Annotated in this window: 48 protein-coding genes and 2 tRNA genes (2 of these 50 cut by a window edge); 25 read left to right on the forward strand and 25 right to left on the reverse strand. The window is 35.3% G+C overall.

Annotated elements, in window-relative coordinates:
- The 3 genes in view from infB to rimP are tightly spaced (at most 36 nt apart) and all read right to left on the reverse strand, a layout consistent with a single transcriptional unit that may run on beyond the window.
- Positions 1-2878, reverse strand: the 5' portion of a protein-coding gene (gene infB / locus BM383_RS11445; protein WP_093025279.1) for a translation initiation factor IF-2. It extends 8 nt beyond the left edge of the window; 2878 of the gene's 2886 nt are visible here — the first part of the coding sequence; the start codon lies at positions 2876-2878; its stop codon lies beyond the left edge, outside the window.
- 36 nt (positions 2879-2914) lie between these two features.
- Positions 2915-4147, reverse strand: coding sequence for a transcription termination factor NusA (nusA, locus tag BM383_RS11450; RefSeq protein ID WP_093025280.1), 1233 nt, complete (start codon positions 4145-4147; stop codon positions 2915-2917).
- 13 nt (positions 4148-4160) lie between these two features.
- Entirely contained in the window at positions 4161-4628 is a 468-nt protein-coding gene (gene rimP, locus BM383_RS11455) for a ribosome assembly cofactor RimP (protein ID WP_093025281.1), read from the reverse strand.
- A gap of 157 nt (positions 4629-4785) precedes the next feature.
- Between rimP and BM383_RS11460 the strand changes: the two genes are divergently transcribed.
- Complete coding sequence (locus BM383_RS11460) at positions 4786-5607, forward strand: universal stress protein (RefSeq protein ID WP_093025282.1); 822 nt, start codon at positions 4786-4788, stop codon at positions 5605-5607.
- Between the two features lie 51 nt (positions 5608-5658).
- On the opposite strand, the gene BM383_RS11465 is transcribed toward BM383_RS11460, so the two are convergent.
- A tRNA-Gln gene (locus BM383_RS11465) sits at positions 5659-5730 on the reverse strand.
- A gap of 231 nt (positions 5731-5961) precedes the next feature.
- On the opposite strand from BM383_RS11465, the gene BM383_RS11470 reads away from it, so the two are divergent.
- Both BM383_RS11470 and BM383_RS11475 read left to right on the forward strand, forming a co-directional pair.
- Positions 5962-9303, forward strand: a complete 3342-nt coding sequence (locus BM383_RS11470) for a glycosyltransferase family 117 protein (RefSeq protein ID WP_093025283.1) — start codon at positions 5962-5964, stop codon at positions 9301-9303.
- A 47-nt stretch (positions 9304-9350) separates the two neighbouring features.
- Complete coding sequence (locus BM383_RS11475; RefSeq protein WP_093025284.1) at positions 9351-9986, forward strand: polysaccharide deacetylase family protein; 636 nt, start codon at positions 9351-9353, stop codon at positions 9984-9986.
- Here BM383_RS11475 and BM383_RS11480 read toward each other — a convergent pair.
- The 4 genes from BM383_RS11480 to BM383_RS11495 form a co-directional block, all read right to left on the reverse strand.
- Entirely contained in the window at positions 9983-10282 is a 300-nt protein-coding gene (locus BM383_RS11480; RefSeq protein WP_093025285.1) for a thioredoxin family protein, read from the reverse strand. The genes BM383_RS11475 and BM383_RS11480 overlap by 4 nt on opposite strands.
- Positions 10283-10373: 91 nt before the next feature.
- The gene (locus tag BM383_RS11485) at positions 10374-11606 is read right to left on the reverse strand and encodes a metallophosphoesterase (protein ID WP_093025370.1); all 1233 of its coding nucleotides are present in this window, start codon (positions 11604-11606) and stop codon (positions 10374-10376) included.
- Between the two features lie 123 nt (positions 11607-11729).
- The gene (locus BM383_RS11490) at positions 11730-13682 is read right to left on the reverse strand and encodes a M1 family metallopeptidase (RefSeq protein WP_093025286.1); all 1953 of its coding nucleotides are present in this window, start codon (positions 13680-13682) and stop codon (positions 11730-11732) included.
- Between the two features lie 113 nt (positions 13683-13795).
- Positions 13796-14614: a helix-turn-helix domain-containing protein gene (locus BM383_RS11495; protein ID WP_093025287.1), complete on the reverse strand. Its 819-nt coding sequence runs from the start codon at positions 14612-14614 to the stop codon at positions 13796-13798.
- A gap of 96 nt (positions 14615-14710) precedes the next feature.
- Here BM383_RS11495 and BM383_RS11500 point away from each other — a divergent pair, with 96 nt between their 5' ends.
- From BM383_RS11500 to BM383_RS11580, 17 genes are all read left to right on the forward strand, one after another.
- Positions 14711-16042, forward strand: coding sequence for a TolC family protein (locus BM383_RS11500; protein ID WP_245766576.1), 1332 nt, complete (start codon positions 14711-14713; stop codon positions 16040-16042).
- On the forward strand, positions 16042-17103 hold the full coding sequence (locus tag BM383_RS11505; protein WP_093025288.1) for an HlyD family secretion protein: 1062 nt from the start codon (positions 16042-16044) through the stop codon (positions 17101-17103). Before BM383_RS11500 ends, BM383_RS11505 begins: the two co-directional genes overlap by 1 nt.
- Before the next feature lie 10 nt (positions 17104-17113).
- Positions 17114-18709 (forward strand): MFS transporter, encoded by a 1596-nt coding sequence (locus BM383_RS11510; protein ID WP_093025372.1) that lies wholly within the window; start codon positions 17114-17116, stop codon positions 18707-18709.
- 73 nt (positions 18710-18782) lie between these two features.
- Entirely contained in the window at positions 18783-21590 is a 2808-nt protein-coding gene (gene polA, locus BM383_RS11515) for a DNA polymerase I (protein WP_093025289.1), read from the forward strand.
- 157 nt (positions 21591-21747) lie between these two features.
- Entirely contained in the window at positions 21748-22470 is a 723-nt protein-coding gene (locus BM383_RS11520; RefSeq protein WP_093025373.1) for a ferritin-like domain-containing protein, read from the forward strand.
- A 25-nt stretch (positions 22471-22495) separates the two neighbouring features.
- Positions 22496-23311, forward strand: a complete 816-nt coding sequence (locus BM383_RS11525; protein ID WP_093025290.1) for a ferritin-like domain-containing protein — start codon at positions 22496-22498, stop codon at positions 23309-23311.
- A 208-nt stretch (positions 23312-23519) separates the two neighbouring features.
- Positions 23520-23975: a 50S ribosomal protein L13 gene (gene rplM, locus BM383_RS11530; protein ID WP_093025291.1), complete on the forward strand. Its 456-nt coding sequence runs from the start codon at positions 23520-23522 to the stop codon at positions 23973-23975.
- On the forward strand, positions 23975-24361 hold the full coding sequence (gene rpsI, locus BM383_RS11535) for a 30S ribosomal protein S9 (protein WP_093025292.1): 387 nt from the start codon (positions 23975-23977) through the stop codon (positions 24359-24361). Before rplM ends, rpsI begins: the two co-directional genes overlap by 1 nt.
- A gap of 167 nt (positions 24362-24528) precedes the next feature.
- Positions 24529-25287 (forward strand): 30S ribosomal protein S2, encoded by a 759-nt coding sequence (gene rpsB, locus BM383_RS11540; RefSeq protein WP_093025293.1) that lies wholly within the window; start codon positions 24529-24531, stop codon positions 25285-25287.
- 87 nt (positions 25288-25374) lie between these two features.
- Positions 25375-26199 carry a translation elongation factor Ts gene (gene tsf, locus BM383_RS11545; RefSeq protein ID WP_093025294.1) on the forward strand — a complete coding sequence of 275 codons (825 nt, stop codon included), beginning with the start codon at positions 25375-25377 and terminating at the stop codon, positions 26197-26199.
- Positions 26200-26353: 154 nt separating this feature from the next.
- A complete protein-coding gene (pyrH, locus tag BM383_RS11550) occupies positions 26354-27061 on the forward strand; it encodes a UMP kinase (protein WP_093025295.1) in 708 nt (235 codons plus the stop codon).
- Between the two features lie 26 nt (positions 27062-27087).
- Entirely contained in the window at positions 27088-27642 is a 555-nt protein-coding gene (frr, locus tag BM383_RS11555) for a ribosome recycling factor (RefSeq protein ID WP_093025296.1), read from the forward strand.
- A gap of 105 nt (positions 27643-27747) precedes the next feature.
- The gene (locus tag BM383_RS11560; RefSeq protein WP_093025297.1) at positions 27748-30273 is read left to right on the forward strand and encodes a DUF5686 and carboxypeptidase-like regulatory domain-containing protein; all 2526 of its coding nucleotides are present in this window, start codon (positions 27748-27750) and stop codon (positions 30271-30273) included.
- A gap of 81 nt (positions 30274-30354) precedes the next feature.
- Positions 30355-32769: an efflux RND transporter permease subunit gene (locus BM383_RS11565; protein ID WP_093025298.1), complete on the forward strand. Its 2415-nt coding sequence runs from the start codon at positions 30355-30357 to the stop codon at positions 32767-32769.
- A 263-nt stretch (positions 32770-33032) separates the two neighbouring features.
- Positions 33033-34466 (forward strand): asparagine--tRNA ligase, encoded by a 1434-nt coding sequence (asnS, locus tag BM383_RS11570; protein ID WP_093025299.1) that lies wholly within the window; start codon positions 33033-33035, stop codon positions 34464-34466.
- A gap of 89 nt (positions 34467-34555) precedes the next feature.
- Positions 34556-36016, forward strand: coding sequence for an RNA polymerase factor sigma-54 (gene rpoN, locus BM383_RS11575; RefSeq protein ID WP_093025300.1), 1461 nt, complete (start codon positions 34556-34558; stop codon positions 36014-36016).
- Between the two features lie 5 nt (positions 36017-36021).
- Entirely contained in the window at positions 36022-36627 is a 606-nt protein-coding gene (locus BM383_RS11580; protein ID WP_093025301.1) for a hypothetical protein, read from the forward strand.
- On the opposite strand, the gene BM383_RS11585 is transcribed toward BM383_RS11580, so the two are convergent.
- The 8 genes from BM383_RS11585 to BM383_RS11620 all read right to left on the reverse strand — a co-directional run bounded on the left by BM383_RS11585 (position 36622) and on the right by BM383_RS11620 (position 41743).
- A complete protein-coding gene (locus tag BM383_RS11585; RefSeq protein ID WP_093025302.1) occupies positions 36622-37329 on the reverse strand; it encodes a porin family protein in 708 nt (235 codons plus the stop codon). The genes BM383_RS11580 and BM383_RS11585 overlap by 6 nt on opposite strands.
- A gap of 104 nt (positions 37330-37433) precedes the next feature.
- Positions 37434-37916 carry an ExbD/TolR family protein gene (locus BM383_RS11590; protein ID WP_093025303.1) on the reverse strand — a complete coding sequence of 161 codons (483 nt, stop codon included), beginning with the start codon at positions 37914-37916 and terminating at the stop codon, positions 37434-37436.
- A gap of 11 nt (positions 37917-37927) precedes the next feature.
- The gene (locus BM383_RS11595) at positions 37928-38539 is read right to left on the reverse strand and encodes an ExbD/TolR family protein (protein WP_093025304.1); all 612 of its coding nucleotides are present in this window, start codon (positions 38537-38539) and stop codon (positions 37928-37930) included.
- A gap of 6 nt (positions 38540-38545) precedes the next feature.
- On the reverse strand, positions 38546-38962 hold the full coding sequence (locus BM383_RS11600) for a hypothetical protein (RefSeq protein ID WP_093025305.1): 417 nt from the start codon (positions 38960-38962) through the stop codon (positions 38546-38548).
- 31 nt (positions 38963-38993) lie between these two features.
- Positions 38994-39713, reverse strand: a complete 720-nt coding sequence (locus BM383_RS11605) for a MotA/TolQ/ExbB proton channel family protein (protein ID WP_093025306.1) — start codon at positions 39711-39713, stop codon at positions 38994-38996.
- 78 nt (positions 39714-39791) lie between these two features.
- A tRNA-Ser gene (locus BM383_RS11610) sits at positions 39792-39879 on the reverse strand.
- Between the two features lie 69 nt (positions 39880-39948).
- The gene (locus BM383_RS11615) at positions 39949-40977 is read right to left on the reverse strand and encodes an asparaginase (protein WP_093025307.1); all 1029 of its coding nucleotides are present in this window, start codon (positions 40975-40977) and stop codon (positions 39949-39951) included.
- A gap of 1 nt (position 40978) precedes the next feature.
- Positions 40979-41743, reverse strand: a complete 765-nt coding sequence (locus BM383_RS11620; protein WP_093025308.1) for a TatD family hydrolase — start codon at positions 41741-41743, stop codon at positions 40979-40981.
- Positions 41744-41885: 142 nt separating this feature from the next.
- Between BM383_RS11620 and BM383_RS11625 the strand changes: the two genes are divergently transcribed.
- Complete coding sequence (locus BM383_RS11625) at positions 41886-42329, forward strand: retropepsin-like aspartic protease (RefSeq protein ID WP_093025309.1); 444 nt, start codon at positions 41886-41888, stop codon at positions 42327-42329.
- Between the two features lie 262 nt (positions 42330-42591).
- On the opposite strand, the gene odhB is transcribed toward BM383_RS11625, so the two are convergent.
- Together odhB and BM383_RS11635 are read right to left on the reverse strand one after the other, a co-directional pair.
- Positions 42592-43806 (reverse strand): 2-oxoglutarate dehydrogenase complex dihydrolipoyllysine-residue succinyltransferase, encoded by a 1215-nt coding sequence (gene odhB / locus BM383_RS11630; RefSeq protein ID WP_093025310.1) that lies wholly within the window; start codon positions 43804-43806, stop codon positions 42592-42594.
- A 140-nt stretch (positions 43807-43946) separates the two neighbouring features.
- Positions 43947-46736 (reverse strand): 2-oxoglutarate dehydrogenase E1 component, encoded by a 2790-nt coding sequence (locus tag BM383_RS11635; protein WP_093025311.1) that lies wholly within the window; start codon positions 46734-46736, stop codon positions 43947-43949.
- 134 nt (positions 46737-46870) lie between these two features.
- On the opposite strand from BM383_RS11635, the gene BM383_RS11640 reads away from it, so the two are divergent.
- On the forward strand, positions 46871-47395 hold the full coding sequence (locus BM383_RS11640) for a hypothetical protein (RefSeq protein WP_093025312.1): 525 nt from the start codon (positions 46871-46873) through the stop codon (positions 47393-47395).
- A 9-nt stretch (positions 47396-47404) separates the two neighbouring features.
- Here BM383_RS11640 and galE read toward each other — a convergent pair whose 3' ends face one another.
- From galE to BM383_RS11660, 4 genes are all read right to left on the reverse strand, one after another.
- Positions 47405-48430, reverse strand: a complete 1026-nt coding sequence (gene galE, locus BM383_RS11645) for a UDP-glucose 4-epimerase GalE (protein WP_093025313.1) — start codon at positions 48428-48430, stop codon at positions 47405-47407.
- A 57-nt stretch (positions 48431-48487) separates the two neighbouring features.
- The gene (locus BM383_RS11650) at positions 48488-49621 is read right to left on the reverse strand and encodes a DegT/DnrJ/EryC1/StrS family aminotransferase (RefSeq protein ID WP_093025314.1); all 1134 of its coding nucleotides are present in this window, start codon (positions 49619-49621) and stop codon (positions 48488-48490) included.
- Between the two features lie 169 nt (positions 49622-49790).
- Positions 49791-51416, reverse strand: coding sequence for a hypothetical protein (locus BM383_RS11655; protein WP_093025315.1), 1626 nt, complete (start codon positions 51414-51416; stop codon positions 49791-49793).
- 7 nt (positions 51417-51423) lie between these two features.
- Positions 51424-52119, reverse strand: coding sequence for a hypothetical protein (locus BM383_RS11660; RefSeq protein WP_143106412.1), 696 nt, complete (start codon positions 52117-52119; stop codon positions 51424-51426).
- Between the two features lie 207 nt (positions 52120-52326).
- On the opposite strand from BM383_RS11660, the gene BM383_RS11665 reads away from it, so the two are divergent.
- Together BM383_RS11665 and BM383_RS11670 are read left to right on the forward strand one after the other, a co-directional pair.
- Complete coding sequence (locus BM383_RS11665; RefSeq protein WP_317040080.1) at positions 52327-53499, forward strand: 3-deoxy-D-manno-octulosonic acid transferase; 1173 nt, start codon at positions 52327-52329, stop codon at positions 53497-53499.
- Positions 53500-53592: 93 nt separating this feature from the next.
- A complete protein-coding gene (locus BM383_RS11670) occupies positions 53593-53886 on the forward strand; it encodes a hypothetical protein (protein WP_093025318.1) in 294 nt (97 codons plus the stop codon).
- 67 nt (positions 53887-53953) lie between these two features.
- Here BM383_RS11670 and BM383_RS11675 read toward each other — a convergent pair whose 3' ends face one another.
- Positions 53954-55354, reverse strand: coding sequence for a peptide-N-glycosidase F-related protein (locus tag BM383_RS11675; protein WP_218157933.1), 1401 nt, complete (start codon positions 55352-55354; stop codon positions 53954-53956).
- Between the two features lie 170 nt (positions 55355-55524).
- Between BM383_RS11675 and BM383_RS11680 the strand changes: the two genes are divergently transcribed.
- Positions 55525-56403, forward strand: coding sequence for a hypothetical protein (locus BM383_RS11680; protein ID WP_143106413.1), 879 nt, complete (start codon positions 55525-55527; stop codon positions 56401-56403).
- 20 nt (positions 56404-56423) lie between these two features.
- On the opposite strand, the gene BM383_RS11685 is transcribed toward BM383_RS11680, so the two are convergent.
- Positions 56424-57365 carry an OmpA family protein gene (locus BM383_RS11685; protein WP_093025320.1) on the reverse strand — a complete coding sequence of 314 codons (942 nt, stop codon included), beginning with the start codon at positions 57363-57365 and terminating at the stop codon, positions 56424-56426.
- Between the two features lie 7 nt (positions 57366-57372).
- Positions 57373-57671, reverse strand: partial view of an exodeoxyribonuclease III gene (locus tag BM383_RS11690; RefSeq protein ID WP_093025321.1) — the 3' end only. It continues 469 nt past the right edge of the window; only the last 299 of its 768 coding nucleotides appear in the window; the start codon falls outside the window, past its right edge; it ends in the stop codon at positions 57373-57375.

The raw sequence follows: 57671 nt of genomic DNA on the forward strand, positions 1-57671 counted from the left end.
TCTTCTTAACAGCTACTTCTTGGAACGCCTCTATAATATCACCTTCTTTGATATCATTGTAGTTCTTCACTTGCATACCACAGTCATAACCTTTAGACACTTCTTTCACATCATCCTTGAATCGTTTTAGAGAAGCTAATTCACCTGTATAGATAACTACACCATCTCTAATTAATCGAATTCCAGAACTTCTGTAAATCTTACCATCTGTTACCATACAACCAGCAATAGTACCGATTTTAGATATTTTGAATGTTTCACGAATTTCAGCTGATCCTGTAATCTCCTCTTTCATTTCTGGAGACAACATACCTTCCATTGCATCTTTCAAGTCATTGATAGCATCGTAAATAATAGAATATGTTCTGATATCAATTTCTTCCTTATCGGCAATAGACCTTGCATTACCCATTGGACGCACATTAAATCCGATAATAATTGCATCTGAAGCCGAAGCTAACAATACATCAGATTCCGTAATTGGTCCAACTGCTTTGTGAATAATATTAATTTGAATCTCTTCGGTTGACAATTTCTGGAAGGAGTCTGTTAATGCTTCTACAGAACCATCCACATCACCTTTAAGAATTACGTTCAACTCTTTAAAGTCACCAAGAGCAATACGTCTACCAATTTCATCAAGTGTAATATGACGTTGCGTTCTTACAGACTGCTCACGCTGTAATTGAGTACGTTTAGCCGCAATCTGTTTAGCTTCTCTTTCATCTTCAAAAACATTGAACTTATCACCCGCCTGCGGAGCACCGTCCAAACCTAATACAGAAACAGGAGTTGATGGACCAGCTTCTTTGACTACATTTCCACGCTCGTCATGCAGAGCTTTCACTTTACCACTATGTTTACCAGCAAGCACATAATCACCTACTTTCAAAGTTCCTGCCTGAACAAGAACAGTTGCAACATATCCACGTCCTTTATCTAAATAAGCTTCAACAATAGTACCTGATGCAGCTTTATCAGGATTTGCTTTTAGATCTAAGATCTCAGCCTCAAGAAGCACTTTTTCAAGCAACTCTTTGACACCTGTACCTTTTTTAGCAGAAATATCGTGAGACTGAATACTACCTCCCCAATCTTCTACTAGCAAATTCATACCTGCTAAACGCTCTTTAATTCTATCAGGATTTGCAGTTGGTTTATCAATTTTGTTAATAGCAAAAATCATTGGAACCCCAGCTGCCTGAGCATGCGAAATAGCTTCTTTCGTTTGCGGCATGATGTCATCATCTGCAGCAATTACGATAATAGCAATATCCGTAACCTGTGCACCACGCGCACGCATTGCAGTAAACGCTTCGTGACCAGGAGTATCTAAGAATGCTATCCTTTGTCCGCTTTCGAGTTTTACTCCATATGCACCAATATGCTGCGTAATACCTCCACTTTCACCAGCAATCACATTCTCTTCACGAATATAATCTAGTAAAGAGGTTTTACCGTGATCAACGTGCCCCATCACTGTTACAATAGGCGCTCTTGCTTTTAAATCTTCTTCTGCATCTGGAGCATCTTGAATAGCTTCTTCGATATCAGCCGTTACAAACTCTACTTCATAACCAAACTCATCTGCAACAATAGAAAGTGTTTCGGCATCTAATCTTTGATTCATGGTAACCATGATACCTAAAGACATACACGCACCTATCACTTTATTAATTGGCACATCCATCATGGTAGCAACTTCATCAACTGTTACAAATTCTGTAACCTTTAACACTTTGCTATCCGCTTCTTGCTGTGCTATTTCATCCTGAGTTTTTTGGCGGTGGGTATCTCTCTTCTCTCTACGATACTTAGCTCCTTTATTCTTAGAACTTTTACCCTGTAGTTTTTCAAGAGTCTCACGTACTTGCTTTTGAACATCTTCTTCAGAAGGCTCCTCTCTTTTTACAGTACGGAATTTACTTCCACCTTTTTTACCTTTTCCTGCATTAGGATTAGGTCGGTTTCCACCTCTATTATTGTTAGAACGGTTTCCACCACCAGAATTAGGGTTCGCATTATTACCACCAGAATTGTTATTGCTAGTAATACGTTTACGCTTCTTCTTATTATTATCTCTGTTGGAATTGTTATTCCCTTTGGATTTATTATCCTCTTTTTTCTTTTTAGGCTTTTGAAATTGAGATAGATCTATCTTTTCTCCAACTACCTTGGGACCTGACAGTTTCTTATACTGTGTCTGAATAACTTCAGGCTCTCCCGATTCTTCTTTAACTTCCTGCTTCGGCTTCTCTTGTTTTGCAACAGGTTTACCTACAGGTTTATTTTCTTTTTTAAATTCTTGAGGTTTAGGCTTTTGAACAGGTTCATTTTTTGGAGTTTCCACAGGCTTCTGCTTCACCTCCGGAGCCACCTCTTCTTTAGGGGCTTCTTTTTTAACAGGAGTTTCTTTTTTAACTTCTGGCACTTGCTTTACTTCAGCAGCTTTTTCCTCCACTTTTACTGGCTGTTGCTCTTCTTTCTTGTCCTCCTGAACCGGTTGCTTCTCAACTGTTTCTTTTTTCGGATTCAAATCAATCTTCCCAACTGTTTTAGGACCAGACAAACTAGCACGCGCTTTTACAACAGAAGATTCTTCTGCTTTACGCTTTTTCTCCTGCTCTTTCTCCAACTCCAAACGTATAGCTTCCTTCTCTTTACGCTTTTCCTCTCCAACTTCTTTGGAAGCTACTTTTTTACTCTTGTCAGTTTGAAATTCCGCTAATAAAACACCGTAAACCTCATTCGATATTTTAGTAGTTGGCCGCGCTTCAACATCATGCCCTTTTGCAGCAAGATATTCCACAGCACGATCCAAAGAAATATTCAACTCTCTGAGTACCCTGTTTAGCCTAATTGTTTTGTGTTCAGACATATATTATTTTTTATTCCTCCTAATTTTTCTTCAGGACTAGTCTTCGAACTCTTCTTTTAGAATACGAACAACATCCTGAACGGTTTCTTCTTCTAAATCAGTTCTTCTAACCAACTCAGCGACATCTAATTCAATAACGCTTTTTGCAGTATCTAAACCGATTTTTTTGAATTCTTCGATAACCCACACTTCGATTTCATCAGAGAATTCTGTCAACTCAACATCCTCTTCTACACCTTCTCTATACACATCTATCTCATAACCGGTTAATTGACCCGCCAAACGAATGTTATAACCTCCTTTTCCGATCGCTTTTGAAACCTCTTCCGGCTGTAAATAAACCTGAGCTGTTTTTGATTCCTCATTCAAAGAAACAGAAGTTACTCTTGCAGGACTTAATGCTCTGGTAATAAACAGCTGTGTATTTGTGGTATAATTAATTACATCAATATTTTCATTCCCCAACTCACGTACAATACCATGAATTCTAGACCCTTTCATACCTACACAAGCACCTACAGGATCAATTCTATCATCATAAGAATCTACTGCAACTTTTGCTTTTTCACCCGGGATTCTAACCACTTTTTTAACTGTGATTAATCCATCAAAGATCTCAGGAATCTCTTGTTCAAACAATTTCTCAAGAAAAGCAGGAGATGTTCTTGACATGATAATTGAAGGTTTACTGCCTTTCAATTCTACATTTTCAATAATACCTCTAACATTTTCTCCTTTTCTAAAAAAGTCTGAACCTATTTGCTTATCCTTTGGTAAAACTATCTCATTCCCTTCATCGTCTAACAAAATAACTGCTCTGTGACGAATGTGGTGCACTTCTGCTGTATAGATTTCACCAATAATATCTTTAAACTGCTTATAGATGGTAGTATTATCATGCTCATGAATCTTTGAAATAAGGTTTTGACGTAAAGCCAAAATTGCTCTTCTTCCAAGATCTATAAGTTTCACCTCTTCAGACACATCTTCACCAACTTCAAAGTCTGGCTCAATCTTTCTTGCTTCAGTCAACTCAATTTCCTGATTAGGATCCTCTACTTCACCATCAGCTACAACAATTCGGTTTCTCCAAATTTCTAAGTCACCTTTATCAGGATTCACAATGATATCAAAGTTATCATCGGAGCCATATTTCTTTTTAAGTGCATTTCTAAAAACTTCTTCAAGAATTGCCATTAACGTTACACGATCAATGAGTTTATCGTCTTTAAACTCAGAAAATGATTCGATCAATGCAAGATTTTCCATGTCATCTTTTTAATTAAAATATTACCATCACTTTAGCTTCTTTTATTGCATCAAAAGCTATTTCTTCTTTTTTCTGCACAGTTACCTTTCCTTTTCCAACAGGTTTTGGCTCACGCGCTTTAAACTCTAAAGTTATCTTAAGATCGTCTACAGCTGTCAATTCACCCTCTATAGGTTTACTAACATCATGTAACTTCACAGACAACTTTCTTCCAATATTCTTTTGATACTGTCTTTTTATAGACAACGGTTCAGAAAGACCTGCAGAAGTGACTTGCAGTGAAAAATCTTGTTCTTCTCTATCAAGATTATGTTCTATTTGTCGACTAACCTCAATACAATCATTCAAAGACACTCCATTATCACCATCCAAAATTACACAAATTGCATTAGATGAAGAAATAGATAGATCTATTAAAAACAGATCTTCTCTCTTTTCTAGCGCCTCGTTTAATAATTTTTCTACAGATTCTCTAAACATAGTCAAATATTAGAATTAAAAGAGGGGACTTAGCGTCCCCTCAAAATAATCGTCAATTATTCTTTAGACGGCAAATATAAGACTTTTTCAGGGTAAACCATAGAGTATCTGTAAATTATTATTATCTTTCAGAAACTTATTACAACTATAAACCAAAATGAAGAGAATTTTAGTACCCACGGACTTTTCCGAACAAGCCGAATACGCATTACAAACAGCAGCTCTTATTGCCAAAAAGCACGATGCAGAACTATTTTTGCTACACATGTTGAATCTTCCGGTTCACTTGTTAACAAATGACAAAAGCGAACTTCCTGAAGCTATTTATTTCATGAAATTAGCACACAAACAATTTGAAGATTTCATGGACAAACCATATCTAGAAGACATCAACACCCATGAAATAGTTGAAGCAAACGAAACTGCCCTCGGAATTAAAGAAGCAACCGAAAAACATAACATAGATTTAATAGTTATGGGATCTAGCGGAGCATCTGGAATTAGCGAAATATTTGTTGGTTCTAACACAGAAAAGGTAGTTCGCTATTCAGAAAAACCTGTTTTGGTTGTAAAAAACCCAATGACAGACGTTAGCAATATTGACGACATGGTATACGCATGTAGTTTTGCCGAAGAGTTAAAAGAAAGCTTTAAAAAAGCTGTAACATTTGCTGAAGATTTCAACAAAACACTTCATATACTATATGTTAACACTCCTAACAATTTCAAAACCACTCATGAAATTGAAAGAAGAATCAAAACATTCCTGAAAGACACAGCACCTTCAAAATACACCATCAATATTTACAATGATGAAACGGTTGAAGAAGGAATTTTAAATTTTGCAAACAGCATCAAAGCAGATATGCTAAGTATTAGTACACACGGCAGAAAGGGAATTGCCCAATTCTTTAACGGAAGTATAAGCGAAGACCTGGTTAACCACGCAATAAGACCTGTAATTACTTTCAAAGTTTAAGAAAACACTTAAAACAAAAAAACCTCTTAGAAAAACTAAGAGGTTTTTTTGTTGGCCTACAAGGACTCGAACCTTGAACGACTGAACCAAAATCAGCTGTGTTACCAATTACACCATAGGCCATTGCTTTATTGCGGATGCAAAACTACAACAAAATTTTACTCGCGCAAGTTTTTTTAGAAAAAATATTCCACTTTTTTTCAGAAGAACACATTACAAAGCTAATTATCAATGATTAAAGTTAAAAAAAATATTTTAAAAATATTAATCTCATTTTCTCGTTTAAAAATGCGATTGAACTTTTATAATAATTAGTAAATTCGCCACAACTATAATAACTATAAGAAAAACTTTATGTTTTCAAGAGATTTTAACAAATGGAATACCATTACCGGTTGGTTAGTTTTTTTTGCTGCACTACTAACTTACGGCCTTACTGTAGAACCAACTGCCAGTTTTTGGGATTGCGGAGAATACATATCTACCTCAGCTAAACTACAAGTTGGACACCCACCAGGAGCACCTTTTTTTCAAATGATGGGTGCGTTTTTTGCAATGTTCGCTGCTAATCCTGAAAAAGTTGCCCTCATGGTTAACTTCATGTCTGTTTTTTCAAGCGCATTTGCTGTACTATTCATGTTTTGGAGCGTTACCAATCTTACCAAAAAAATGGTATTAAGTGACAACACTGAATTTACAAATGCCAAAGCAATAGCAATTTTAGGAAGCGGTATTGTTGGTGGTCTTGCATTAACTTTTTCAGATAGTTTTTGGTTTAATGCGGTTGAAGCCGAAGTATACGCCATGGCCATTTTCATGATGTCACTTATGTTTTGGCTAGGTCTAAAATGGACCGATAATTTAAACGACCCTAGAGGTAGTAGATGGCTTATTCTTATAGCCCTAGTTATTGGACTTTCTTTTGGAGTTCACTTCATGGCTCTTTTAACAATTCCAGCAATTGGGATGATGTATTTCTTCAGATCTCACTATGAAAAGAATCTGAAAAATTTCATTATAGCCAATGTTGTTTCGGTAGCTATTTTATTATTTATATTCAAATTATTATTACCATACACACTAGCCTTATTCGGTTATCTTGAAGTTTTCTTTGTAAACTCGGTAGGGCTTCCGTTCAATTCCGGGACTATTATTGCTACTTTATTAATCATTGGTGCTTTCTATTATGGTTTAAGTTATTCAAAAAAGAAAGAGTATATTAATTTGAATACAGGAATTCTTTGCACTGTTTTCGTTTTAATAGGATTTTCCACATGGTTAATGATACCTATAAGAGCAAATGCAAATACAGTGATCAATGAGAATGATCCTTCGGACGCAAGAACACTTTTAGCCTATTACAATCTTGAACAATATCCTGAAACCCACTTGTTATACGGACCTATGTATTCTCAGAAATATGTGCGTCTAGACCCAAACAATCCATATGTTGATGGAAAACCTAAGTACGAGAAGAACGACAAAACAGGGAAATACGAGATTGTAAACTATTGGAAAGGAGAAATGCCAAATCTTGATGATAGTCAAAAAGGACTATTACCAAGAATGTGGAGCGAGGATCACGCTGCCAACTACATGAAAAGAACAGATATCTTAGATTTCAATATCAAAGCCGATTATGTAGATAGTGAAGAACTTAGAACAGCCGTTTCTAACTTTAGATCTCAAGTAGCATCTGGCAGTATTTCTGTTGATGAATACGAAAACTTCTTAAACGATTTTCAAGATTACCTAGATATTGAGAGACCTACACTAGGCCAAAACCTATCTTATTTTGGAAACTTCCAAATTTGGTATATGTATTTTAGGTATTTCGGCTGGAATTTTATTGGAAGAAGTGATGACATTCAAGGAAAACAAGATGGTCATGGCCGTGTTTTATCTGGTGTAAAAATAATTGATGATATTTTCAAATCACAAGACAATCTTCCTTCAGACGATTTAAATAACGCAGCGAGGAATACATATTTCTTTTTACCTCTAATTTTAGGTATTGTAGGCATTCTATTCCAAGCAAGCAAAAGTGAAAGACAGTTTTGGATATTACTTGTTCTTTTCCTTTTTACCGGAATTGCCTTAAAATTATACCTCAACGAAAGACCTTTTGAACCACGCGAACGTGACTATGCACTCGTAGGATCTTTTTACGTTTTTTGTATGTGGATAGGAATTGGAGTTTATGGAATATTTGATGCCTTTAGAAAAGTATTGACTCCAAAAATTTTAGCCCCTGTTGTTGTGCTAGTTTCTTTACTAGCTGTACCAACTGTTATGGCTTACGAAAACTGGGATGACCATGACAGATCTAACAGATACACTGCCCAATCTATGGCGAAATCTTATTTAGATTCTGTCCAAGAAGATTCAGATCCTATTCTATTCACTATTGGAGATAATGACACCTTTGCACTTTGGTATGCTCAAGAGATAGAAGGATACCGTACCGATATTAGAACCATCAATACACAGTTATTCGCTACAGCATGGTATATTGATCAAATGAAGAGACAAACCTACGAGAGTAGCCCAATACCTTCTCAATTATCTCATGACCAATACAAATATGGGACTAGAGACCAAATAGTATACATTCCGTTAACGGAGGAACGATGGGATATTAAACGTTTTATGGATTTCATAAGCAGTGACAACCCTAAATACAAAGTAGGATTTGTACGTGAACAACAAGGCTATGATATGTCTCAGCAGCCAGAAAGTTACAGACAGATGAACTTCTACCCTACCAATAAAATTAGAGTTCCGGTAAATAAACAAAACGTTCTGGAAAGTGGATTGGTGAAACCAGAAGACGCTGATCTTATTGTAGATTATATTGACATTGACCTTCCTAAATCGCAATTAATCAAAAACAGAATGATGATGCTAGACATTCTAGCTAATAACGATTGGAAACGTCCTATTTATTTCACAGGAGGAAGCTATGACGCTTCTGAATACATGTGGATGAAAGATTATCTTCAGCTAGACGGAATGGTTTACAAGCTAGTTCCTATTAAAACTGAAATAGATAAGAATAATCCTTATGAAATGGGTAGAATTGATAGTGATTTAATGTTCAACATCGTAAAACAATGGCACTGGGGTAATTCAGGTGATCCCGATGTATATCTTGATCCTGAAACCCGAAGAAATAGCATTAACTATCGTGGCAACATCGCACGCCTTGTTGAACAATTGATTAAAGAGGGTAAAAATGACCAAGCCGAAGAAGCTATTGCCATTGTTATGGATAATATGCCTGTAGATAGATTTGGTTACTACTTTTTAATTGATCCTTATATTGATGCTTACTACAAACTTGGAGAACAAGAAAAGGCAAGAGCCTTGTTCAAGCAGGTAGCTAAACATTATCAAGAATCATTAAAATATTACAGTACGCTTTCCCAAGACGATAAAAAAAACAACTCTTACAATATTGAAAGAACTGCATATCAGTACACCAATTTATTAGATATTGTAAGAAACAATACCGACATGCAATTCCTAAGAGAGCAAGGTGATGTTTTCAATAGTTACATTGAACTATTTGGTGGTATTGAAGACGATGCTTTGGAAGAACTCCCAGAAACATCTACAGAACTTGACTCAAGCATGCCAAAGGATACTATTAAAAATATGAATATACCAGAGGCAGAAGTAATCAATGAAGATTAAACTAATACAATCAAACGGCAGCCAAATGGTTGCCGTTTCTTTTCTATATGCTTTTTGTTAAAACTCCACAATTCTTAAAAAAAATAATTCCATCGGTAACATGGGACATCCCTACAACTGAAAAAGTAGTTTATTTAACTTTTGACGATGGACCAACTCCTGAAATTACAGAATGGGTTTTGGATCAGTTGGCACTATTCAACGCAAAAGCAACATTCTTCTGTATAGGTAAAAACATTGATGCAAACCCAAAGATCTTCAGAAAGATTCTATCAGAAGGACATTCAGTAGGAAATCATACATACAACCATATGAATGCTTGGAAAACAAACAAGCGTATTTATTTGGAAAATAGTTTCAAGACAGAAAATAGCATCCTAAAATTACATCCTCATTTCAAGTCTAAGAAACTATTTAGACCTCCTTACGGGAAATTTACTCCTTCAATCTTGAAAAGACTTAGAAAAGAAAATTATCAGGTTGTAGGTTGGGATATTATTACAGAAGATTATGACAAAAACCGTACCCCATCAAAAGTGCTATTAAATGTCACAAAAAACATTACTCCTGGAAGCATCATTGTTTTTCATGACAGCGTTAAAGCTTTTAAAAATTTGGAAGAAGTATTACCTAAAACATTAACCTTCCTTGAAAAGGAAGGCTATGTTATGAAATCTATTTAAACAAAGTGCTTTTTTAAAACAATCATTAGGTTTTCTTCTGTGAGATGTCCACTTTCTCGCCACACCATATCTCCTTCTTTATAAACCATAAGTGTTGGAACTACTTTTATCCTCAAAGCTTTTACAAGTTCAGGATTTTTGTCTACATCTATTTTTAAAACTTTTACCTTTCCTATTACGTTAGCTGCAACATTTCGCAACACCGTATTCATTTTTGGAGTTTGCTGATCTCTATCTGTGTAGAAATCTAATAATACAGGTATATTTTGACTTATCAGTTCTCCGAATTTGGACATATTTTTTTCTTTTTCAATAGCTTAATTTCAAATTTAACAAAATCAAAAAACAGATTTTGTTAATTAGCTACTAAAATTACTCTCAACAATTTTAAACCGTTTTCTTTTTTAGCTCAATCACCGTTATTTCTGGCCAAATACCTAGGCGACCAGGGAAGGCTAGATATCCAAATCCACGGTTTACATTTATGAGCTGATCATTTTTACCTGAGTAAATACCAGCCCAATGCTTATATCTCCATTTTACCGGACTCCATTTTACCCAACCTGGAATTTCTATACCAAACTGCATACCGTGTGTATGCCCGGAAAGCGTAATATGGAAATGATAATCATCATCAAGTACTTGTGCATCCCAGTGAGAAGGATCATGACTCATTAAGATCTTGAAGTCATCTGCTTGAATGTTTTCTTTTGCCTTTTGAAGATCTCCGGCCTTTTTAAAATGTCCACTACCCCAATTCTCAACTCCAACTAAGGCTATCTTTTGTCCATTTTTCTCAAGATACCTACTTTCATTCAATAGTAAATCAAAACCTATAACTTCTCTTTGTCTTCGCTTTAAATCTTCAAGATTGGCAATTTTTTCAGCTTCTGTATTCCATTCGAAATAATCTCCATAATCGTGGTTTCCTAACACCGAGAATTTACCATCTTTTGCTTCCAATTTTGAAAACAAATCTTGCCAATCATCAAGCTCCACTGCTCTGTTATTTACAAGATCACCGGTAAACAAAATCACATCGCTCTCTTGTTGATTGATCAAATCTATACCGTAAGCAATCTTCTCATGGTTATCAAAACTTCCACAATGAATATCGGAGACTTGCGTAATTCTATACCCATCAAATGCTTCTGGAAGATCATCAAATTCCAGTGTATATTTCAGTACTTTATAGTTATATTTTCCTCGGTACATTCCATAAAGCATTCCGGCAAAAGGAAGCGCAGCCAAACCAACTGCAATGGTGCTTATAAATTTTCTTCTTGAAGGTGCTGTAAATTTCTGTTCTGTACTAAAAAACTTATTATAGGTTGCGATAAAAAACCGAACAATGTCTTCGGAAAGTGCAAAAACTACAATCACAAGCGTAAAAATTGTCCAAGAAAGCATAAAGCCCATAGCATAACTTTTGGCCACAGTTAATACCTTTCCTCCATCTTGTTCAAACCAAAATTGATAGATAACATTCAATAAAATAAGTAAGGTAATAGCGGTGTATGTAACCCAAACCCAGCTTTGCTTGGAAAGGTTTTTAATTAATTGAAAAGCGTACAAGCTTAATACTACATATATAACTAAGAGAAAAATCCAGCGCATGATTTTAAAAAATTCAGGCACAAATGTATGGTTTGAAGACCTATAAAAGGAAGCTTTAAGTTTTTTTTAAGTGTTTCGATCTTTTCGAAAACAAACAGTCCCGACTTTCATCGGGACTGTTTATTATTATTTGTTGTAAATAGTACTTGGCCAACTATCGTTTGAACCGTTGACATCTGGTAAAATCTTATCAGGATCAAGCTCTATAGCTTTCACTTGTTTGTCTGTTTTCAGAAAATAATTCCAGCTATCTCCTCGCTGCCAAATTTCAACTGGCAATTCTTTGGTTTCCGTAGAACCATCTGTATAGGTAACTTTCATTTTCACCGGCATTGGAAAATCTCCTCTGTTCTCTAAAACCACCACGTAATTTCCTTGATAAGGATGCACCGCAGAAATGGCAAGATCTATATTTCCATTTCCATAGAACCAACCTCTCCAAAACCAGTTTAAGTTTTCACCCGCTCCATTTTCCATAGCATTAAAAAAGTCTGATGGCTGCGGATGTTTGAACGCCCAATTTTTGATATACTCCTTGAAAGCAAAATCAAAACGCTCTGGTCCCAAAATATATTCGCGTAGCATAACCATTCCTAAAGCTGGCTTATAATATGCGGTATACCCTAAATTTCTTGTGTTTACAACATCAGGATAGGTATCAATACCTTCTCTATCTTTCTTGTTATAATATCCAAGATTTCTTCTTCCTTCTGTTAATGTTGAAGGATATTCGCCATCATTGAACGCTACTGTACTGTAGTGATTGATAAACGTATTGAAACCTTCATCCATCCAAGGATATAAACGCTCGTTAGAACCTACAATCATTGGAAACCAAATATGTCCAAATTCATGATCGGTTACTCCCCACAAGCTTTCACCTTTACTATCTACACCACAAAAAACAATTCCAGGATATTCCATTCCACCAACATTTGATGCCACATTAATTGCGTTAGGATAAGGATATTCAAACCATTGATTTGAATAATTTTCAATAGAACCTTTTACATATTCTGAAGATCTTCCCCAAGCATCATCTCCAGAAACCTCTACCGGATATACTGATTGTGCCATGGATTTTTTACCGCTAGGAAGATTGATTCTTGCTCCATCCCAAACAAATGCTTTTGAAGTAGCAAAAGAAACATCACGTGTGTTTTCCATAGAAAAATGCCATGTTACCATTCCTTCTTTAACTGGTCTGGTTTTACTTGGATCATTTGCCTCTTCTGGAGTAATGATGTACACTCTTTTCTCACTGTTTTTCGCTTTCTCGAAACGTTCTCTCTCCGTAGCTGTTAAAACTTCTTTTGGATTTTCCAACGCTCCAGAACCTACTACAATATGATCATAAGGAACGGTAATTTTATAATCAAAATCACCATATTCTAAATAGAACTCACCAGCTCCCAAATAAGGTTCGGTATTCCATCCTTTTACATCATCAAAAACAGCAACTCTTGGATACCATTGCGCCATGGAGTAAATAGTTCCGTTATTAGTTTCTAAACGTCCCATTCTATCCATTCCTGCTTGTGGAATTTTAAACGAAAAATTCATACTCACAGTTGCAACACCGTCTTCTGCAGGAATTGGTTCTTCAAAGAAAACCTGCATTCGCGTATCGGAGATTACATGTTTAGAAGAAGCTTTACCTCTTTTACCTACTTTAGCTTCTACATTTGAAATATCGTATCCACCGTCTGTATCACCCGAATATCTATTCCCCATAATCGGAGTAGTTTGTGTTCCTCTAGAGGTTTCTGTAAAACGGTTTTGCTCAACATACATCCAAATATAATCTAGTGGTTGCGGACTGTTATTATGATACGTTAAAGTTACTCTTCCGGTAAGTACATTTTTCTCATCATCAAGTGTAGCTTCTATTTTATAATCCGCTTCGTTCTGCCAGTATTTTTCACCTGGTTCTCCAATGGCAGCCCTGTAAACAGAACTTCTACGATACATAATGGGATTAAATTCTTCTTGATTATTGGGGGTGACTTCTTGTGCGGTCACACTAAAAACTTGAAAAGTCAACAGACCGGCCACGGTCCATTTCAACATGTTTTTCATGAACGTTGAATTTATATTTTACAATTTTAAAGATTGAAAATTACTTTATTAATTCGTCATGAAGGAAATTATTGATTGGTTTAACAAATATTAACAATTTATAGACAAACACCTCAATAAGCTTCTCTTTTCAAATTTCGCTTTCTAAATTCTATTGGCCGCATGTGTACCATTTGCTCAAACACATTACTTAGTGATGCTACATTGCTATAACCACAAGCATATGCAATTTCACTTACAGACATGTCGGTTTCCAAAAGCATTTCCATAGTTCGGATTACGCGCGTTAATTTCACATACTGAAGAAATGAAATATCCATCTCTTCCCGAAATAAACGTGATAAACTTCTAGAACTCATTCCAAATTCTTTCGCTACCAAATCTAGTTTTAGATTTCCATCTAACTTCAAATGAATATGCTTTAATATCGCTTGAAGCGAAGCATTCTTGGTAGTCGGCAATGCTACTGGAAGTGGAATTCTAGAAACAGCCATCAACACATTTCGCAAGGCTATAAGAAACTCATACTTTTCTGATGATTCCTTGGTAAAACCTCCACGCCATTTTTCAGTATATAAAATCATTTCCATGATCAAATCAGTTACCGGATAGATTCCCATTTTTCGCAACTTATGATCCTTTGGAAATAGATTGGTAGGAAAATACAAATTACGCACCATAATAATAGGTGAACGCAATTCTACATTATGGCGCATTCCTGCCGGAACCCAAACAAAATGTCGTGCCGGAAGAAAATATGAATTAGTGGGAGTATTCAAAAAAGCAATTCCACCCTCTACATAACTCAATTGATGCTTGTCATGCGTGTGTATTGGCAGCTTTTCTTCAATCTTTGTATGGTGTACATAAATACTTTCTTCCTGAGTATCAACATCATTTAGAAATCGAACTCCATCGTGACTAATTTCCATAGCTTTTATTTTTGGCTCAAATTAATAAATATTTGACTAATTATAAAAAACAAGACTTTAACATTCTTTGGAACTTTGCATCAAATGAAAAAGGAAATGAGAAACACTGCTATTAAAAAAACGTTCTTCCTTTTGTTTTTGCTATATATGCCATTTGCAATGGCTCAGGAAAAAGACAGTATTGCCATTAGCCTAGAAGATGCTTGGCAAAAAGCTGCAACCTTTAGCAAAGAACTTAAAGAACAACATTTACAAACTGAAATTGGCGAAGAACACATCAAAGACGCCAAGAGTCAAAAATTACCTTCTATAGATTTTGACGCTTCCTACGGGAAATTGGCCAACGTCCCTGTTTTTGTAAACGGAATCACCAATGATGCGGAATACATTCATTTAGACGATCATAGTATTTATGAGGCATCTGCAAGTGCATATTTCAATATTTATGCCGGTGGAGCTACCAAAACGGCTATTAAAACTGCCGAAACAAAAGAGGATTTTTTAATTCACATTGAAGAAGAAACGGAAGATCAATTACATTTTGAAGTCATTCAGACCTATTTAGATCTACAACGCTATTATGAGTTCAAAGACCTTATCAAACAAAATATTAAACAGAATAAAGAGCGTGTTCGCTTGATTCAACAATTGTTTGACAATGGAGTGGTTTTAAAAAGTGATGTTTTGCGTGCCAAGTTGCAATTATCTAAACAACAAACACAATTGGTCACCATGCAAAACAATATTGTACTGGCTACACAATCACTCAATATTCTCATGGGAAATGAAGATGATTTACCTATTGTTCCTGCAGATACAATTCAGTTGGGCTCTATAGGAATTGACAAAGCCTATGAAAATTATGTTACCGAAACCCTCACAAAATCACCATTAGAAAAAATGGCTGATAATCAAATTGAATTAAGTGAATTAAAAACAGACGCACTCAAAGCCGATAAACGACCAAAAATTGGCTTATTTGGCAATTACGCTTATTCTTACCCACAAATCAAATTGTACCCATATGCAGAATCACCTTATTTATTAGGAATTGCAGGAGTAAAATTATCCTATGACCTTTCTGCATTATACCATGATAAACACAAAGAGAAAGCGGCAGAGATTGCAGTGGAACAGCAAAAGGTAGCCAAAGCAAACATAGAAGACCAATTACGTAAAAAAGTAAAGCAAGCCTACAGCCGGTTTAATGAAGATTTGGTTAAAGTAAATGTTGCCGAAGAAAATATTCAATCTGCAAAAGAAAACTACCGCATTGTAGACCAAACGTATTTCAATCAATTATCCTTATTAACAGATTTGATTGATGCAGATACACAATTACTACAAGCACGTTTTGAGTTGGTAAACAACCAAATTGCGGCTAAACTACACTACTATCAATTATTAAAAATATCAGGAGCATTATAATGAGTGAAGAATTAAAAAAATTTGAAAAGACCGACAGAATAGTTGTTAAAATCACCTATTTAGTTGCACTGTTCATCTTCATAGGATTGATCATTTGGGGCGTTATGTCAACCATTAATCACTGGAGATACGAATACACAAACGACGCACAAGTTCAAGAATATATCAACCCAATTCTAAGTAGAGCAAACGGATATGTTCAAGAAATAAAATATAAAGATCATCAACAGGTTCAAAAAGGAGATACACTTGTAGTACTAGACAGAAATGAGGCTATGGTACAAAAACAATTGGCCGAAGCTGCCTTGAGCGCCGCAGAAGCACAATTAAAAGTACTTCAAAGCAATCGTAATACCGCAAACTCTAGCTCTAGCATTAATCAAGCACAAATAGATGCTGCACAAGCACAACTTTGGCAACAACAAAAGGAATTTGAGCGTTACAAAAATCTATTGGAGAACGACGCGGTTACTCAACAACATTTTGAAGATATTCAAACGAAATTAAAAGTTGCAGAAGCCAATGTAGAATCCATGAAAAGAACCTACAAAACCTCACTAAGCAAAACCAATGATGTGTCTGCGCAAATAGAAGTAGCAAAAGCTACCATTGCAGAAAAAAAAGCTGCTCTGAATCAGATAGATTTAGATCTAAAATATGCTGTAATCACAGCACCCACCAACGGTTACATGGGTAAAAAGAATTTACAAATAGGACAATTGGTACAAAAAGGGCAAACCATTGGTTTTATAGTAGATCAAAATCAAGGAAAATGGATTGTTGCTAATTTTGAAGAAACTCAAATCGCAGAAATTCATGTAGGGCAAGAAGCAGAAATAAAGATTGACGCATACCCAAACCAAAGATTTCACGGGACTATAGAATCATTTTCTCCTGCAACAGGTTCTCAATTTTCATTATTACCACCAGATAATGCTACAGGAAATTTTGTAAAAATTACACAACGATTCCCTGTTCGTATTCAGTTTAAAGATGATGAAAAAGCTTTAGTAAATCTTCGTGCTGGTATGAATGCCGAAGTGGAAATTCCAAAATCATAAATCTAACTGTATGACCACATATCAATATTCATTTAAAAAGTGGGTTCCTCGCTGGTTAATGTTATTGGCTATTTTCATGACATTGATTCCCGTTGGAGCACTCTTAGGAATTTATTTAGGAGGAATGAATAGCGCTATGAGTTATTACAACGGTGATTCCAATGATATTCGATTTTCGGTAGTCCTATATTATTTGGCCATTGCAAGCGCATTTCCTTTTGAGAAAGCCATTGCCAATAAGTTTACCACAAAGCCATACTTTGCCGCGAGTTGCATCTTATACGTTTTGCTGAATTTGATTTTATACAACACTCAAAATCTCATTCTTCTATTTGTATTCCGTTTTCTTGGCGGAGTGCTTTCACTAGCATTTATAGGAACTTTGTTTGCATTAATATTTCAGCAATTTCACTCTCAACGAAGTCGTATTTTGGGCTACGCACTATTGTATGGATCACTTTTGGGTTCCATTCCGCTATCTTACATTATTGATGCTTTTATCTTTTCGTATTATAATTTCAATGTTTTGTTTATGCTGAAGATTTTCATCTGTCTTCCCGGATTTACATTGCTATTTATTTGCCTAAAGAACAATGTAGATCTACGAGTAGAAAAATCTCATCTTAAAGAAAAAGTAGACTGGAGAAGTTTTGTATTGTACGCTTCCGCATTAATTACTGCTGCTTACACTCTTTGCTACGGTCAATATTACAATTGGTTTTATAGTACGCACATTATTTATGCTACCATATTTTTTGTAGTAACATTACTCCTATTTTTCTTCCGACAATTAAAACTGAAAAAACCATACATAGACCTTTCTATTTATAAACACCGAAATTTTAGAATAGGAATGTTGATGCTTATAGCATTTTATTTCTCTAAAGGTGACACTAGTGTCTCTTACGGATTTTTTGCCACAGGAGTACATCTTGATGTTTACCACAAAGCGTACGTAATGATTGTGAATGGTCTTGGCGTTTTTGCAGGAGCCGCTTTAACCGCACGTTTCTTGCTCGTAGGTACTCGAATAAGACTTATATGGCTTACAGGGTTTGCATCGCTCCTATTTTTTCATATCTACATGATCTTCATTTTTGGAAATCAAGCTGAAACCAGCGATTTATGGCTACCACTATTTTTCCAAGGCTTTGGTAATGGTACATTAATGCTATCTATAGTAATGTTTTACGCGACCGGAGTTCCTGCAGAAATTGGATTTTCAGCTTCTGTTACAGGAGTTTCATATCGTTTTTTCTCCTTTACCGCCAGCATGGCGTTGATTGCCTTTATGAGTTTAAAACAAGGAAGTACGCATTATAATGATTTTGCGCAGGAAGTAGTAACAACAAACCCCGAAAGCACTCAGCATATAAAAGCTTATTCTCAGGCATTTTTAAACAAAGGCGCTTCACAATTGCAGGCCAAAGCAGGTGCAAAAAAATTATTGGGAGCAGAAGTACGTCAGCAAACTAATTTGCTATACGCCAGAGATTATTATATCTACATGAGTACATTTATTATTTTGGTAATGCTAAGCATTGCTTTAATTCCTCATTTCCAATATCATCTTCGAAAGATTGGTGACAAACTAGTACCGCTTTAACCAAATTTACCTGAAGAAAAGCCAAATTCTTTGTAGTTTTGAAAACCTGTTATCAAATTAAACAAAAGGAACAATGGCAAAGAAAAGGCTTTTCTTACTTGACGCATACGCACTTATTTTTAGAGGTTATTACGCTTTCATAAAAAACCCAAGAATCAATTCAAAAGGCATGAATACCAGTGCCGTTATGGGGTTTATGAATTCGCTCTTAGATGTTATCAAAAGAGAAAATCCAGATCATTTAGCGGTTTGTTTTGACAAAGGCGGAAGTGTTGCCAGAACCGAAATGTTTACCGATTACAAAGCCAATCGTGATGAAACGCCTGAAGCTATTCGTATTGCCATTCCTATTATCCAGGATATTATTACCGCAATGCATATTCCTTGTATTGAGAAAGAAGGTTTTGAAGCCGATGATATCATTGGAACGTTGGCCAAACAAGCTGAAAAGGCAGGTTACGAAACCTTTATGGTAACACCAGATAAAGATTATGCCCAGTTAGTTTCCGAAAATATTTTCATGTATCGCCCGGCAAGAATGGGAAATGGAATAGAAATTTGGGGAATTCCTGAAGTTCAGAAAAAATTTGGGGTTGAAACTCCAGAACAGGTTATAGATTTCCTTGGAATGATGGGTGACTCGGTTGATAATATTCCGGGATTACCTGGAGTTGGCGAAAAAACTGCTATTAAGTTTCTTCAGCAATTTGGCAGTATGGAAAATCTTTTAGCAAGCACAGACCAGTTGAAAGGTAAAATGAAAGAGAAAGTAGAAGCCAACAAAGAACTAGGACTACTTTCTAAAGAATTAGCCAGAATTATGCTAGATGTTCCGGTAGAATTTCATGAGGAGAACTTTGAAATGTGTGATCCTGATTTTGAAAAAGTGAATGAAATTTTTCAAGAGTTAGAATTCCGAAGAATGTCCGAAAATTTAATGAAAGCCTATAAAAAGGAAGAAACCTTGCAAACTGCTGCGGGTGTAACTCCTGAAAATAACAACGGACAAACCGATCTTTTTGCAGATCTTACAGCAACAGCTACCGTAGAAACTACAACTTCTGGATTTATAACTGCAGAAACGCATCCTCATTTTTATCAATCGGTTACTTCTAAACTAGCTCGAAAGCTTTTATTAGACAAATTGATGCTTCAAAAAAGTGTTTGTTTTGATACCGAAACCACCAGCTTAAAATCTTTAGAGGCAGAGTTGGTAGGTATTGCATTTTCTTGGGAAGCCGGAAAAGGATATTATGTAACGATTCCAGAAGATCAGGTAGAAGCAAAAGCTATTGTTGACGAATTCAAACCATTTTTTGAGGCTGAAGAAATTGAAAAAATTGGTCAGAATTTAAAGTATGACATCAAAGTTCTTTCCAACTATAATATTACCGTAAACGGTCCCATATTCGATACCATGATTGCGCATTATCTAATCAATCCAGACATGCGTCATAATATGGATGTGCTCGCCGAAACGTATTTAAACTACCAACCTATTTCTATTGAAACGTTGATTGGTAAAAAAGGGAAAAATCAAAAATCGATGCGCTCTGTAGACATCGACAAACAGACGGAATATGCTGTAGAAGATGCAGACATCACATTTCAACTAAAACAAGTTTTTGCTCCTGAATTAGAAAAACGAAATGCTAAAAAATTATTTGAAGAAGTAGAAGCTCCACTGGTAAAAGTGCTGGCCGCTATGGAAATTGAAGGAATTAATGTTGATGAAAAATTCTTAGGAACACTTTCTGAAGCACTAAAAACTGACATAGCCGAATTAGAAAAATCAATTTTTGAACAAGCAGGAGAAGAATTCAACCTGGCGTCTCCAAAACAATTAGGTCCTATTTTATTTGACAAATTGAAATTGGTAGACAAACCGAAGAAAACCAAAACTGGTCAATATTCTACTGCAGAAGATGTACTTTCTTATTTAGCTAAAGACCATAAAATTGTTGAAGACATTTTAACCTGGAGATCGCTGAATAAATTATTGAGTACATATGTAGATGCCTTGCCAAAAGAAGTCAATGCGAAAACAGGACGAATTCATACAGTCTACAGTCAGGCCGTAGCTGCTACCGGACGTTTGAGTAGCAACAATCCAAACCTTCAAAATATTCCAATTAGAACGGAACGCGGTAGACAAGTACGTAAAGCATTTGTACCAAGAAATGAAGAGTATACCATTCTAGCTGCCGATTATTCTCAGATAGAATTGCGCATCATTGCTGCATTGAGTGAAGAAGAAACTATGATCAACGCCTTTAAACATGGAGAAGACATTCACGCTTCTACTGCTGCAAAAGTTTTCAAAGTTGATCTAGAAGACGTAACGCGCGAACAACGTAGCAATGCCAAAACTGTAAACTTTGGTATTATATATGGTGTTTCCGCATTTGGATTGAGCAACCAAACTTCTCTAAACAGAAGCGAAGCCAAAGAATTGATTGACACCTATTATGAAACCTATCCAAAACTTAAAGCCTACATGAGTTCACAAGTGCATTTTGCACAAGACAATGGCTATGTGGAAACTATTTTAGGAAGAAGAAGATATTTAGCAGACATCAATTCTCGTAATCAAGTAGTTCGTGGTGCTGCAGAGCGAAATGCAGTAAATGCTCCTATTCAAGGAAGTGCTGCAGACATCATAAAATTGGCAATGATCAATATTCATAAAAAACTTCAAACTGAAGAGTATCAAACCAAAATGCTTTTACAAGTACATGATGAATTGGTTTTTGACGCTTACAAACCAGAATTAGACAAGGTGAAAGCAATGATTCAAACAGAAATGGAAAACGCCTATAATATGACAGTTCCATTAGATGTTGAAGTGGGGCTTGGGGATGATTGGTTAACTGCACATTAATATTTTATAGAAATAATTGATAAAATCCGAAGTAAACCTTCGGATTTTTTGCTTTATAAGAACAAATAGAGTTTTATTTTGAAAAAATCATAGATTCTAAAAACTGATGGATGTTTTCTCTCGTAGATACTTGTATAAACTTAAAAATTCTACTACTATGAAAAAAGAAGTTGTACGAGTTCAGCAGGTAAAACCAGCGAAGAACAGAAGACAGTTCATTAAAATGAGCGGACTTGCACTAGCAGGCGCAGGACTTATAATGGCTTGTAGCGATGATGATGACGGAACAATGATTGATCCGAACCCAGAGATTTTTGATCTTGGTTCAGGTGATTTAGGAGTTTTAAATTACGCATACGCACTAGAACAATTAGAAGCAGATTTCTACACCAGAGTTGTTAATAATTTCTACAGCGGAATTTCTTCTGACGAAATGACACTTTTTACAGACCTATATAATCACGAAGTAAATCATAGAGATTTTTTTAGCGCGGCAATTTCTGCTGCTGTTGGATCGAATACCGAAGCTAAATTACCCACATTGGAATTTGACTACGGAGACCTAGATTGGAATAGCCGTGATCAAGTTATAGCAACCGCCAAAGTTTTAGAAGACACAGGCGTTGCTGCTTATAATGGGGCTGGATATTTAATTTCAAATCCAGATTACCTAGTAATTGCAGGAAAAATAGTTTCGGTAGAAGCTAGACATGCTGCAGCAATCCGAACATTAATCAATCCAGGATCTGCAGATTTTGCAGGAAACGATGTAGTAGATGGTAATGGCTTAGACTTAGCCATGGCACCATCAGAAATTATTGCCGCCGTTAGTGATACAGGATTTATTACTACACCATTCACTGCAACACAATTACCATAATTATTAATCTCTAAAGACATTTACTATGAACTTAATAAAATTTTTAGATGAATTTTCGAATGAAAATTTAGTAAACGGAACATCATCAAGACGTGAAATATTTGGTACATTTTCTTCACTAGGTAAAAAAGCTGCTTTAGCTGCCATACCTTTTGGACTCTCTACATTTGCCAACAAAGCGCAAGCACAATCTATGGACAATGCAGTAAACGCACTGCAATTGGCACTTACATTAGAATATTTGGAAGATGAATTTTATGATCTTGCGCTACAATCTGGTGTTATTTCTGATAGTAATGTAGAAACAGTCTACATGCAAATATCACAACACGAGCAAGCTCATGTAGATTTTCTAATTGCAGGTTTAGAAGGTGCTGGAGTAACACCAGTAGAAAAACCTACTTTTGACTTTACAGCAGGTGGCGCTTTTGATCCGTTCAACACATCCAACCCTGCTGCATACGCACAATTATTAGCTTTAGCACAAGCATTTGAAGATACAGGTGTAAGAGCTTACAAAGGACAAGCTAGCAATTTAATGGGAACAGATTTCTTAACACCTGCCTTACAAATACATTCTGTAGAAGCTAGACATGCATCTGAAATTAGAAGAATAAGAGGTTTGAAAGGCTGGATTACCAATGCTGAACGAGGAGACGGAATGCCTGAAGCTACCCAAGCCGTATATAATGGTGAAGACAATATAACTCAAGGTGGAGTTGATGTAACTTCTCTTGGAAGCGGATCACCATTTGGTATGGAGGCCGCTACAGAAGCTTATGACGAAATATTAACAGGTAACGAAGCTGTAAATATAGCAAGTTTGTTTATAGTTTCTTAGTAAAAAAGAATCATCTTCAAAACTAAAACCGCCCTTATAAGAGACGGTTTTGTTGATTCATATATAGTAGTTACCTTGTAAAACATTCAAACACAAATACTTTCCAAAAAAATATTTCTCATTATAGATTTGCAATTCATTTAAATAGTTGTACTTTTGCACTCCCTTAATTGGGAATGGAATGTTTAATTATATAAATTAATTTAGTGTGGATTCATTAAGCTACAAAACAATTTCAGCTACAAAAGCTACTGCAGATAAGCAATGGGTTTTAGTAGACGCTGAAGGACAAACGTTAGGGCGTCTTGCTTCTAAAGTAGCAAAGATACTTAGAGGTAAGTACAAGCCTAGTTACACACCGCACGTAGATTGTGGAGACAACGTTGTGATTATCAACGCTGAGAAAATCAATCTTACAGGTAACAAATGGAATGACAAAACTTATGTACGTCATACAGGTTACCCAGGTGGTCAAAGAACATTAAGCGCAACAGAACTTTTTGAAAAAGATGCTACGCGTTTAGTAGAAAAATCAGTAAAAGGAATGCTTCCTAAAAACAAATTAGGTGCAGAGTTATTCCGTAATTTAAAAGTGTATGTTGGCGCAGAGCACGGTCAAGAAGCTCAAAAACCAACTGCAATTAACTTAAACGATCTTAAGTAATGGAAGTAATTCACAAAATTGGTAGAAGAAAAACTGCCGTTGCACGTGTATATGTTACCCCAGGAAATGGTAACATTACCATCAACAAAAAAGATTTAAACACTTACTTTACTACTGGAACTTTACAGTACAAAGTAAAACAACCATTTACATTAACTAGTACAGACGAAGCGTACGATGTTAAAGTAAACGTATATGGTGGTGGAATCACAGGACAAGCAGAAGCTGTTCGTTTAGCAATTTCAAGAGCTTTATGCGAAATTGATGCTGAACACAGATTAGCCTTGAAACCAGAAGGTTTATTAACTAGAGACCCAAGAATGGTAGAGCGTAAGAAATTTGGTCAGAAGAAAGCTCGTAAGAAATTCCAGTTCTCTAAACGTTAATTTTTTATCACGTTTTTTAAACGTATTTTTTCAATTATTAAAAAAAACAGTTGTCGTTGTCTCTTGCAAAAGAGAGTTAGTTTAGCATCCAAATGCTGAAGGCCGTTAAAAGCGCCACTTCACATTGCTAATCACATACTTTCAACGGAACGTAAACTATTACAAAAATGGCAAATAACATAGAAGTTAAAGACTTACTAGAAGCAGGTGTTCACTTTGGTCACCTTACTAGAAAGTGGAATCCAAACATGGCTCCTTACATCTACATGGAGCGTAACGGAATCCACGTTATCAACTTATATAAAACAGCTGCTAAGATTGAAGAAGCTAATGAAGCTCTTAAAAAAATCGCAGCTTCCGGTAGAAAAATTTTATTTGTTGCTACCAAAAAACAAGCTAAAGACATTGTTGCTGATAAAGCAGGAAATGTAAACATGCCTTACATCACAGAAAGATGGCCAGGTGGTATGCTTACAAACTTTGTAACTATTAGAAAAGCCGTTAAAAAAATGGCTTCTATTGACAGAATGAAGAAAGACGGTACTTTTGATTCTCTTTCTAAGAAAGAAAAATTACAAATCGACCGTTTAAGAGCTAAGTTAGAGAAAAACTTAGGATCAATTTCTGATATGACACGTTTGCCAGGTGCTTTATTCATTGTTGATACAATGCGTGAACACATTGCAGTAAAAGAAGCACAAAAATTAAACATTCCAATCTTTGCAATGGTTGATACGAACTCTGATCCAAGAGAAGTAGAGTACGTTATCCCATCTAACGATGATGCTTCAAAATCAATAGAAAAAGTTCTTACTTACGTTACAGAGGCTATCTCTGAAGGTTTATCTGAAAGAAAAGCAGATAAAGAAGAGAAAAAAGCTGCTGACAAAGAAACAAAAGCTGAAGCTGAAACAGAAAGCAAATAATTAATAACAATTTCATAAAATCTGTACAAAGCACTCCTTCCAAAAAAGAAAGATCTTTGTACAGATTTTAATAAAAAATACTACGTCATGGCAAAAATCACAGCCGCAGAAGTAAATAAATTAAGAAAAACTACCGGTGCAGGAATGATGGACTGCAAAAAAGCTTTAGTAGAAGCTGAAGGTGACTTTGACAAAGCTATTGAAGTACTGCGTAAGAAAGGTCAAAAAGTTGCTGCTAAAAGAGCAGACAGAGATTCTTCTGAAGGTGCTGTTATCGCTAAAGTTAACACTGCTAAAACTACAGGTGCTATCGTTTCTTTAAACTGTGAAACAGATTTCGTTGCTAAAAACGATTCTTTCGTTGCATTGGCTAATGATATCGCAGAACTAGCTTTAAGCGTTTCTACAAAAGAAGAACTTTTAGCATTAGACTACAACGGTATTACAGTTGCTGATAAGTTAACTGAGCAAACTGGTGTAATCGGTGAAAAAATTGAAGTAGGTGCTTTTGAAAAATTAGAAGCTCCATTCGTAGGTGCATACATCCATGCTGGTAACAAGATTGCTACAATCGTAAGTCTTTCTGCAAATGTAGAAGGTGCTGAAGATGCTGCAAAAGATGTTGCTATGCAAGCTGCAGCAATGAACCCAGTTGCTTTGAATGAAGAAGGTGTTTCTCAAGACACTATCAACAAAGAAATTGAAATTGCTAAAGATCAATTAAGAGCTGAAGGTAAACCAGAAGCTATGTTAGAAAACATTGCTAAAGGAAAACTAAACCGTTTCTTTAAAGATAACACTTTAGTAAACCAAGCTTTTATTAAAGACAACAAACAAAGCGTTGCTGATTATGTAAAATCTGTAAATGCTGAGTTAACTGTTACAGGATTTAAAAGAGTTGCTCTAGCTTAATTTAGAGACAATCATCATAAATTAAAAACCGGTTAGAAAATCTAACCGGTTTTTTTTATACAAAATTTTAAGATTCCCATAGAGTTTTAACATTCAAATTTTTCATTACCTTTGGCTTCAATATTCATTGAATCTAACAACACAATCAAAAAAAATGCAGTACAAAAGAATCCTTCTCAAATTAAGCGGGGAAGCGCTTATGGGCGAAAGACAATATGGAATTGACCCACAAAGACTTTCAGACTACGCTCATGAAGTAAAAAAAATAGTTGATCAAGGAGTTCAAGTAGCTGTTGTAATTGGTGGTGGAAACATCTTTAGAGGTGTTGCCGGCGCTAGCAATGGTATGGACAGAGTTCAAGGAGACCACATGGGTATGCTTGCAACCGTTATTAACGGATTGGCGCTTCAAAGTGCTTTTGAAGACGCTGGAATGCAAACAAGATTACAGTCTGCTATTGCTATCAACGAAGTAGCCGAACCATTTATTAGAAGAAGAGCTGTACGTCACCTTGAAAAAGGACGCGTTGTTATTTTTGGTGGTGGAACTGGAAATCCATATTTCACAACAGATTCTGCCGCAGTTTTAAGAGCCATTGAAATTGAAGCCGATGTAATTCTGAAAGGAACCCGTGTAGATGGTATTTACACTGCCGACCCAGAAAAAGACAAGTCAGCCACTAAATTTGATTTTATTACTTTTGACGACGTTCTGAAAAAAGGACTTAAGGTAATGGACACCACTGCATTTACACTTAGCCAAGAAAACGAATTACCTATCATAGTATTTGACATGAACAAAGAAGGTAACCTTTACAAAGTTATGGAAGGTGAAAATGTTGGAACAATAGTTAATTTATAATACCCTTTGAAGTAAATAAGAAAGCGATGAACGAAGAAATTGATTTTATTTTAGATAGTACTAAAGAATCTATGGAGTCTTCTTTGACTCACTTAGAAAGAGAGTTTGTAAACATTAGAGCAGGTAAAGCAAGTCCATCTATGCTAGCCAGTATTTATGTAGATTATTATGGCTCTCAAACTCCATTATCACAAGTTGCCAATGTAAACACTCCAGATGCAAGAACCATTAGCGTACAACCTTGGGAAAAAGCAATGCTTCAACCTATTGAGAAAGCTATCATGATTGCAAATCTTGGTTTCAATCCTATGAATAATGGAGATTTGATCATTATCAACGTTCCACCGTTAACAGAAGAGCGTAGAAAGGAATTGGTAAAGCAAGCAAAAGGAGAAACAGACGATGCAAAAGTAAGTATCCGTAATGCACGTCAAGATGCTAATAAAGAAGTTAAAAAACTTGATGCTTCTGAAGACCTTAAAAAGAATGCAGAAGTAGATATTCAGGAACTAACGGATGTTTTTATCAAAAAGGCAGATGATCTTTTCACTGTTAAAGAAAAAGAAATCATGACCGTATAATTTAACTTTTGTTAAATTTCGCATAAAATAAAAGCGGCTTTTTCAGAAAAGCCGCTTTTTTGCATTTAAATATTTATATTTCACCAAATATATGAACCACCCCCTATGATGTACAAATTCTTGTTCTTTGTTCTTTTTCTATGCGGAAGCATGGTATATAGTCAACATCAAATTTCAGGAATTGTAAAAGATGCCAAAACAAATACCCCGCTTCCTTTTGCCAACGTTATTACCCAAGAAGGAACAGGAACCATCACAGATAGAGAAGGTAACTTTACTATTACTCAATCTGACAGTATCACAAAAATCATCAGTTCATATATTGGCTATATTTCCGAAGAAATTGCAGTAAACCCTTCTCAAAATTATTACACCATCAACCTACAACCTTCCATTGAAAATCTAGGTCAAGTTGTAATTTCTGCAAATGATAATCCCGCAAAGAGAATTATTCAGCAAGTAATCGATCGAAAAAAACAAAACGATCCTGAACGGGTTTTAAATAGTTTTGAATTTACAGCTTACAGCAAACTCCTTGTAACCGCTAATCCAGACTCTATTTCTAGCACCATAGATACTATTTATAAAATTGAAGACGGAAAACGTAGGTTGGTTAGAATTGACTCAAGTGATTACGAACTGAAACAACAACTTGAAAAATCACATTTCTACATTACCGAAAAAGTATCTGATTTCAAATTCACTAAATCAGAAGAGCTAAGAGAAAATGTACTAGCAACTAGAATGGCCGGCCTTGAAGAACCTATTTACCGAGCATTGGCCATACAAATGCAATCGTTCTCCTTTTACGACGACACATACACAATTTTCGGAACTGAGTACACCAATCCCATCTCCCATTCCGGATTAAGAAATTATGATTTTAAGATTCTCGATACCATTCAAACCAATAGAAAAGCTTATTTAATATATTACAAGCAAAAAGAAAAGGATGCAGTTGCTGGTTTGGAAGGCGTACTTTATATAGATACCGAAACTTATGCATTACAAAAAGCAGTTGCACAACTAAAAGGAATGATCGACGTAAATGCTGTTCAAAATTTTGAATTCTATCCTAAAGAAAATGTATGGTTTCCTATTAGCAAAACGCTAAAAATGAAAAAAGGCGAAAATGAAAAAGCCGTAAGCCTTTTTGGAGGAAAAATAAAACTGGAAAATGACGCAAGTGTTACAGACAAAGACTCCACAGTAGTTTATACTGACGATGACGACACTTCCAAGCAAATCTACATGATTCTTAATGAACAGAACAGCAACATTCAGCTAAATACTCCCATAAAAATCAAAGGAAAAGGGTTAAAATTAGCTTTTGAAGAGGATTCATACAGAAAGAATGAAGATTTCTGGAAACAATATAGAACCGATTCACTCACCGCCAGAGGAAGAGAAACATACACTTACATTGACAGTATTGCAAAAGCCGAAAATTTTCAAAAAAACGTAGCATTTTTCATGAAGTTGATGAATGGTTATTTGCATACAAATTACATTGATTTGGATCTTCGCTATTTATTAAAATACAATAACTACGAAGGCTTTAGATTAGGAATGGGTGCCATTACCAACAAAAACTTTTCAACCAAATATAAAATTCATGGTTACGGAGTTTACGGAACTTCCGATAAAAATTTCAAGTTTGGAATTGGAGCTGATGCCCGATTAAACAGACTTACAAATACTTGGCTAGGCATTATGTATTCAGACGATCTTACCGAAGCTGGTAGTCACCCTTTCATAACAGATGGAAGAGCCTTTTATGTTTTTCAGCCAAGACTTTTTAACATAACCACATTTCAAAAAACAAGAAATATTCATCTAAGCCTTTCACACAACATCACCTCTAAAGCAAGATTAAAAATTCAATTAGACAAAAATGATGTAATTCCAACTTTTGAATACCTTTTTCATGTAAATGACCAAGACTATTACGCCTACAAAACCAGCACCGCAACAGCAGCTATTAGTTGGCAACCCAAAAGTTCTTTCATGTTAACACCCGATGGATTTGATCAAATTGAAAGGGGCTTCCCCACATTTACATTTCAGGCAAAACAGGCCGTTGCAGGAATTCTAAATAGTGATTTCAATTTCACCAAACTTAACTTTAGAACCTATTACGAAATACAACCTTTACACAAAGGAAAAACTTCTTTTCAATTGGATGCCGGAATGGCTTTTGGAGAACTTCCCATTGGAGAATTATATCACACATATCCAAACAACCCAAACAAAGGAGCTATCATGCGACGCTTTTCCGTAGCCGGAATTGACAACTTTGAAACCATGTATTTTGATGAATTTTATTCAGACAGATATATTACGCTACAAGCAAGACATGAATTTGTTCCATTTGCTTTTACTGATAAATTTCAACCGCAACTAGCGTTATTTTCAAGATACGCCTTAGGAAATGTGAGCAATGTAACGCGCCATGAATTTGTAAATTTTGACAACCTAAGCCAAGGATATTATGAAAGTGGATTGGAGATAAATAGAATTTTCAAAGGATTTGGTTTAAGCGGAGCTTACCGATACGGGCCATATCATTTACCAAATTTCGATGATAACATTTCGTTTAAATTCACCTATAGCTTCAACGTAAATTTCTAATACTTCATTAGCGTACATTTCACAGAGCTAATTCTTGAAAAAACATTAAAATACATACCTTTGCCTTTCTAAAATTTGAACATGGCTAAGAAGCGATTATCTGGCTTTTGGAATTTCATTGCCAGAACCTTGTTAAGAAATAGAATTATAACCATAGGTATTCTTTTGAGTATAACTGTGTTTATGGGAATGCAATGGAAAAACATGCGTTTTACGTATACCGAAGCCAACCTACTCCCCGACCATGACTCTATCAACATTGAATACAATCATTTTCTTGATATTTTTGGTGAAGAAGGAAACATAATTGTCCTTGGAGTAAAAGATAGCACACTGTTCACTCCAGAAAAATTCAATGCTTGGAATAGGCTCAGTAAACAACTGAATGCGCTTCCTGAAATTACCATGGTGCTTTCAACTGAAAATCTTCAGGTACTTAAAAAGAATATTAAGGAGCAGAAATTTGATATTGCACCGTTAGTCAACGGAAAGATAGATAGTCAAGAAAAGTTAGATAGTATAAGTGATCAACTTTTTAATAAGTTACCATTCTACGAAAATCTGCTTTACAACAAAGAAGATCATACACTGCGCACAGTGATTTACATGGACAAAGAAATTGTAAATACAGCAGTAAGAAAAGATTTTATTCTGAATGATTTCATGCCTATCATTAAGTCTTTCAAAGAAGAGACACAATTAGACATTAGAGCATCGGGAATGCCATATATTCGAACACTCAATGCAAAAACTATTGTAGACGAAATTCCTATTTTCCTTGCGGCTGCATTGCTCGTTACCTCATTGATTTTCTTTTTCTTTTTTAGATCTTTTAGAGCTACGTTCATTTCTATGGTTGTAGTGATTATAGGTGTTATGTGGGCTTTCGGTTTACTAGGATTACTTAACTATGAAATCACTGTACTTACAGCCATTATTCCACCACTTATTATTGTAATTGGAATTCCAAACTGTATTTTCCTAATTAATAAATATCAGCAAGAATATCAAAAACACAATAATCAAGCTAAGGCTTTACAACGTGTAATTACCAAAGTTGGTAATGCTACTTTGATGACCAATGCTACGACCGCAGCTGGTTTTGCAACGTTTATCATCACAGAAAGTCAGTTGTTAAAGCAATTTGGTATTGTTGCCTCTATAAACATCCTATTGATTTTTGTTTTGTCATTAACCATCATTCCTACGATCTATAGTTTTATGGCAACTCCAAAAACAAAACACCTAAAACATCTAAACAGAAAATGGGTAGATGGTTTTGTACTTTGGCTTGAAAACATTGTAAGGAACCGAAAAATATCTGTTTATATTGCCGCTATTTGTCTGTTGGTTTTAAGTATCATCGGCATCTATCAAATACGCGTTTCAGGAAGTTTGATAGAAGATATGCCTAAGAATACTTCATTCTTTGATGATATTCGCTTCTTTGAAAAGGAGTTTGATGGCATTATGCCTCTAGAAATCATGATTGATACTAAGCGCAGAAACGGCGCTACCAAATTGCCTACACTACGCCGTATGAATCAATTACAAACTGTGATTGATGAAAATCCTAATCTATCAAAAGCCGTTTCTATAGTTAACTTAGCAAAATTTGCCAAGCAAGCTTACTATAATGGTAATCCAAAATACTATGATCTACCTACAAATCAAGATCAAGCATTTATAGCATCTTACATTAAAAATGGAGGTGCAGAAACCAATATGTTCACCAATTTTGTAGATTCCACCGGACAAATTGTTCGTATTACTACCTTCATGAAAGACCTTGGAACAGAGGAAATGGAAAAGGTAGAAGAAGAATTAAAAACTGAAATAGATAAAGTTTTTCCTAAAGAAAGATACAATGTAACTATGACCGGAAAAGCATATTTATTTACCAAAGGAACAACATATCTCATTAAAAACTTAATTATCTCTTTGGCGCTAGCAGTACTGCTCATTGCATTGCTAATGGCTTACATGTTCCGTTCCTTTAAAATGATAATTGTCTCCCTAATACCTAATATTCTACCACTGTTAATTACTGGTGGAATGATGGGTTTCCTAGGAATTCCTCTGAAACCATCTACCATTCTAGTATTTAGTATTGCTTTTGGTATTTCTGTAGATGACACCATTCACTTTTTAGCTAAATATAGACAAGAGCTCAAAATGAATGATTGGAAAATTAAAAAATCAGTTTACGCTGCATTGCGGGAAAGTGGAGTGAGCATGTTCTACACATCTATAGTTTTATTCTTCGGTTTTTCTGTGTTTATGATTTCCAGTTTTGGAGGCACTAAAGCTTTAGGAGGTTTGGTTTCTTTCACGCTATTAATCGCAATGTTATCAAACTTAATTTTATTACCTACATTATTATTATCTCTAGAGAAAAATGTAGCTAATAAAGAAGGATTTCCAGAACCAAATATTGATATTTTAGACGGTGATGAAATTGAAGATGAAATAGATGAGAAACACGAGGGTATATAAAAAAGCAAAGCCCGTTAATTAAATTAACAGGCCTTACACCCCCCAAACCTACTTTTACTTAACAATGGTGCTAAGCAGTACGTATGTACTGGCAAATATACTAAAGTAAACAATGCATATAAGTACTTGCCACAGTATATTTTGTTAATTTTTTTACAAAAGAAATAAGCAAGTACGTTTTTAGAGTTGAAATAAATGTTCCACTGATCTTTGTATCAGTATAAAAAATTATCTTTGTTTCGGTATTAAATGATATGAGTATAATGAAAACTTACAGCGTTAAAGAATTACTTTCAGAAGTAAACGTTCCGCAAGATGTAACCCTTAAAGGATGGGTAAGAACTTTTCGTGCAAACCGTTTTATTGCACTTAACGATGGTTCTACCATCAATAATATTCAGTGTGTTGTTGATTTTGAAAACACTGATGAAGAAGTTCTTAAAAAGATTACTACCAGTGCCGCTGTAGAAATACAAGGTTCTTTGGTAGCTAGCCAAGGAAAAGGGCAAAATGTAGAAATTCAAGTAAAAAATATAGTTGTTTTAGGTGAATCGAATCCAGAGGAATACCCTATTCAACCTAAAAAACACTCGTTAGAATTTTTAAGACAAAATGCTCATTTACGAGTAAGAACCAATACATTTAGTGCAGTAATGCGCGTTCGTTCTGCTTTGTCTTTTGCTGTACATCAATATTTCCAACAAAATGGATTTAATTATGTAAACACTCCAATCATTACAGGAAGTGACGCTGAAGGCGCGGGAGAAATGTTTCGAGTTTCTGCTTTAGATGCTGAAAATCCTCCAAAAACAGAAGATGGAAAAGTAGACTTTGAAGAAGATTTCTTCGGTAAAGAAACCAATTTAACAGTTTCTGGTCAATTAGAAGCAGAAACCTATGCTATGGCTCTTGGAAAAGTGTATACTTTTGGGCCTACTTTTAGAGCTGAAAATTCAAATACTACTCGTCACTTGGCAGAATTCTGGATGATTGAACCAGAGGTCGCTTTTATGGATTTGGATGGAAATATGGATTTGGCTGAAGATTTCATCAAACACGTATTAGGCTACATCAAAGAAAATTGTAAAGACGATTTAGAATTTCTGGAAAAACGATTATTAGACGAGGAAAAATCAAAACCTCAAAAAGATCGAAGCCCAATGCCTTTGAGAGAAAAAATTGATTTCATTGTTGAAAACAATTTTAAACGAGTTAGCTATACAGAAGCTATTGACATTCTTAAGGATTCAAAACCAAACAAGAAAAAACAATTCGATTATATTATTGAAGAATGGGGTGCCGATTTACAGAGCGAGCACGAACGCTTCTTGGTAGAAAAACATTTCAAATGTCCGGTAATTCTTTTTGATTATCCTGCTAAAATTAAAGCATTCTATATGCGTTTAAATGATGACGGAAAAACAGTTAGAGCCATGGACATTCTTTTCCCTGGAATTGGAGAAATTGTTGGCGGTGCTCAACGTGAAGAACGCTATGACGTTTTGGTTGAGAAAATGAAAGCAATGGGTATCGATGAAAAAGAATTATGGTGGTATCTAGACCTAAGAAAGTATGGAACAGCTGTTCACAGTGGTTTTGGACTAGGTTTTGAAAGACTTGTTCTTTTTGCCACAGGAATGACAAATATTAGAGACGTAATTCCTTTCCCAAGGACTCCACAGAACGCCGAATTTTAACAAATTCAGTTAAAATACATCAAAAACAATCTACGTCACTTTGGATGTAGATTGTTTTTTTTATTTTTATAGAAACGCTTATAAAACCTATGCTTAAGCAACATTTACAGTTTAAATTATCTCAGAAATTATCTCCGCAACAAATTCAGTTGATGAAACTGATTCAGTTGCCTACACAAGCCTTTGAACAACGTTTAAAACATGAGCTTGAAGAAAACCCTGCCTTAGATACAGGAAAAGAAGAAACCCTAGACGATAATTTTGATGATCTTTCAAATGAATATGATGACGAATATGACAGCGAAACTATAAACGCTGAAGACATCAATGTAGATGAATACTTAAGTGATGATGAAATTCCGGATTACAAACTACAAGCCAATAATTACAGTAGTGACGACGAGGAAAAAACAATGCCTTTTGAAGCTTCGTTATCTTTCCATCAATACTTAGAAAATCAATTAAACACTTTTAGTTTAAAAGAAATAGATCGCGAAATAGCTTATTTTCTTATTGGAAGTATTGACGAAAGCGGTTACATAAGAAGAAGCGTCTTGGACATCATGGATGATCTTGCTTTCACGCAAAGCATCATGACAACCGAAGAAGATATAGAACGAATATTGTTCAATGTTATTCACGAATTAGACCCGGCAGGTGTTGGCGCAAGAAGTTTGCAAGAATGTCTTTTGATTCAGTTAAAAAGAAAAGATCAAACGGCCAAGGTTGAGTTGGCAATTGCCATTTTAAACAATTCATTTGATCAATTCACCAAAAAGCATTACCAAAAATTACTTCAAAAACACAATTGCACAGAAGAGGATTTAAGAGATGCTATTCACGAAATAGAAAAACTGAATCCGAAACCAGGCGGATCTTACACAAACAATAGAATTGTAGAACATGTTGTCCCTGACTTTTCTATCAAAATTAGAGATGGTGAGTTAGAACTTTCCTTGAACGGAAGAAATGCACCAGAGCTTCATGTTTCCAAAGATTATAGAGATATGCTAGCGGGCTATAAAGACGCATCTAACAAGTCGAAATCTCAGAAAGATGCAGTTCAGTTTATAAAACAGAAGCTAGACGCTGCAAAATGGTTTATTGATGCAGTTTTACAACGTCAACAAACACTTTTTGTAACCATGAATGCGATCATGGATTATCAAAAGGAATATTTTTTGTCTGGTGACGAGCAAAAGTTACGCCCAATGATTCTAAAAGATATCGCAGATATCATAGACATGGATGTCTCCACAGTTTCAAGAGTTGCAAATAGCAAATATGTTGATACACCTTACGGAACAAAATTGATCAAGGAATTCTTCTCAGAAGCCATGAAAAATAATGATGGCGAGGACGTTTCTACTATTGAAATCAAAAAGATACTCGAAAACATTATTGAAGAGGAAGATAAAAGAAAACCCTTGACAGACGACAAACTTGCTGCACTTTTAAAAGAAAAAGGATATCCAATCGCAAGAAGAACTGTTGCTAAATACAGAGAACAATTAGACATTCCTGTTGCGCGTCTTCGTAAGCAATTATAGGCAGAATGAAAAGAATTGCTACTTTCATTTCATACCTTTTTCATCCACTTATAATGCCCGTAGTTGGCGTATTCATCTTTTATACTATAACTCCGTTATTTTATGAATTTGAGCTAAAGAAAATAGTTCTTTTTTCATTGACCATACTCACCATATTTGTCCCGCTGCTGATTGCTTTGGTGCTATTAAAATTTAATATCATTCAAAGCTTTAAACTAAGCACTGCAAAAGAAAGAATGCCTCCATTACTCATCAATACGTTGATTATAGGAACTATCATATTTAAATTAATGCCTAGAATTAATACTCCTGAACTTTATTTTTTCTTTGTGGGTATATTGGGAAGTAATTTTTGCTGTTTGATCATGGCTTTATTTAAGATAAAAGCAAGTATTCACATGACAGCCATTATAGGAGTCACAACTTTTCTTGTTGGTTTGAGTTTCCATTACGCGCTCAATGTCACCATAGCACTTTCTTTTTTGGTTGCTATCAGCGGATTAATAGCAAGTGCTAGACTTTATTTAAAAGCCCACAATATGGCAGAAATAATCGTTGGGATATTCATTGGATTAATGCCACAATTATTAACCATTCAATACTGGTTATAGGATATAAAAAATCAATCCTACATTAAAGAACCCCATATTTATTGGTTCATCGCTATCATTAAGTTTAATATCTTCAGTGAAAATGTTTGTAAAAGTAAAGCTACCATAGACATTCCAGGTGTTATATCCTGCACTTAAATAACCACTCAATTGCCATGGATTTATATCAGTGTTTGTAAATACAATCTTTTCAGTACTACTGATGTATTTAGATATTCTAGAAAAAGCATAACTCATTTTTACACCAGTATATATTCTCCAAAACTTGGTTGTAGTCACATCTGAAGTTCTCCATCTATACTCCAAAGGAATTTCAATAGCGTGTGTTTCAAGTTTACTTCGCTTATAGGACACATCGCTATCAATAATTTCATATTGAATATCATTATTAGCTTTATAAGCACGGATATTATAGTAAAACGAATTGTTTCCATAACCTACACCAATACCCAGAGCTTTATTGCGTTTGTTATTCAAGGGAATATCCTTTATAAAACCGACTGTAAATCCGTTGGAAAAATTATTCTGAGAAACACCACTTGGCTTACCCAACAATACATTATAGACCATCCCAGCATATATCTGATCTTCAAAATACGTACTATCTGCATAACGCTGCTGAAGACCCTCTACGGAGCTATTGCTTTGACCTGCCAATAAAAGAGGAAAACAAATTAACATAAACCATATAACATATTTCATTAGCCAAATTTAACAATTAAATATTTTAAATAATCTACTGGAAAAAACAAAAGCGCTTCAAACGAAGCGCTTTTATTTTAAAAGATATAAAAAGAATAAATTTCTTATTTTACATTCTGAAGGGCATCACCCTCTTTAGTAATATAGTTTATTTTAAGAGCATTTGCATCTCTCAATTCCTCTTTAACATCTGTTATGATACCCATATTAGTATCTTGATCGACCTTTAAAGCGGTAATAAAACGATCTTGTAATTCCTGACGTAATCCACTTTGATACTCTAGTACAAAGTCTTTGATTTCGCTTGGGCTTACAAATTTATCGTTAATTTGAACCTTATCGCTTGTACCAAATTTCTTAGAATATTTAGATGTAGGCTTACCTGCATAAATATACATTACAGGATCCTTTTTATCTAACTTCTGAACTTCAGTTGCATAAGGCATTACATTATCAACCATCAAATCACTATCCTTCATAACTGTTACCGTCATAAAGAAGAAAAGTAACATGAATACAATATCTGGCAAAGATGCCGTAGATACCGCAGGTAAATCTCCTGATTTCTTTTTCTTGAACTTAGACATAGTTATGAAATTTAATCTTTTTTAGGTTCTGCCTCTGACAATTTACGAGGATACAACGCTTGTAATTTTTCAATCTTTGGCTGTAACTCATCTTTACGTGAATCATCCGTTTTCGCGGCATTGTACTCAGCATCCATTTCTAGATAAGGAACTTCATTTGGGTACAATCTTTTACGTTCACGTTCTCTTAGTTCATCATAAGCAGCAATCAATTCATTCTGAACTGCTATATATGTTTTATAAGAGGTTTCACGGTTATTTCTTAAAGATATTACCGCTTTGTTTGGGTTATCTGATGATTCTGGATCTTTCTGCCCATTACAATACGAGCAAGAACCATCACCACCATTGTCCAAAAATTCTAAAGCAGCCTCTCTAAGATCTTTGATATCCATTCTTTCTTCTTCAACCAACAACTCATCGTTTTGATTCACCAATACAATAAAAACATTTTTGTCTTTAATTGGAGGTGGAGCATCTGTTGGTGGTTGTGGTGGTGGCAACTTTGTACTAATACCTTGATTGGTTTCAATAGTAGTTGTTACCAAGAAGAAGATCAATAGCAAGAATGCGATATCTGCCATGGAACCTGCATTAACTTCTGGTGCTGATCTCTTCGCCATAATAATTTACTTAATCATTTTTTTAACTCCAGACAATACCATTGCTAAAATAGCAACTAGTGCTAAAATGTAGAACATAATTAAACCTGCTCCAACAGTTTTAGACGTAGACTCTGTAACACTAATTCCTTGGCTTGACAATAATTGATAATCGATGTTATCTGATCCTGCAAATACATAACCTAAAACAACAACTAAAACCAAAGCTCCAACACCAATAAGTGTTCTTTTAACTTTTTCTCCTGACGAGAAGATATTCACTAATGTCCAAACCAAAGTAGCAATAATTGCAACTGCTAACAAAGCGTATGAAACATAGAACAGAATATCTGCGTATGGATCGGTACTTCCTAGTAATAGATACCAAAAGATAAAACAGATGACACCTAGGACTACAATACCTATATTAAATATTTTTGACATAATCTTAATTTCGCTTGTTAAGGATTCTTACTTAAGCTTTCACTTTGTGTCTGATCAATAAGTCGATCAATACAATAGAAGCATCTTCCATATCATTTACGATACTATCGATTTTTGCGATAATATAGTTATAGAAAATCTGTAAGATAATCGCAACGATAAGACCAAATACTGTTGTTAATAATGCTACTTTAATATCACCTGCAATTAAAGATGCATCAAGTCCACCAGCAGAACTAATTTTATCGAATGCCAAAATCATACCAATTACCGTACCCATGAAACCAAGCATCGGCGCAACAGCGATAAATAAAGATACCCAAGATACGTTTTTCTCTAATTGACCCATTTGTACTCCACCGTAAGCTACTACAGCTTTTTCTACAGCGTCGATACCTTCATCAACTCTATCAAGACCTTGATAGTAAATTGAAGCAACAGGCCCTTTTGTATTTCTACAAACTTCTTTAGCAGCTTCTACACCACCCGAAGCCAAAGCTTCTTCTACATTAGCAGCCAATTTTTTCGTGTTAGTGGTAGCCATATTCAAATAGATAATTCTTTCGATAGCTACAGCTAAACCTAAAATCAAACACAAAAGAACGATACCCATGAATTCAGGTCCCCCTTGAATGAAACGCTCTTTCAACTCTTGGTGGAAACCTTTGGTAGGCTCATCTTGTGCACTTACAGTGGCAACATTCAATACTGTTAATGCTGCAAAAGCAAACATTGAGAATACTCTTTTCATTTCTTTTAAACTTAAAATTTGTTAGTTAATAGGGTTAAAGATATAAAAATTTATTATTAATCTTAAAAAAAAGATAAGCAGAGAGGAAGGGATTCGAACCCTCGATACGCTTTTGGCGTATACACACTTTCCAGGCGTGCGCCTTCGACCACTCGGCCACCTCTCTATTCATTCATTTTTTCAGCGCAGCAAATAACAAATTTTTTTTGATATCTTAAAATTATACAAGTTAATTTTAGGATATCTCTCCACGAAGGGATGTTTCATAAATTGTTTTGAAAACTCTAGGGTGAATACCTTCACCAAGCATATACATTAACTTGGTAACCGCAGCTTCTGTTGTCATATCTTTCCCACTTATAATCTTCAATTTTTCTAATTCAGAACTCGTTTCATATTGCCCCATGAGTACGCTACCTCCCATACACTGAGATACATTGACCATGATTACACCATTTAATTTCGCTTCTCTTAAGAGCTCAATAAACCATAATTCTGTAGTTGTATTTCCAGCACCAAATGTTTCCAAAACTACTGCTTTGACTCCAGAATCAATCAAAATGGCTCGTAACAATTTTTCACTTATTCCTGGAAATAGCTTTAAAATTGCAATGTCACTATTGAAATTTTTATGAACAATTAATTTTTTCTGATGCGTTTTAGGCAATAAATTTTCTCTGAAAATTTTTAAATGCAGTCCACTTTCTACCAAAGGAGGATGATTTAAAGATAAAAAAGCTTCAAAATCATCGGCACTAACCTTTGTTGTCCTGTTTGCTCGGTATAATTTATATTCAAAATACAAACAAACTTCTTGTATAATCGACTCTCCTCTTTCTTTTAATGAGGCTATTTGAACAGCGGTAATTAAATTTTCTTTGGCATCTGTTCTCAAATCTCCAATAGGTAATTGGGAACCCGTGAACACAACAGGCTTTGCTAAGTTTTCTAACATAAAACTTAAAGCTGAGGATGTATAACTCATGGTATCACTCCCATGAAGCACTACAAAACCATCAAAATCATCATAAGCTTTTTCTATTATTTCAGCTAATTCAACCCAATAAATCAGATTCATATCTGAAGAGTCAATAGGTTTCTGAAAAGAAACTGTTTCAATCTCACAATCTATTTGATATAATTCTGGTATTCTACTTAATAACTGATCAAAATCAAAAGCCCGGAGCGCTCCTGTTTCATAATCTTTCATCATACCGATGGTTCCACCAGTATAGATTAATAATATTTTTGACTGAGCTCCCATATTAAATACCAAAAATTTCTTTAGAATTGTTCGTGGTAATAGTAGCGATTTCTTCTGGAGTCATTTGATAAATAGTAGCCAACTTTTCAACCACATTTACAATATAAGAACTTTCATTGCGCTTACCTCTGTATGGGGTTGGTGCCAAATATGGCGAATCTGTTTCCACCACTATATGCTCCAATGGAATTTGGTTCAAAAACTGATCGATTTTTCCATTTTTAAAAGTAACAACACCACCAATTCCAAGTTTCATATTATAACTTATAGCTTGTTTAGCCTGCTCCACAGTTCCCGTAAAGCAATGAAAAATACCAAAAAGCTCTGGCCCTTTTTCTTCTTCGAGTACTTCAAAAACTTCATCAAAAGCATCTCTACAATGAATATTGATGGGTAATTTATTTTTCTTTGCTAACTGAATCTGTAACTTAAAAGCTTCTCTTTGTTCTTTCTGATAAGTTTTGTCCCAATATAAATCCATACCTATTTCTCCAATAGCTACACAATTATGTTTTGCCATCATCTCTTCAACATGCGATAATTCCTCCTTAAAATTTTCTTTAACATGTGTAGGATGCAATCCAAACATCAAAAAAACATTCGTTGGATAATTATTCTTTAATTGGAGCATTTTCTCTGTGTAAGTAGAGTCTATTGCAGGAATGAAAAAACGGTTTACACCAGCATTCATGGCTCTTTCTATCATTTCAGTTCTATCGTCATCAAAGGATTCCGAATATAAGTGGGTATGTGTATCTGTAATCATAAACACAAAAGTAGCAAAGCAAAATGGAAGTGCCTATGTGCAAATTAACGAAGCTAACAGAAATATAAAAACTATAAAGACATTCTTAAAAACGCTTTCAATTTGTATCTAAAACTTTAATTTTGGTTCTTTATTTACAATTATGGAAGAAACATTGAGTGCTTTTTTAAAGAACAAAGGATACTTGAAAATTTCTCTTAGAGAAACATTTACAAATCATCTAGAATTGAAAGCACACTTAAACGGTATAGAAGGAAGATTTATCCTAGATACAGGAGCATCTAATACCTGTGTAGGTATTGATTGCGTAGATCATTTTAAATTATTTGCAGAAGAAACAGAGGTAAAAGCTACCGGAGCAGGAGCCAGCAACATGCTCACTCAAATATCTCAAGACAATGTGATAGCCATTAAAGGCTGGATTAAAAAGAAAATTGAAGTAGTAGTTTTTGACCTTAGCCATGTTAATCAAGCACTTACCTTACAAGATTCATTACCTGTTCATGGAATCATAGGCGCGGACGTTCTCAAAAAAGGAAAAGCCATAATTGATTACAAAAAACGTAAACTATACATGAAACCGTAAGTGAAAAACACGTATTTCTACGTATTGATTTCATAAAATTGATTTAGCAACTTTGTATCACATCAACTTAATAGCGATAAGTCATGTCACAAAAAATCAATTTTAAAAATTTAGTAGTTTTATCTTTTAGTATTGTAACCCTCAGCTTTGGGATGTACAATTTGATTGAAACTGTAATTTCCCTTTGATAGATTTATCCTTAAAACCAAAAAGCCTCTTCCCGGTTTCCCAAGAAGAGGCTTTATATTTTCTATAATTATTTTTAAAGCTCTAATGCTCTTTTCGCATTACCATCCATCAATAAGTTGATTGGGGCTTCTAATGCTTCTTTAACTGCCACCAAGAAACCAACAGATTCTTTACCATCAATAATTCTGTGATCATAAGAAAGTGCCACATACATCATTGGCGCAATAGCAATACCACCATTTTTAACAATAGGACGCTCAATAATATTGTGCATTCCCAAAATACCACTTTGTGGTGGGTTGATAATTGGAGTAGATAACATAGAGCCAAATACACCACCATTGGTAATAGTAAATGTTCCCCCTGTCATTTCATCAACAGTAATTTTACCATCTCGAGCTCTAATTGCTAAACGTTTGATATCTGCCTCAACACCTCTAAATGTTAAATTCTCTGCATTTCTTACCACAGGAACCATTAATCCCTTAGGACCAGAAACTGCGATTGAAATATCACAGAAATCGTAAGAAACTTTATAATCACCATCAATCATTGAGTTTACATCTGGGTACAATTGCAATGCTCTCACCACTGCTTTTGTAAAGAAACTCATGAATCCTAAACTAACGCCATGTTTTGATTTAAAAGCATCTTTGTACTCTTTTCTCAAGTCAAAAATAGCGGTCATATCTACTTCGTTAAAAGTAGTTAACATCGCCGTTTCATTTTTAGCAGCTACTAAACGCTCTGCTACTTTTCTACGAAGCATAGAAAGTTTCTTTCTTTCTTCTCCTCTGCTTCCTCCAGTAGTTGGTGTTCCCATAGAAGGCACAGCTTTTACTGCATCATCTTTGGTTACTCTACCATCTTTTCCGGTTCCTTGAACCTGAGAAGCATCTATATTTTTCTCTGCTAAAATTTTCTTAGCAGCCGGGCTCGCTGTTCCTGTTGCATATGTATCTGCCTTAGGAGCTTCCGCTTTTGGCGCTTCTGCCTTTGGAGCCTCTTCTTTTTTCTCTTCTGCCGGAGCTTCTCCACCTTCTGGTTTTGCAGCACTGGTATCAATTAAACAAACAACCTCACCTACTGCTACTGCGTCACCTTCTTCAGCTTTCAAAGTAATAATTCCACTTTCTTCAGCTGGCAACTCTAAAGTTGCTTTATCAGAATCAACCTCAGCAATAGCTTGGTCTTTTTCAACGTAATCACCATCCTGAACCAACCAGGTAGCAATTTCCACTTCGGTTATCGATTCTCCCGGAGAAGGGACTTTCATTTCTAAAACCATAGTTTTAATTTTATTATTTGGTGTTGACTTTTATTTGGGCGTTTCCTTGTTTCTTTCCGCTTTTGCTCCAAAAATCAAGGTCGGGCTTTACGCGCTACACGGTAGCTAGCTTCAATCCCTAACGCGTTATCAATTTATAATTATTTATTCATATTATCTTGAGTCTTGTCAAAAACATACTCAATTACTTCATTTTGGCGTTTTTTATCTCTGGTTGCACTACCTGCTGCCGGAGATGCATAGAATCTACGCGATGCCACTCTGAAGTTTCTTGCAAAATCTAAATGCATTAATAAGTGATTCCAAGCTCCCATATTTCTTGGTTCTTCTTGAGCCCAAACCACATCTTCACAATCGTATTTTGCAATGATCTCTTTAATCTTATCATTATTTAATGGGAACAACTGCTCTAGACGTACTAAAGCTACATCGTTTCTACCTTTGTCTTCTCTTGCTTGTAACAAATCGTAGTAGAACTTACCAGTACAGAATACCAACGTTTTCACTTCTTTTGGCGTTACCGAAGCATCATCAATGATTTCTTGGAAGGTTCCATCTGTTAATTCTTCAATGGTTGAAACAGCTTTTGGATGACGTAACAAGCTTTTTGGAGTAAACACTACCAATGGCTTTCTATACGATGCTTTTAACTGCCTTCTTAATAAATGGAAAAAGTTGGCTGGCGTTGTACAATCCGCTACAAACATATTGTCTTTTGCACACAACTGAAGGTAACGCTCCATACGAGCCGATGAGTGTTCTGCTCCTTGACCTTCATAACCGTGCGGTAATAACATGGTAAGTCCGTTTTGCAATTTCCACTTATCCTCTGCCGCAGAAATATATTGATCAAGCATAATTTGAGCTCCATTACTAAAGTCACCAAACTGTGCTTCCCAAATGGTTAATGTATTTGGGTTTGCCATCGCATATCCATAATCAAAACCTACTACCCCATATTCTGATAATAGCGAATTATAGATATGAAACTTCCCTTGATTTTCACCAAGTTTTTCTAATAATACTACTTCTTCTTCGCTATCTTCTACTTTGGTCACTGCGTGACGGTGAGAAAATGTACCACGCTCTACATCTTGACCAGATATACGAACATCGTGACCTTCTTCTAACAAAGTACCGTAAGCCAACAATTCACCCATTGCCCAATCTAGACTGTTACGCTCAAAATACATAGCATTACGGTCATTGATCAAACGTTGAATTTTTCGAATGAATTTTTTATCCTCGGGTAATTTGGTAATCACCTCAGCAATTTTATCAAGTTTCTCTCTACTGTATTTAGTATCTACTGCTTCAAGCATTTCTTCTCTTAAAGCTAAGTTGAACCCTTTCCACTCATTTTCCATAAATGGTGTAATCACGGTTTTGTCTTCTTTACGAGAATCTTCTAATTTTTCTTCAAGCGTTGCCTTGTAATTTTTCTCTAGCTCTGAAACATAATCACCTTCAATTACTCCTTCAGACTTTAATTTAGCTGCATAGATATCTCTTACATTCTCATGAGCAGCAATCGCTTTGTATAATTTAGGCTGTGTGAAACGCGGTTCATCTCCTTCGTTATGACCATATTTTCTATACCCTAACAAATCGATAAACACATCGCGCTTAAATTTCATTCTGAAATCTAAAGCAAACAAGGTAGCATGTACTACCGCTTCTGCATCATCTGCATTTACGTGTAATACCGGTGACAACGTAACTTTACCTACATCTGTACAATAGGTTGAAGATCTTGCATCTAAGTAATTTGTTGTAAAACCAACTTGGTTATTTACAACTATATGTACAGTTCCATTGGTTTTATAACCATCTAACTGCGCCATTTGAATTACTTCATATACAACTCCCTGACCTGCAATCGCAGCATCTCCATGTACTACAATCGGCAAAACTTTAGAAAAATCATCAGGATAGTGATGATCTTGTTTTGCACGTGTAATACCTTCTACAACAGGACCTACAGTCTCTAAATGTGAAGGGTTTGGAGCGATATTTATATTAATTCTATTTCCGTTATCCGTAGTTCTGTCTGATGTCCATCCTAAGTGATATTTTACATCACCATCAAAAACACGCATTTCGTAATCCTTTCCATCAAATTCACTAAAGATATCTTTAGCAGATTTTCCAAAAATGTTTGTTAAAACATTCAAACGGCCACGGTGTGCCATTCCCATTACAAACTGCTTTACTCCATACTCAGCTGCTTTTTCAATCAAAGCATCCAAAGCAGGAATCAAAGATTCTCCTCCTTCTAAAGAGAAGCGTTTTTGACCTACATATTTGGTATGTAAAAAGTTTTCGAAAGAAACAGCCTCATTCAATTTCTTAAGAATGTGCTTTTTCTCATCAACACCAAATTGAGGTCCGTTCTCGTTTACATTCAGTTTTTCCTGAATCCACTTAATTTCTTCAGGCTTTCTGATGTACATATACTCTACACCAATAGATTCACAATAAATATTCTGTAAATGTTTCAGAATTTTTCTAAGTGGAGCGTTTCCTATTCCAAGAATTTTTCCAGCTGCAAATTCAGTATCTAAATCAGCATCTGTTAAACCAAAATTCTCTTTATCAATAGTAGGTGTATAAGTTCTCCTGTTTCTTACAGGGTTTGTCTTTGTAAATAAGTGACCTCTTGTTCTGTATCCGTTAATCAACTCTACTACCTGAAACTCTTTTTGTAAGTTATCAGGAATCTCTACAACGTTATTTGTCCCCGGAATTGTTAACTTTAAACTCTCGTGAGTTTCAACCATTACAGACTCTGCGCTGTCTAGCCCAAAGTCGAAACCTTGAAAAAAGGCTCTCCAACTTGGCTCTACACTATCTGGAAACTGAAGGTATTGATCGTATAATTCGGCGAAGTACGCTGTATGCGCAGCATTTAAAAATGAAAATTTGTCCATGTGTTCTAATCTAGAAACTGTGTACTTTTTATTTTAGCAAAAATACAATAAATAAGTATATTAGCAGGAAGATTTCCGATTATTATATAGGAATTTAGCAAGATTTTTCAGCTTGCTTATTAAATTTTTAGAATATGCAAAAAAAGCTGTTATTTATCATTTTCGTTTCATTTTTAGCAACTTTTACAGGAATTGCTCAACAAAAAGATAATTTTTGGAAAGACGTTAGGTATGGTGGTGGATTAGGTCTAGGCTTTGGAGAAGGATATTTTAATGGTAGTATTTCTCCCAGTGCCATTTACTTATTTAATCATCAATTTGCAGCAGGGCTAGGCTTAACTTATTCATATAGCAAACAAAAAGACTTTCATGAGTCTACCTATTGGGGACCAAGTATTATTGCTTTATTTACTCCAGTGGACCAATTACAACTATCGGCAGAATTGGAAGAGTTCAATATCATTAGAAATTATGCTGAAGGTGCAACTTATAACGGACAATTGCTGGAAGATGATAATTATTGGAACACAGCATTATTTTTGGGTATAGGTTATACCACACAGAATATCACCTTTGGAATACGCTACGATGTATTGTATAATGAAAGAAAAAGCATCTATGCAAATGCATGGATGCCTTTTGTAAGAGTATATCTGTAAGCTATTTCCCTAGGAAAGTCCTCGCACTTTCTTTTCCCATTTCCAGGCCGAAGACATTGCATCATCCAAAGTTAATTCAGACTTCCAACCTAAAACTTCATTTGCTTTGGTAGTATCTGCATACACTGCAATTACATCACCTTCTCTTCTAGGAGCTATTTTGTAATTTAGATTTTCACCAGAAACTTTTTCAAAACTCTTGATTACTTCTAATACAGAACTTCCCGTTCCTGTACCGAGGTTGAAAATTTCGAAATTCCCATCATTCTTCGATTCCAATAATCGCTTAAGCGCAACTACGTGTGCCTTTGCTAAATCAAACACGTGGATATAATCACGAACATTGGTTCCGTCAGCCGTTGGATAATCATCTCCAAAAACAGATAATTGCTCTCTTAAACCTGCTGCGGTTTGCGTAATGAAAGGAACTAAATTCTGAGGAACTCCCAAAGGAAGTTCTCCAATACTTGCAGACTCATGCGCTCCAATAGGATTAAAATATCTTAATGAGATAGCATTCAGCTTTTCATAAACTTTACAAGTGTCTTTGATAATTTCTTCTCCAATTTGCTTTGTATTTCCATAAGGAGATTGCGCTGGTTTTACAGGAGCATCTTCAGTAATTGGTAAAGAATCTGGCTCACCATAAACGGTACATGAAGAACTAAATATGAAGTTTGCACTATCTTTCTTAGATAATTCCTGAAGAAGATATACTAACGTATTTAAGTTGTTTTCATAATACAATAATGGATTCTGAACACTCTCTCCTACAGCTTTAGAGGCTGCAAAATGTATTACTCCCTCCACATCATCATACTTTTTGAAGAAATGGCTTACTGCCTCTTTATCTCGCAAGTCTAACTCTTCGAACAGCGGAGCAACTCCGGTAATTTCTTTGATTCCATCTAGTACATCAATACTAGAATTTGAAAGGTTATCAATTACAATAACTTCAAAACCTTGTTGCTGAAGTTCTACCACGGTGTGTGACCCAATAAAACCGAGTCCGCCTGTTACTAAAATTTTTTTCATAGAAAGTTTTTTGTTTGACTTGCGTAAAATATTCAGGCATTTGGATAGCCCGAAAACCTACTGATTAATATATTCTTTTATCTTGCTTGTAATGAATTCAATTTGCTCGTCATCTAATTCCGTATGCATCGGAAGAGAGATTACTTCTTTCACTAATTGATTCGTTACTATAAAATCTTCTTCTTTATATTTTGAATCTGCGTATGCTTTTTGACTGTGAAGCGGAATAGGATAATAAACTCCACAAGGCACACCATTTTCACCTAGAAATTTCACCAAACCATCTCGCTTACCATTGGTAATTCTCAACGTATATTGATGATATACATGGCTATCCTCATCACCTAATTGAACAGGTGTAATTATATCCTTTTGATTTTTTAAAGCCTCTGTATACTTTCTTGCAGATGCTTTTCGCTTATTATTATACGGATCTAAATTTGGTAATTTAGCTCTTAAAACAGCAGCTTGTAAAGCATCCAGTCGAGAATTTACACCTACTACGTCATGATGGTAACGCTCATACATTCCATGGTTTACAATTCCACGAATGGTATACGCCAAATCATCATCATTTGTAAAAATTGCTCCTCCATCACCATAACAACCTAAGTTTTTAGAAGGGAAAAATGATGTAGCTCCCACATGACCAATGGTACCAGCTTTTTGCTTAGAACCATCTTTCCAAGTGTAAGAAGCTCCAATTGCTTGCGCATTATCTTCAATAACAAATAAATCATGTGCTTTGGCGATTTCCATAACAGCATCCATATTCGCTACTTGACCGAATAAATGAACAGGTACAATTGCTTTTGTTTTTGGAGTGATGGCTTTTTTTAATCCCTCTATATCAATATTAAATGTATCCTCTTCAACATCTACCAATACCGGAGTTAACTGAAGTAAAGCGATTACCTCAACAGTAGCGGCAAAAGTAAAATCTACTGTAATCACTTCATCTCCCGGTTTTAATCCTAGGCCCATCATGGCTATCTGAAGAGCATCGGTTCCGTTTCCACAAGGAATTACGTGTTTTACATTAAGGTAATCTTCTAAATCTTTTTGAAATGCATGGACTTCTGGTCCGTTTATAAAAGCAGTATTTGCTAAAACCTCCTCGAAGGAAGTGGCTATTTGATCTTTAATTTCTTCGTATTGACCTTTTAGATCAACCATTTGAATTTTCTTCATTGAATATCATCTTCTATATAATGTAACAATATTACAAATTTAGACAGCCTTACACAATGAAAAAAGTATTATTAAACATAAAAAGTGGTCGCCCAATTATCAAAAAAAGGCAACCACTTTGGCTATGAAACTAATCTGTTAAGCGGATTTTATTTAAAGCTAATTCAAACTACCTAAAAATTAGGTTACATGTTCCACTATCCAGTTCAAAATTCAATACGTTATCTGTTTGTGTAATGGTATACGTGGTATAATATCTTCTTCTATTAAAGTACGTAGTGAACTCATAAGTTTGTCCAACTTGCAACCTAGTTGTAGCAGCCTCACCCGCTCTAACATACGTCAAATATCTATAGTAATAAGAGCCTACAGGTCTATACAATACATAGAAAGAAGGTCTTTGAACCGTACCATTTGCGCAAGTAGCTGTACCTCTAAATGTAATAGGCTCCGGGAAGAAACCAGATGGCATAGTCAAATTAATATTGTTATCACACGGATAAAATACCTCTGACTCTGTTAACAATGTTCCTTTATCATACCTGCTAGTTCCAGAATACACTCTAAATTTACATGGATATCTAGGAGCATTATAGAAATGTATATTTTGACCAGGATATAAATAGTAGGTTTTACATGCATAATAACTCACAGGTCTATTATTCCAAGCAAATACCAATTCACAATAAGTCCTTCTGTAATTACCGCTAAAAGTAGAAGATCCACTAGCGTCTAAAACTTTTACACCACCATTGGCATTCCACCACGAACATCTATAACCATAGAAATCTATATTGTACCATGAAAGGTGTGTAATATCAAAACTTAAGCTCAATTCGCCTTCACTATCTACTACTGTGGCATCTTGCTCATATACCCACTGGCCAGTTTCAACTTCGTAAGACCAAATAGGAACTACATCTCCAGCCGCCAAATTTGCTTCGGTATCTGTATTATAAACTTCACTGCTTAATGACATGCTTACAGTAACCGGTTCTGAGAAAGACTTTACTTTACCACCACCTACATTCATATTGATTGAAGCAAATCCGGCTGTATTAAATACGATTTCTTCTTCAGTTCCATCAGGTCCGATAACTGAACGTGGCATAAACCCTCCTGGAAAAGCGTTTGTAGATGACTCTTGTTCTGAATCAAAATGAGTTAAACTTACATTTACAGATCCTCCTGATAATGTATTTCCATCCTCATCATAAAACATCACTCCGTCTGGTAAAGAAACAGTTGCTCCAGTTTCTTTATCACCTTCAGGTAAAACAATAACCTCCTGATTTCCTGAAAGTGCATTCCCAGTCATACTAAATGTTGCACTACTATTACCAACTCCTGCTGGCGGAGCATCTAATTTAACCATTGGAATAGTTACAAATTGATCTTCCTCCTCAGCACTAAAGTATGCTTCCATATTTACAGGAAGATATCCCGGAGCTTCAATATTTACACTAAACTCAAGATCCGCTCCTTCTTCTGGGGCGTACGATGGATTTACTATTAAGTATAACTTTCCTTCTACTACTTCAAAATCTCGGGAACCCCCAGATTCAAAAACATAATCAGCATCGGCTCCTGTTATGGTTACAGTTACATTTTCTGGAAAGGTTTCCGGCAGCGCTGCATCCACAATATCAATCATCATGGTCTGCTCAAAAATATTAAAGCTCTCAGAGAGCTCAATATAACTATCCACACTATCCACTACATCTAATGGAGATTTTTCACACCCTAAAAACAAAATAAGCATTAAGGCTCCTATTGTATATTTAATTTTTTTCATAATTTCTCTATTTTAAAAGTTTTACAGCAATTCTAAGATTTATAAAAGGATACCATCTGTAATCTGAAATATCTTGCTGAAATCTATCTTCACGCAAGGTTACATTCTCCGACATCATTTCTGTAGTAACAATTGTTGCCTGAGGCTCCCCTGTATAGAATGATCCTAATTCAAACCCAAAACCTACTCTTTTCTTTGGAATAGCTCTACCAAACCCAAGTCCAAAATATGGAGCCACCCCAGAATAGTCCATTTGAAAATCTACGGTTCCTACATCTTCAGCTTCAATCTTAAGTTCTCCGTAAGTAAATCCCGTCTCATTAACTCCCATAAAAGAAAGCTGACCATCAAAAAAATATCCAACTCCACCAACCAGCTTAAAACTACTTCTTTTAAATGGTAAATATTCTATTGAAAGATCTACCGCAGTACTACCCGGACCACCGTCTATAATAAAAGTTTCACCGCCTATCTCTTCTTCTTGTCCTCCCAAAGCAGCATCTATATTTAGATACTGACCTCTTAATCTTACCGCGAATTTTTCACTCAACGACATTGCTACTTCTCCCCCTACTCCTAGTGTAGAACCATTCAAAGCAATTGCAAACTTCTTTGGTTTTTTTGTTTCTGTTTCTATTTCTTGTGCATAGGAAAAAATGCTCATCACAAGTAAAAAGAAACAGATCAAGTTTTTGTTGATCATAGTGTTTATTTTTATAAGGTTTACATATTGCTAACCTACTTAATAACAAAACATTAAGAAATACTCAAAAAAGGGTATTTTTGTCATTAGAAAAGAACAAAGAAAATCACTGAAACAAGGAGAATTATTTATATGAATGCTATCTACAACCTTCTTATTCATGTAAGTTTCATCATTTTAAAAATTATTTCAACGTTTAATCACAAAATGAAATTATTTGTAAATGGTAGAAAAGAGGTTTTTCCAAAACTGGAAAATAGTCTATCGGTCGATGATAAAACTATCTGGATTCATACTGCTTCACTTGGAGAATTTGAACAAGGTCTTCCAGTTTTAGAGGCGTTGAAACTTCAATATCCATCTTATAAATATGTAGTGACGTTTTTTTCGCCATCGGGTTTTGAAGTCAAAAAAAATAGTACTGTTGCAGATGTGATTACTTATTTGCCATTAGACACAAAAAAAAATGCAAAACGATTCATAAAAACCGTCAATCCTGCATTAGCCATATTTGTTAAGTATGAATTTTGGCCGAACTATCTTCAGGAACTTAAAAAAGCACATATACCAACGCTTTTAGTATCAGGAATTTTTAGAAAAGATCAAGTTTTTTTCAAATGGTATGGGAATTTTATGAGAGAAAAACTGAGTGCTTTTGACCATTTTTTTCTTCAAAATGAAACATCAGGAAACTTATTAAATTCTATTTCGTTGAAGAACTATACAGTTTGTGGTGATACTCGCTTTAACCGAGTGCTTCAAATTTTGGAAAGAGATAATTCTTTAACCTTTATGAAAGATTTTAAAGATGATGCTTTACTCATCGTAATAGGAAGTTCATGGCCGGAAGATGAAGAGATTCTTATTCCATTTATCAATGCAACAAAGGAAAATGTCAAATTTATAATTGCACCTCATAAGATAGAATCTTCAAAAATTGAATCTTTAAGAAATCAGCTTCAAAGTAAAACGTGTTTATATTCTAATAAAAATACTCCCCAACAACTGAAAGAAGCAAAGGTTTTGATCATTGATACCATTGGCTTGTTGACCAAAATTTATAGTTATGCAGATATAGCTTACGTAGGTGGCGGAATGGGAAATACCGGTTTGCACAACACTTTGGAACCTGCTGTATTTGGAATCCCTGTAGTTATCGGAAAAAATTATCAAAAGTTTGAAGAAGCGAAGCAACTAGTTTCTCTGGGAGGAATTATTTCTGTATCTAATAAAGAAGAACTAGCAAAACACATGCAACATCTACTTATAGATGAATTCAAAAGAAAACAAATTGGCGCTATAAATGATACTTTTCTAAAGTCCAATGCAAATGCACTAGAAACCGTTACAAAATACATATCGGAAAATATCCCAGTATAGGGTCTTAGAATTTCTTTAAATGTTTTTAACTTTTCATAAACTCATTATAGCAGGTAGGGTTATTAGTTTTGAATCAAATCAAAAACTAGAATTATGAAAAAGTTGTTATTAAGTATTGTATTATTAGGAGGAATCACGTTGGGAACAACCTCTTGTAGAGAAACCACTCAAGAAAAAGCAGAAGACGCGGTAGAAAGTGCGGCTGATGATATTGACGATGCAGCTGACGAAGCCGGAGATGAAATAGAAGATGCTGCAGAAGGTACTGGAGAAAAAATAGGAAAAGCCTATGACGAAGCAAAAGAATCTGTAAAAGAAGCTGGTAGAGAAATAGACGAAGCAGCTGACGAAACAGAAGAAGCTCTTGACCCTGACGACAGAGACTAATTTAGAATTCAAAATATAAAAAAACCTCGCTAGTTGCGAGGTTTTTTGTTTTGTATCTTTTCAAGATTTAGTCTGCAATAACAGGTCTTGAAATTTCTGTATTACTCTTAACTACAACAAATGTTGAAATAGCGTAGTATGCTCCAGGGCTGTAGCCTTCGGCAATTACACCACCATCTGAAGTCCAAGGTTCAAAGCTATATTCAAAATCAAAACTTTGACCAGCCATTGGCGAAGAAAGTTCGTTTAAACGAATAGGCACTACCATACCAGGACACCAACCAGCTCTATCCGGCTGCCAGTTTCCTGGAGATTGATTACTCACTACATTTTCTGCACAACCTAAAGGTCCCATATAATGTTCAAAAGTAGCTGCTCCATTTATCATTACATCATGAGTTCTGTAACACCATTCTGCACAAGGTCTTCCTGTTCCTGCATCAACCGGTGTAGCGTGACCCCAACCTGAAATTACAGTTCTTAGGTGTGTACTTTCTGCATTGGAAGGAATGCTAATATTTTTGGTTAAATCAAATTCAGATGCATCAGAACCATAAGGCACTCCACCCAAAGACCAACTATCATAAGCTACCACTTCTGCTATATTATAATATTGATAATCTGGTGTACCTTCAATAAACTTGAAGTTCACTGTAACTTCATAACCATCACTGTTCCAAACTTCCGCATAAGTTCTAAGGTTTACATCCCCTGTTAAAAGTGATTTAAAATCTGTTACATCAAACTCAAAACCATCTTCCAACTGGCTATTATCATTCCAATAAGGAGTAATGTAACGCCCCATTTCAAACCATTCGCTTGTTTCTGGATCTTGTACTTGGATATGTGCAAAAACATCCCATTCATCACAACCTCCAATAGGACAATCTAGTTTTACGTACATTAAAATTTCACTATAACCACTTAAATCTTCTGGAAAAGGAAAGGTTCCCGTTTCACCTTGGTTATAACCATCTCCCCATGCAATACGCTCATGATCAAAAGTAGTCATTGCATACGATGGTCTTACCGCAGATTTGTACACCTGCACATATCTTGATGTTGCTCCTGTACTACTTACCTCTATTGATGAAGACTCTTCATTCTCTTCTTCAGGAACCACTTTTACATAAATATCATGTGTTCCATTTGCGTCATCAGCATCAATAACCAATGATTGAGAAAAGTTTTCATTATCCAATGATAGCATATAATCATCAGACACCGTTAACTCTAAATCACTTGATAAATCGCTTCCAATTACAGCAAACGTTTCTACTTCAGATTCTCCTCCTACTTCTATTTCTCCAAAATCAATAGAAGATTCTGTTAGTGAGATTTTGGGATCTAACGCTTGTTGTCCTCCACTTCCTCCTTCATCTGAATCGTCATCTCCACAAGATTGGAGTGCTACAAAACAGAATGAAAGCATTGCAAGCATAGATGCTCGTAAAGTAATTCTTTGCATATAAAATAATATTGGTTAATAAATTATGATGAAAAAGTAAAGAGATTAACCGTTTTAGCAAAACATTTATCATGTTATCTTGCAGAAATAAACAAAAAATGAAAAAGTTGTTAGTTTTGATTTAATTCCTTTACAGAATTTTACTATATAAAAGAATAAAACACGCTGAATTGAAAAAATCGCTCTACATAATCTTAGCTATCACATTAGGGATGCTGTTGCCGCAATTGCATGTTTTTACATTTCTGATTCGGTATTCATTAATGCTAATGCTGTTTTTAACATTTACAGGAATTCAGATCTCTTATAAAAATGTTGGAAGAATTCATATTCAGGTATCTATATTAATTTTGATAGCATCACTTTTTCATTATTGGTGGATAAAACAATTATTTCCAGATTTAGCGATGGTAGGTTTTATTTTAGGCGCGACTCCAACAGCTGCAGCGGCGGCAGTAGTCGCAAATATGATGAAGCTAAATGTGCCTTTTGTAACCGTATCTACAGTTTTAACAAATATTGTCGCCGTTATATTTATACCAATTCTTCTGCCCTTTTTGATTCAGAAACAATTGGAAGTTTCTCCTTTTTATATTGTATTACAAGTTTTCATCACCCTAGGAATTCCTTTACTCTTAGGGCAATTCATCACCTTAAAATTTCCGAAGATCACTGAAAAAGTAGTAAAACAGAAGCCACTTTCGTTTGCTCTTTTTATTGGAAACATGCTCGTTGCTAGTGCCAATAGCTCCAACTATATTCAGCATAACGCCAAAGCTTCTTTAGAAACTATTGCTATTATTGCCGGACTAACATGTATTGTAGGTTTTCTAAATTTTAAAATGGGAGAATGGACAGCACCAAAAGCATTACGTTACGAAAGTGGCTTGTCTACAGGAAGAAAAAATACCATGTTAGCACTTTGGTTGTGCTTAACATACATTAATCCTTTGATAGGATTAGCGCCTGTTTTCTACTTGGTTTTTCATAATATCTACAATTCTGTTCAATTATGGTTTCTGGAAAAGAAACGAAAAAACTTCACTTAGAAAACAAGCGCTTTATATGATTAATCTACATCTGAAAGTAGACGCGTAACTTCATCTAATTTTGGGGTTAGAATAACTTCAATTCTTCTATTTTTTGCTTTCCCCTCGGTAGTTTCATTTGTTGCTACAGGAGCAAACTCACTTCTACCGGCCGCAGTTAAACTTGTTGGATTGATACTTGGATTCTCCGTTAGAATCTTCACAATAGCAGTAGCTCTTTTGGTTGACAAATCCCAATTTCCACTAATTGGCCCCGAAGTTTTGTACGGATCATCATCGGTATGCCCTTCAATCAATACAGAAATATCCGGATTTTGTGCTAATACAGAGCCCAATTGTTCTACAGCTTTTCTACCTTCTGAACCTACTGCCCAACTACCAGAATTGAAAAGCAATTTATTTTCCATAGAAACATACACTTTTCCGTCGCGCTGTTCAATGGTTAAACCATTTCCTTCAAAATCTAATAAGGCTTTAGACAACGCATCTTTTAAGCTTTTCATCGCTTGATCTTTTTTGGCAATCAAACTTTCTAGCTCATCCACACGCTTAGAACGCGAGTCTAACTCATCTTTCAAAGCCGCCAAACGATCACTTTCCTTTTCCAATTGTTCTAAAAGTTCACGATTCTTTTTAGCATTTTCTGATAAGTTTTTGGCACTATTCTGTTCCAAGGCATCATAAGAAGCTTTCAAATTTGCCAAATTAGTTTCCAATGCAGCCTTTTCTTGTTTCAGCTTATTAAGTTCATCAATTGCTTCTTCATAAGAAGTTAATAATTTAGAGTTTTGATTTTCTAAATTGTTAACCATAGTTTCTAGCTCTTGTTTGCGAGATGATAAACTATCACGCTCCTCTTCAAGACTAGCATATTTATCTTCTAAATCTTTGTAAACCTTTGTAGACACACAAGAAGTTGTCATGGCTAAAATGGCAACTCCGGTAAAAACTTTTTTGATCATAGCTTGTTTAATTTACGTCTAACTCTACTAAAATTGGGCAATGGTCGCTATGTTTAGCTTCCGGTAATATAACGGCTCTTTGCAGTTTTTCTTGTAATGGCTCTGCAACCATGTTATAATCTATACGCCAACCTTTGTTGTTATTTCTAGCATTGGCGCGGTAACTCCACCAGGAATAATGGTGTGGTTCTTTATTGAAGAATCGGAAACTATCTATAAATCCGTGGTTGATAAAATTATCTATCCATTCTCTTTCTACAGGTAAAAACCCTGAAACTTTTGCATTTCGAACCGGATCGTGAATGT

This window comes from Pustulibacterium marinum (genome assembly GCF_900116665.1).
In the GTDB taxonomy this organism is placed as follows: Bacteria; Bacteroidota; Bacteroidia; order Flavobacteriales; family Flavobacteriaceae; genus Pustulibacterium; species Pustulibacterium marinum.

Bases quoted from the DNA above. Each gene is read 5' to 3' on its own strand.
- nusA (WP_093025280.1), bottom strand. From the start codon at position 4,147: ATGGAAAATCTTGCATTGATCGAATCATTTTCTGAGTTTAAAGACGAT.
- rimP (WP_093025281.1), bottom strand. From the start codon at position 4,628: ATGTTTAGAGAATCTGTAGAAAAATTATTAAACGAGGCGCTAGAAAAG.
- BM383_RS11460 (WP_093025282.1), top strand. From the start codon at position 4,786: ATGAAGAGAATTTTAGTACCCACGGACTTTTCCGAACAAGCCGAATAC.
- BM383_RS11470 (WP_093025283.1), top strand. From the start codon at position 5,962: ATGTTTTCAAGAGATTTTAACAAATGGAATACCATTACCGGTTGGTTA.
- BM383_RS11475 (WP_093025284.1), top strand. From the start codon at position 9,351: ATGCTTTTTGTTAAAACTCCACAATTCTTAAAAAAAATAATTCCATCG.
- BM383_RS11480 (WP_093025285.1), bottom strand. From the start codon at position 10,282: ATGTCCAAATTCGGAGAACTGATAAGTCAAAATATACCTGTATTATTA.
- BM383_RS11490 (WP_093025286.1), bottom strand. From the start codon at position 13,682: ATGAAAAACATGTTGAAATGGACCGTGGCCGGTCTGTTGACTTTTCAA.
- BM383_RS11495 (WP_093025287.1), bottom strand. From the start codon at position 14,614: ATGGAAATTAGTCACGATGGAGTTCGATTTCTAAATGATGTTGATACT.
- BM383_RS11500 (WP_245766576.1), top strand. From the start codon at position 14,711: ATGAGAAACACTGCTATTAAAAAAACGTTCTTCCTTTTGTTTTTGCTA.
- BM383_RS11505 (WP_093025288.1), top strand. From the start codon at position 16,042: ATGAGTGAAGAATTAAAAAAATTTGAAAAGACCGACAGAATAGTTGTT.
- BM383_RS11510 (WP_093025372.1), top strand. From the start codon at position 17,114: ATGACCACATATCAATATTCATTTAAAAAGTGGGTTCCTCGCTGGTTA.
- polA (WP_093025289.1), top strand. From the start codon at position 18,783: ATGGCAAAGAAAAGGCTTTTCTTACTTGACGCATACGCACTTATTTTT.
- BM383_RS11520 (WP_093025373.1), top strand. From the start codon at position 21,748: ATGAAAAAAGAAGTTGTACGAGTTCAGCAGGTAAAACCAGCGAAGAAC.
- BM383_RS11525 (WP_093025290.1), top strand. From the start codon at position 22,496: ATGAACTTAATAAAATTTTTAGATGAATTTTCGAATGAAAATTTAGTA.
- rpsI (WP_093025292.1), top strand. From the start codon at position 23,975: ATGGAAGTAATTCACAAAATTGGTAGAAGAAAAACTGCCGTTGCACGT.
- rpsB (WP_093025293.1), top strand. From the start codon at position 24,529: ATGGCAAATAACATAGAAGTTAAAGACTTACTAGAAGCAGGTGTTCAC.
- tsf (WP_093025294.1), top strand. From the start codon at position 25,375: ATGGCAAAAATCACAGCCGCAGAAGTAAATAAATTAAGAAAAACTACC.
- pyrH (WP_093025295.1), top strand. From the start codon at position 26,354: ATGCAGTACAAAAGAATCCTTCTCAAATTAAGCGGGGAAGCGCTTATG.
- frr (WP_093025296.1), top strand. From the start codon at position 27,088: ATGAACGAAGAAATTGATTTTATTTTAGATAGTACTAAAGAATCTATG.
- BM383_RS11560 (WP_093025297.1), top strand. From the start codon at position 27,748: ATGATGTACAAATTCTTGTTCTTTGTTCTTTTTCTATGCGGAAGCATG.
- BM383_RS11565 (WP_093025298.1), top strand. From the start codon at position 30,355: ATGGCTAAGAAGCGATTATCTGGCTTTTGGAATTTCATTGCCAGAACC.
- asnS (WP_093025299.1), top strand. From the start codon at position 33,033: ATGAAAACTTACAGCGTTAAAGAATTACTTTCAGAAGTAAACGTTCCG.
- rpoN (WP_093025300.1), top strand. From the start codon at position 34,556: ATGCTTAAGCAACATTTACAGTTTAAATTATCTCAGAAATTATCTCCG.
- BM383_RS11580 (WP_093025301.1), top strand. From the start codon at position 36,022: ATGAAAAGAATTGCTACTTTCATTTCATACCTTTTTCATCCACTTATA.
- BM383_RS11585 (WP_093025302.1), bottom strand. From the start codon at position 37,329: ATGAAATATGTTATATGGTTTATGTTAATTTGTTTTCCTCTTTTATTG.
- BM383_RS11590 (WP_093025303.1), bottom strand. From the start codon at position 37,916: ATGTCTAAGTTCAAGAAAAAGAAATCAGGAGATTTACCTGCGGTATCT.
- BM383_RS11595 (WP_093025304.1), bottom strand. From the start codon at position 38,539: ATGGCGAAGAGATCAGCACCAGAAGTTAATGCAGGTTCCATGGCAGAT.
- BM383_RS11600 (WP_093025305.1), bottom strand. From the start codon at position 38,962: ATGTCAAAAATATTTAATATAGGTATTGTAGTCCTAGGTGTCATCTGT.
- BM383_RS11605 (WP_093025306.1), bottom strand. From the start codon at position 39,713: ATGAAAAGAGTATTCTCAATGTTTGCTTTTGCAGCATTAACAGTATTG.
- BM383_RS11615 (WP_093025307.1), bottom strand. From the start codon at position 40,977: ATGGGAGCTCAGTCAAAAATATTATTAATCTATACTGGTGGAACCATC.
- BM383_RS11620 (WP_093025308.1), bottom strand. From the start codon at position 41,743: ATGATTACAGATACACATACCCACTTATATTCGGAATCCTTTGATGAC.
- BM383_RS11625 (WP_093025309.1), top strand. From the start codon at position 41,886: ATGGAAGAAACATTGAGTGCTTTTTTAAAGAACAAAGGATACTTGAAA.
- odhB (WP_093025310.1), bottom strand. From the start codon at position 43,806: ATGGTTTTAGAAATGAAAGTCCCTTCTCCGGGAGAATCGATAACCGAA.
- BM383_RS11635 (WP_093025311.1), bottom strand. From the start codon at position 46,736: ATGGACAAATTTTCATTTTTAAATGCTGCGCATACAGCGTACTTCGCC.
- BM383_RS11640 (WP_093025312.1), top strand. From the start codon at position 46,871: ATGCAAAAAAAGCTGTTATTTATCATTTTCGTTTCATTTTTAGCAACT.
- galE (WP_093025313.1), bottom strand. From the start codon at position 48,430: ATGAAAAAAATTTTAGTAACAGGCGGACTCGGTTTTATTGGGTCACAC.
- BM383_RS11650 (WP_093025314.1), bottom strand. From the start codon at position 49,621: ATGAAGAAAATTCAAATGGTTGATCTAAAAGGTCAATACGAAGAAATT.
- BM383_RS11655 (WP_093025315.1), bottom strand. From the start codon at position 51,416: ATGAAAAAAATTAAATATACAATAGGAGCCTTAATGCTTATTTTGTTT.
- BM383_RS11660 (WP_143106412.1), bottom strand. From the start codon at position 52,119: ATGATCAACAAAAACTTGATCTGTTTCTTTTTACTTGTGATGAGCATT.
- BM383_RS11665 (WP_317040080.1), top strand. From the start codon at position 52,327: ATGAAATTATTTGTAAATGGTAGAAAAGAGGTTTTTCCAAAACTGGAA.
- BM383_RS11670 (WP_093025318.1), top strand. From the start codon at position 53,593: ATGAAAAAGTTGTTATTAAGTATTGTATTATTAGGAGGAATCACGTTG.
- BM383_RS11675 (WP_218157933.1), bottom strand. From the start codon at position 55,354: ATGCAAAGAATTACTTTACGAGCATCTATGCTTGCAATGCTTTCATTC.
- BM383_RS11685 (WP_093025320.1), bottom strand. From the start codon at position 57,365: ATGATCAAAAAAGTTTTTACCGGAGTTGCCATTTTAGCCATGACAACT.